At 53.7% G+C, this 57671-nt stretch carries 48 protein-coding genes and 2 pseudogenes (1 of these 50 only partly in view); 27 read left to right on the top strand and 23 right to left on the bottom strand.

Features of this window, described 5'->3' with window-relative positions:
* Window positions 1–63 precede the first annotated feature (63 nt).
* From RBB80_RS23145 to RBB80_RS23135, 3 genes are all read right to left on the bottom strand, one after another.
* The gene (locus RBB80_RS23145) at window positions 64–750 is read right to left on the bottom strand and encodes a lipid-binding SYLF domain-containing protein (protein WP_433964696.1); all 687 of its coding nucleotides are present in this window, start codon (window positions 748–750) and stop codon (window positions 64–66) included.
* A 255-nt stretch (window positions 751–1005) separates the two neighbouring features.
* Window positions 1006–3438, bottom strand: a complete 2433-nt coding sequence (locus RBB80_RS23140) for an Orn/Lys/Arg decarboxylase N-terminal domain-containing protein (protein WP_433964695.1) — start codon at window positions 3436–3438, stop codon at window positions 1006–1008.
* Between the two features lie 483 nt (window positions 3439–3921).
* Complete coding sequence (locus tag RBB80_RS23135) at window positions 3922–4749, bottom strand: HAD family hydrolase (RefSeq protein WP_433964694.1); 828 nt, start codon at window positions 4747–4749, stop codon at window positions 3922–3924.
* 282 nt (window positions 4750–5031) lie between these two features.
* Here RBB80_RS23135 and RBB80_RS23130 point away from each other — a divergent pair, with 282 nt between their 5' ends.
* Window positions 5032–6093, top strand: coding sequence for a serine/threonine-protein kinase (locus RBB80_RS23130; protein ID WP_433964693.1), 1062 nt, complete (start codon window positions 5032–5034; stop codon window positions 6091–6093).
* Between the two features lie 304 nt (window positions 6094–6397).
* A complete protein-coding gene (locus RBB80_RS23125; RefSeq protein WP_433964692.1) occupies window positions 6398–8332 on the top strand; it encodes a tetratricopeptide repeat protein in 1935 nt (644 codons plus the stop codon).
* A gap of 46 nt (window positions 8333–8378) precedes the next feature.
* On the opposite strand, the gene RBB80_RS23120 is transcribed toward RBB80_RS23125, so the two are convergent.
* Genes RBB80_RS23120 through RBB80_RS23070 form a run of 11 tightly spaced genes read right to left on the bottom strand, consistent with a single transcriptional unit; the run spans window position 8379 to window position 20592 of the window.
* Entirely contained in the window at window positions 8379–9449 is a 1071-nt protein-coding gene (locus tag RBB80_RS23120) for a radical SAM protein (RefSeq protein WP_433964691.1), read from the bottom strand.
* On the bottom strand, window positions 9439–11388 hold the full coding sequence (locus tag RBB80_RS23115; protein WP_433964690.1) for a methyltransferase domain-containing protein: 1950 nt from the start codon (window positions 11386–11388) through the stop codon (window positions 9439–9441). Before RBB80_RS23115 ends, RBB80_RS23120 begins: the two co-directional genes overlap by 11 nt.
* Entirely contained in the window at window positions 11385–11927 is a 543-nt protein-coding gene (locus RBB80_RS23110) for a hypothetical protein (RefSeq protein ID WP_433964689.1), read from the bottom strand. The genes RBB80_RS23115 and RBB80_RS23110 overlap by 4 nt, the downstream gene beginning before the upstream one ends.
* Window positions 11924–12847: a B12-binding domain-containing radical SAM protein gene (locus RBB80_RS23105; protein ID WP_433964688.1), complete on the bottom strand. Its 924-nt coding sequence runs from the start codon at window positions 12845–12847 to the stop codon at window positions 11924–11926. The genes RBB80_RS23110 and RBB80_RS23105 overlap by 4 nt, the downstream gene beginning before the upstream one ends.
* The gene (locus RBB80_RS23100) at window positions 12844–13842 is read right to left on the bottom strand and encodes a class I SAM-dependent methyltransferase (RefSeq protein WP_433964687.1); all 999 of its coding nucleotides are present in this window, start codon (window positions 13840–13842) and stop codon (window positions 12844–12846) included. Before RBB80_RS23100 ends, RBB80_RS23105 begins: the two co-directional genes overlap by 4 nt.
* A complete protein-coding gene (locus RBB80_RS23095; RefSeq protein ID WP_433964686.1) occupies window positions 13839–14657 on the bottom strand; it encodes a class I SAM-dependent methyltransferase in 819 nt (272 codons plus the stop codon). The genes RBB80_RS23100 and RBB80_RS23095 overlap by 4 nt, the downstream gene beginning before the upstream one ends.
* Window positions 14654–16051, bottom strand: coding sequence for a B12-binding domain-containing radical SAM protein (locus RBB80_RS23090; RefSeq protein WP_433964685.1), 1398 nt, complete (start codon window positions 16049–16051; stop codon window positions 14654–14656). Before RBB80_RS23090 ends, RBB80_RS23095 begins: the two co-directional genes overlap by 4 nt.
* Window positions 16052–16621 (bottom strand): hypothetical protein, encoded by a 570-nt coding sequence (locus tag RBB80_RS23085; RefSeq protein WP_433964684.1) that lies wholly within the window; start codon window positions 16619–16621, stop codon window positions 16052–16054.
* 53 nt (window positions 16622–16674) lie between these two features.
* Window positions 16675–17553, bottom strand: a complete 879-nt coding sequence (locus RBB80_RS23080) for a B12-binding domain-containing radical SAM protein (protein ID WP_433964683.1) — start codon at window positions 17551–17553, stop codon at window positions 16675–16677.
* Window positions 17554–17578: 25 nt separating this feature from the next.
* Window positions 17579–19081, bottom strand: coding sequence for a B12-binding domain-containing radical SAM protein (locus RBB80_RS23075; RefSeq protein WP_433964682.1), 1503 nt, complete (start codon window positions 19079–19081; stop codon window positions 17579–17581).
* Window positions 19075–20592, bottom strand: a complete 1518-nt coding sequence (locus RBB80_RS23070) for a B12-binding domain-containing radical SAM protein (protein WP_433964681.1) — start codon at window positions 20590–20592, stop codon at window positions 19075–19077. The genes RBB80_RS23075 and RBB80_RS23070 overlap by 7 nt, the downstream gene beginning before the upstream one ends.
* Before the next feature lie 141 nt (window positions 20593–20733).
* Here RBB80_RS23070 and RBB80_RS23065 point away from each other — a divergent pair, with 141 nt between their 5' ends.
* The 14 genes from RBB80_RS23065 (at window position 20734) to RBB80_RS23000 (ending at window position 38086) form a co-directional block, all read left to right on the top strand.
* Window positions 20734–21717 carry a hypothetical protein gene (locus RBB80_RS23065; RefSeq protein WP_433964680.1) on the top strand — a complete coding sequence of 328 codons (984 nt, stop codon included), beginning with the start codon at window positions 20734–20736 and terminating at the stop codon, window positions 21715–21717.
* Window positions 21718–22293: 576 nt separating this feature from the next.
* Window positions 22294–22662 (top strand): cupredoxin domain-containing protein, encoded by a 369-nt coding sequence (locus RBB80_RS23060; protein WP_433964679.1) that lies wholly within the window; start codon window positions 22294–22296, stop codon window positions 22660–22662.
* Between the two features lie 222 nt (window positions 22663–22884).
* Complete coding sequence (locus RBB80_RS23055) at window positions 22885–24129, top strand: nucleotidyltransferase family protein (RefSeq protein ID WP_433964678.1); 1245 nt, start codon at window positions 22885–22887, stop codon at window positions 24127–24129.
* Window positions 24130–24356: 227 nt separating this feature from the next.
* Window positions 24357–27191 carry an SLBB domain-containing protein gene (locus RBB80_RS23050; RefSeq protein ID WP_433964677.1) on the top strand — a complete coding sequence of 945 codons (2835 nt, stop codon included), beginning with the start codon at window positions 24357–24359 and terminating at the stop codon, window positions 27189–27191.
* 1308 nt (window positions 27192–28499) lie between these two features.
* Window positions 28500–28823, top strand: coding sequence for a GNVR domain-containing protein (locus RBB80_RS23045; protein WP_433964676.1), 324 nt, complete (start codon window positions 28500–28502; stop codon window positions 28821–28823).
* 233 nt (window positions 28824–29056) lie between these two features.
* A complete protein-coding gene (locus tag RBB80_RS23040; RefSeq protein WP_433964675.1) occupies window positions 29057–29914 on the top strand; it encodes a glycosyltransferase family 2 protein in 858 nt (285 codons plus the stop codon).
* An 8-nt stretch (window positions 29915–29922) separates the two neighbouring features.
* Complete coding sequence (locus RBB80_RS23035; protein WP_433964674.1) at window positions 29923–30516, top strand: glycosyltransferase; 594 nt, start codon at window positions 29923–29925, stop codon at window positions 30514–30516.
* On the top strand, window positions 30513–31091 hold the full coding sequence (locus RBB80_RS23030; RefSeq protein WP_433964673.1) for a glycosyltransferase: 579 nt from the start codon (window positions 30513–30515) through the stop codon (window positions 31089–31091). Before RBB80_RS23035 ends, RBB80_RS23030 begins: the two co-directional genes overlap by 4 nt.
* 346 nt (window positions 31092–31437) lie before the next feature.
* Window positions 31438–32121 (top strand): response regulator transcription factor, encoded by a 684-nt coding sequence (locus RBB80_RS23025; RefSeq protein ID WP_433964672.1) that lies wholly within the window; start codon window positions 31438–31440, stop codon window positions 32119–32121.
* Window positions 32087–33970, top strand: coding sequence for an ATP-binding protein (locus RBB80_RS23020; RefSeq protein ID WP_433964671.1), 1884 nt, complete (start codon window positions 32087–32089; stop codon window positions 33968–33970). Before RBB80_RS23025 ends, RBB80_RS23020 begins: the two co-directional genes overlap by 35 nt.
* A gap of 3 nt (window positions 33971–33973) precedes the next feature.
* Window positions 33974–35554, top strand: a complete 1581-nt coding sequence (locus tag RBB80_RS23015) for a hypothetical protein (protein WP_433964670.1) — start codon at window positions 33974–33976, stop codon at window positions 35552–35554.
* Window positions 35555–35755: 201 nt separating this feature from the next.
* Window positions 35756–36307, top strand: a complete 552-nt coding sequence (locus RBB80_RS23010) for a hypothetical protein (RefSeq protein WP_433964669.1) — start codon at window positions 35756–35758, stop codon at window positions 36305–36307.
* 655 nt (window positions 36308–36962) lie between these two features.
* Window positions 36963–37640, top strand: a complete 678-nt coding sequence (locus tag RBB80_RS23005; RefSeq protein ID WP_433964668.1) for an alpha-amylase family glycosyl hydrolase — start codon at window positions 36963–36965, stop codon at window positions 37638–37640.
* The gene (locus tag RBB80_RS23000) at window positions 37637–38086 is read left to right on the top strand and encodes a hypothetical protein (RefSeq protein ID WP_433964667.1); all 450 of its coding nucleotides are present in this window, start codon (window positions 37637–37639) and stop codon (window positions 38084–38086) included. The genes RBB80_RS23005 and RBB80_RS23000 overlap by 4 nt, the downstream gene beginning before the upstream one ends.
* A 1253-nt stretch (window positions 38087–39339) precedes the next feature.
* Here the strand turns inward: RBB80_RS23000 and RBB80_RS22995 are convergent.
* On the bottom strand, window positions 39340–39561 hold the full coding sequence (locus RBB80_RS22995) for a hypothetical protein (RefSeq protein ID WP_433964666.1): 222 nt from the start codon (window positions 39559–39561) through the stop codon (window positions 39340–39342).
* Window positions 39562–39688: 127 nt separating this feature from the next.
* On the opposite strand from RBB80_RS22995, the gene RBB80_RS22990 reads away from it, so the two are divergent.
* The 3 genes from RBB80_RS22990 to RBB80_RS22980 all read left to right on the top strand — a co-directional run bounded on the left by RBB80_RS22990 (window position 39689) and on the right by RBB80_RS22980 (window position 43854).
* On the top strand, window positions 39689–40135 hold the full coding sequence (locus RBB80_RS22990; RefSeq protein WP_433964665.1) for a Fur family transcriptional regulator: 447 nt from the start codon (window positions 39689–39691) through the stop codon (window positions 40133–40135).
* Between the two features lie 175 nt (window positions 40136–40310).
* Entirely contained in the window at window positions 40311–42545 is a 2235-nt protein-coding gene (gene katG, locus RBB80_RS22985; RefSeq protein WP_433964664.1) for a catalase/peroxidase HPI, read from the top strand.
* A 910-nt stretch (window positions 42546–43455) separates the two neighbouring features.
* Window positions 43456–43854, top strand: coding sequence for a RidA family protein (locus RBB80_RS22980; RefSeq protein WP_433964663.1), 399 nt, complete (start codon window positions 43456–43458; stop codon window positions 43852–43854).
* Here RBB80_RS22980 and RBB80_RS22975 read toward each other — a convergent pair.
* Window positions 43851–44351 carry a hypothetical protein gene (locus tag RBB80_RS22975; RefSeq protein WP_433964662.1) on the bottom strand — a complete coding sequence of 167 codons (501 nt, stop codon included), beginning with the start codon at window positions 44349–44351 and terminating at the stop codon, window positions 43851–43853. The genes RBB80_RS22980 and RBB80_RS22975 overlap by 4 nt on opposite strands.
* Window positions 44352–45456: 1105 nt before the next feature.
* Between RBB80_RS22975 and RBB80_RS22970 the strand changes: the two genes are divergently transcribed.
* Complete coding sequence (locus RBB80_RS22970; RefSeq protein WP_433969828.1) at window positions 45457–46617, top strand: extracellular solute-binding protein; 1161 nt, start codon at window positions 45457–45459, stop codon at window positions 46615–46617.
* Window positions 46618–46754: 137 nt separating this feature from the next.
* The gene (locus RBB80_RS22965; RefSeq protein ID WP_433964661.1) at window positions 46755–47888 is read left to right on the top strand and encodes a PAS domain-containing protein; all 1134 of its coding nucleotides are present in this window, start codon (window positions 46755–46757) and stop codon (window positions 47886–47888) included.
* On the opposite strand, the gene RBB80_RS22960 is transcribed toward RBB80_RS22965, so the two are convergent.
* Both RBB80_RS22960 and RBB80_RS22955 read right to left on the bottom strand, forming a co-directional pair.
* Window positions 47871–48203 (bottom strand): ATP-binding protein, encoded by a 333-nt coding sequence (locus RBB80_RS22960; protein ID WP_433964660.1) that lies wholly within the window; start codon window positions 48201–48203, stop codon window positions 47871–47873. The two genes, RBB80_RS22965 and RBB80_RS22960, sit on opposite strands and share 18 nt — an antisense overlap.
* A 60-nt stretch (window positions 48204–48263) precedes the next feature.
* Window positions 48264–48557, bottom strand: a complete 294-nt coding sequence (locus RBB80_RS22955; protein ID WP_433964659.1) for a hypothetical protein — start codon at window positions 48555–48557, stop codon at window positions 48264–48266.
* Window positions 48558–49247: 690 nt separating this feature from the next.
* Between RBB80_RS22955 and RBB80_RS22950 the strand changes: the two genes are divergently transcribed.
* Genes RBB80_RS22950 through RBB80_RS22940 form a run of 3 tightly spaced genes read left to right on the top strand, consistent with a single transcriptional unit; the run spans window position 49248 to window position 50530 of the window.
* Window positions 49248–49643, top strand: a complete 396-nt coding sequence (locus RBB80_RS22950) for a 3-hydroxyacyl-CoA dehydrogenase NAD-binding domain-containing protein (protein WP_433964658.1) — start codon at window positions 49248–49250, stop codon at window positions 49641–49643.
* Window positions 49644–49647: 4 nt separating this feature from the next.
* A complete protein-coding gene (locus RBB80_RS22945; protein WP_433964657.1) occupies window positions 49648–50169 on the top strand; it encodes an LLM class flavin-dependent oxidoreductase in 522 nt (173 codons plus the stop codon).
* Window positions 50170–50185: 16 nt separating this feature from the next.
* Window positions 50186–50530 carry a hypothetical protein gene (locus RBB80_RS22940; protein ID WP_433970093.1) on the top strand — a complete coding sequence of 115 codons (345 nt, stop codon included), beginning with the start codon at window positions 50186–50188 and terminating at the stop codon, window positions 50528–50530.
* 494 nt (window positions 50531–51024) lie between these two features.
* On the opposite strand, the pseudogene RBB80_RS22935 reads toward RBB80_RS22940, so the two are convergent.
* Window positions 51025–51234, bottom strand: a pseudogene (locus tag RBB80_RS22935) (isochorismatase family protein); the annotation flags it as partial.
* 1011 nt (window positions 51235–52245) lie between these two features.
* Here RBB80_RS22935 and RBB80_RS22930 point away from each other — a divergent pair.
* Both RBB80_RS22930 and RBB80_RS22925 read left to right on the top strand, forming a co-directional pair.
* Window positions 52246–52419 (top strand): hypothetical protein, encoded by a 174-nt coding sequence (locus RBB80_RS22930; protein WP_433964656.1) that lies wholly within the window; start codon window positions 52246–52248, stop codon window positions 52417–52419.
* A 124-nt stretch (window positions 52420–52543) separates the two neighbouring features.
* On the top strand, window positions 52544–53011 hold the full coding sequence (locus tag RBB80_RS22925) for a hypothetical protein (protein ID WP_433964655.1): 468 nt from the start codon (window positions 52544–52546) through the stop codon (window positions 53009–53011).
* A 477-nt stretch (window positions 53012–53488) separates the two neighbouring features.
* Here RBB80_RS22925 and RBB80_RS22920 read toward each other — a convergent pair whose 3' ends face one another.
* Together RBB80_RS22920 and RBB80_RS22915 are read right to left on the bottom strand one after the other, a co-directional pair.
* Window positions 53489–54151 carry a winged helix-turn-helix domain-containing protein gene (locus tag RBB80_RS22920; RefSeq protein WP_433964654.1) on the bottom strand — a complete coding sequence of 221 codons (663 nt, stop codon included), beginning with the start codon at window positions 54149–54151 and terminating at the stop codon, window positions 53489–53491.
* Window positions 54152–54613: 462 nt separating this feature from the next.
* Window positions 54614–55132 carry an FAD-dependent oxidoreductase gene (locus RBB80_RS22915; protein WP_433964653.1) on the bottom strand — a complete coding sequence of 173 codons (519 nt, stop codon included), beginning with the start codon at window positions 55130–55132 and terminating at the stop codon, window positions 54614–54616.
* Between the two features lie 1154 nt (window positions 55133–56286).
* On the opposite strand from RBB80_RS22915, the pseudogene RBB80_RS22910 reads away from it, so the two are divergent.
* Window positions 56287–57003, top strand: a pseudogene (locus RBB80_RS22910) (IS5 family transposase); the annotation flags it as partial.
* A gap of 175 nt (window positions 57004–57178) precedes the next feature.
* On the opposite strand, the gene RBB80_RS22905 reads toward RBB80_RS22910, so the two are convergent.
* Window positions 57179–57400: an ATP-binding protein gene (locus RBB80_RS22905; RefSeq protein WP_433964652.1), complete on the bottom strand. Its 222-nt coding sequence runs from the start codon at window positions 57398–57400 to the stop codon at window positions 57179–57181.
* Between the two features lie 27 nt (window positions 57401–57427).
* Window positions 57428–57671, bottom strand: the 3' end of a protein-coding gene (locus tag RBB80_RS22900) for a hypothetical protein (RefSeq protein ID WP_433964651.1). The gene runs 476 nt beyond the window's last position; the window shows 244 of its 720 coding nt (coding positions 477–720); its start codon lies beyond the right edge, outside the window; the stop codon is at window positions 57428–57430.

The following is a 57671-nucleotide window of genomic DNA, read 5'->3' as shown; positions in this document are numbered from 1 at the left end:
GTATCAACGAAACTGCCTCTTCCGATTGAGAAGAGGCAGTTTGCTGGTTGGTTTCGGTATCGGTTACATATCGCGCTTCGGAGATGCCTTGGTGAGGACTCCGTCCAAGGCTTTTCCTGAAGGAGTAATGGTCACAGTCCCGTCCCGAACGATCTGTGAGGCGGTGACATCCTTGCCGTACACAGCCTTGTTGGCGTCATCGTCGGTATCCATGGATGCGCTGGCCAAAGAAGCGCCGGCAAACAATCCACCCTTGGCTCTGGAGTAGGTCAGGACATCGACATTCGGATCGTTGGCTCCAACGGCTTTCGCTCCGGTAGGACCGGCAACGGCAGTCGCGTCCGCACCCAGCTTCATTTTGCCGGAGAGGATCTTCGAGGCGCCGACGTTGGTCTCGACCACCAGCACATAGTCGGTGGAAGAGCTGCCGAGCTGTACGCCGAGGCTTCCGACGTCCAACTTGTACATAGCGGGAGCCGACCATGGGCCGCTAAAGTCGGCGCCAGAGCGGCAGGCGATCACGCCTCGTCCATAGGTCACGCCGAGGCCGACTCCAACCTTCTTGACGGACGGGAAGACGAGCACGCATGCGGATTTATTGAGGAGGTGTTTCGGTATGCCGTCGGGTTTGGCGAGGAACTGTCTTAATACTTCGGCTGAATTGCCAAGGCGATCGTCAATCTTATTTTGCGCAACAGCCGGTAAGGTAACCCCAATGCACACCAGAGCGAGTAAAAGTTCTTTTTTCATTATTGAACCTTTCTTGGTTTGTTTTCCGGATTTAGGGCCGATTGCCGCTTTTGGCGGTTCACTGTTCGCATGGGATTGCCAGCTTCAACCGGTGAAACTATCGAAATACCAGGCCGTGATGCTGGGGAGAGCGAGGAATGCGGTGACAGAACGACAGCGATCAATCGCGAACGACTATGGTGGCAAGTTAAAGGGAACGGCCTGTTCTGTCAATAGAAAAAGGCCGTTCGAGTCGACTTAGAAGAGCTCCGTGAATCACCTTTCAGGAGAAAGGCCGCTTCCTGGGACGACGGGTGAGGTCGCTGGAGCGCGCTTCTTCTTCTGGACAGGTGGCGCTGCGTTTGGTGGGCGTTGCTTCCCGTGGCCGTTGCCGTTCTTCTTCTTTCCGGGGGTTTCAACAACGGCGCGCATCCAATAGTTTCCTTCGGAGTCGGCCTCGATGCCATGGACCTCGCGTTCGAAGCCGGGGAAGCGCTTACCAAACTCTTCCATGGCGAGGATGAGCTTGATGACTGGGCTTTCGGCGCTGCCTAGACGTTCGCCGGGCATCGACATGGGGATACCGGGAGGGTAGGGAACGAGCATGACAGCGGCGATTCGCCCGGCCATCTCCGAAAAGCGAATCTTCTCGGTTTCGTGGCGGAGGAGCTTCTGGTAGGTCTGAGCGGGTGTGAGGATGGGGTCGAAGTCTTCGTCACAAGCATCGTTGACGAGTCCGGAGAGGTTGAGCTGAACCATCGCCGCGTGCATCTCGTCGGAGAGCTCTTTGAGGGTGACGTTGCGGTAGCGATGGGGGTAGCGAGAGACGAGTTCAGGTAGGGCTTCTTCGAGGGGCGCTTCGGAGTCGTAGAGGCGTTTGAACTCGAAGAGGTTTTCGAGCAAGGCGCCCCATTTGCCTTTGGAGGTGCCGACGGAGAAGAGAACCAGGACGGTGTAGTCGCCGGTGCGAGCGATCTCGACGCGACGTCCGTCGAGGAACTCGGTGACGATGGCAGCGGGGATTCCCCAGTCGCTGACCTTACCCTGAGCGTTGACGCCGGGGGTAAGGATGGTGACTTTGGTGGGGTCGAGCATGCAGTAGTCGTCGGAGATGTCTTCATCCTGAAAGCCGTGCCACTCTTCACCTGGTTTGAGGGTCCATGCGCTGGAACGGTTGGTGAGGAGACCGTCGGCTGCCTCTTCGAGGAGGTATGTTTTTCCGTCGAAGGGATCGAAGACGTACTCGGGTTGATAGAGGCGGAAGAACCAGCCTTGTTCGGCTTCGCGGAGACGATGGCCGATGGACGACATTGCTTTGCGGAAGCTGATGGCATCCTGCAGGGTCTCGCTCATTAGCGTGGGACCGGCGGGCTCGTCCATCATGGCTGCGGCTACGTCGAGGCTCGCGATGAGTGGGTAGAAGGGCGAGGTGGTGCCGTGCATCATGAAGGACTCGTTGAACTGATCGAAGTCGAGATTGGCGCGTGGGCTTAGCTTGACGTGAATCATGGAACCCATCGAGAACGCTGCGAGCATCTTGTGCGTGGACTGGACAGCGAAGATGGTGGGGCGATCGGGCATATCGTCGGGAACACCCATCGCGAAGCGGCCCTGGTAGATCTCGTGGAACTTGGCGTAGGCATACCAGGCTTCGTCAAAGTGAATGCGCGGGACGGACTTCGAAAGCTCGGTGACGACGCGGTTCACGTCGTAGCAGAGGCCGTCGTAGGTGGAGTTGGTGACGACGGCGTAGGTGGGATTCTGGTTGGCGACGCCGGTAGTGAGCGGGCTCTTGTCGATGATGCCGCGGATGAACTCGGGGCTGAAGCGTTTGAGAGGAACGAGGCCGATCATGCCATATCCGTTGCGCGTGGGCTTCATATAGACGGGGCGCGCGCCGGTGACGGTGAGGGAGTGGCAGATGGACTTGTGGCAGTTCGCGTCGGCGAGGACGATGTCGTCCTGCGCAATGACGCCGTGGCCGACGATCTGATTGGAGGTGCTGGAACCGCCGAGAACGTAGAAGGTCCAGTCGGCGCCGAAGATGCGCGCGGCGTTGCGCTCGGATTCGCCGGGAGGCCCGAGGTGATCGAGCCAGGAGCCGAGCGGCGAGGTGGAGATGCCGAGGTCGGAACGCATGATGTTTTCGCCGAAGAACTTATGAAACTCCATGCCTACGGGATGCTTGAGAAAAGCGACGCCGCCCATGTGGCCGGGAGCATCCCAGGAGTAGGCACCCTGATCGTTGTACTTCTTCAGTTCGCGGAAGTAGGGCGGGAGGAGTTGCTCGTGGTAGCGCTCGACGGCGAAGTCGACACGATTGGCGATGAAGGCGGGGGTGTCGCCGAAGAGATGGATGTACTCGTGGACCTGCTTGACCACTTCGAGCGGGAGTTCGCTGACGAGAGTGCGGTCGGCGATGAGAAAGATGGGGATTTTCTTGTTGCGGCGGCGTACGGCACGGAGGATCGCCAGCGCCGCGCCTTCGGCAAACTGGTTCTCGCCCTCCAGGTCCCAGTCCAGAAGGATGGTGCTGTACGACGGGTCGGATGTGACCAGGGACAGACCGTCCTCTGGCGTCGAGGTGCGGACGACCTCGTAGCCTTCGAGACGAATCGCCTCCACCAACCGCTCCATAGCGCGGTCTGAGACCGAATCCGTGCCGCCAACCTCACTCGCAATCAATAAAACCCAACGACCTTCGCTCATACACCTCTCACTTCTTGTGTTAATCCTCTTAGATGTTACAGGGAAGTTTTGTGGGGTGTTTATCGCATGTGAATGTTGGGCAAATTGTTGGGCGGATGAGGATAGATCAGGCGCAGTTGACGCAACCGTAGTGAGCGCAGAGTTTGCAGACCAGGATCAAGTGTTTCTTCAGGGCCTGACGGGCGCGGTGTATGCGGATGCGGCGTTGCCGGCCGGAATGCGAGTTTTCTCCGCGAAAGCTTCCTGTCGGAGGGCTTCAGAACGGGAAGCACGTGATCGATGCACTCATACTCGATCTCCTCTGATCTGGGAGCGGGCGGAGTGTCTGTGGAGTGACGAGCCAACCGCTCCAAGGCACGGTCTTCGGCGGAACGGTGGCGATAGTAGTCGATTATGGCGTTACGGAGGAAAACCAAGCGGCGGCGGAGTCCTGTCGCCGTAACATCGAGGCATTTTCGATAGCGCGGATATAGGCGCTCTGAACTATGTCTTCTGCGGCTGCTGCAGAAGCGACGCTGATCTAGAAATGAAGGGTGAGGTCGGCGAAGCTCGCAAGTTCGAGTAGTTGTTGCCCTGCAGGGGTTGGTTCACGACCTCGTGCTCGAGGACCCAGGTGAAATCGTGCGGAATGAAGATGGCGTTCAAGCCGGCTGAGAGCGCTGGGTTGACGTCCGAGCGGGGGCTATTGCCGACCATCCAGGTATTGCATGCCTCGCAACCGTGGTGAGAGGAAAGGGAGAGGTAGGCCTCGTGGTGTTTTTCAGGCAGCACCTCAACAGAAGTGAAATGAGGAGCGAGGCCGGATCGATGCAGCTTGTCGGTTTGCTCGTCCTGGTCTCCCTTGGTAACGAGAATGAGTCGGTGGCGCGTGGCGAGTTCGCTTAATGTGGGAGCGACGTCAGGAAGAAGCTCGATCTCCTGATCGGCGATGGACTGGGCGAAGCTTTCAATGCGACGGTGCTTTTCGTCTGTCATGGGGACGTCGGTGAGCTGTTCGAAGCAGGCAACCAGCGACCTGCGGAAGCTGTGAAGTCCGTAACCGTGGGCACGGATGGTGTCGTGCTCGACCCGGTTGAGGTGTCCGCGGACCTCTTCCTCAGTGTGAACTCGATGATCAAGGTAGGAGATGAAGCTGGTGATGGCACGCTCGAAGTAGATGTTGTTCTCCCAGAGAGTGTCGTCGGCATCAATCAGCAGGGTCTGGTTAGCGGGGCGGCGGACGATTTGAGTAGGCGAGTTCACACACTGATTATAAAGTGCTCCCGCGACGGCGCTGGATGTGTGGAAGATAAGTCTTGAACGGCATGCCACGCTTGGGGGATGTATTCCTTGAGGTGGCTATGCGAGAGTTGAAAGCGATCACGAGTCCTGGTCTGGTGCAGTTGGAAAGATTGCACGAGGCCTGTCACGTCAGCTGCAGATTTTGTTTATCGAGTATGGGACCCTTTCGAGGTGATTCTGCGATCAAGTGCAGATGAGCATTACGATCAACTCGCAGAAGACGTTACGCTCGCGAGGCCGGTTATGAAAATGATCGCAAAGCGAAGATATTAGTTCCGATCGACGCTGGGAGAATAGAAGGCAAACCGAGGCATGATTCCAGAGGCTGGCCAGAGGTTCGGTCCGTACGAGATCCTGGGCAGACTGGGCGGGGGAGGCATGGGCCTCGTCTTTCGAGCCTGGGATGAGCGGTTGCATCGCGAGGTTGCGGTGAAGCTTTTGCATGAGAGCTATAAGATGCCAGGAATGCGAGAGCGTTTCCTGCAGGAGGCACGGGCTGCGTCTGCACTGAATCACCCAAATATCTGTATGGTGTTCGACATCGGCGAACAGGATGGCACGCCTTATCTAGTGATGGAACTGCTGGAGGGCGAAACCGTAAGGTCTCGAATCGAACATGGCGCGCTCTCGTCGGACGAGATTGTTCGATATGCACTTGAGATATCTGACGCGTTGGCGGCGGCACACAGTAAAGGGATTGTGCATCGAGATATCAAGCCGGCAAATATCTTCCTGGTGAAGATGCCGAATGGAAAGAGCCAGGCTAAGGTGCTGGACTTTGGCCTGGCGAAGATAGGGCTCGAAGTACGTGGGGGTTGGGAATCGCGAACGCTTGATATGACGCTGTCGGGAGCGACTGTTGGGACGGTGGCATATATGTCGCCTGAGCAGGCGCGGGGCGAGTCGTTGGACACTCGATCGGATCTGTTTTCGCTGGGAGTCGTCCTTTATGAGATGGCGACGCGACGTGTGCCGTTTGAAGGGACGACGAGTGCGCTGATGTTTGTGCAGCTTCTCAGTCATACGCCGGACTCTGTGCGTAACTGGAACGAATCGATTCCGCGTGACTTGGAGCGAATTATTCTCAGGTTGATGGCGAAGAATCGGACTGAGCGATTTCAGACCACGCAGGAGTTGCAGGAGGCTTTGACAAGGGTTGGGGGAAGCTGGGTCGAGGAGGATGGTTGCATCGGGGATCTTTGTCAGCAGTTCCCCTCGTTCGTGCTTATGACCCAGTCGCTCTGCATAAGGGACCGAAACGCAAGCCTGAATCAAGCAAGGGCGATTCACGGGGTCGGCGAGAGGTGCGAGCCAGGGAGGCAAGTGATAGCAAAGGCTGGCCCGCCCCGTGCTCGGGCCGGGGACAGATTTTGACAGCGCTCTGCAAGGCTCGCATCTCGCTCAAGCGAGTGCTCTGGCATTTGAGAGTAAGGACTCGCAGTGGCATCGGGGCTCTGTATACGGGGTGGTAGTGCAACGCGACTCGTCTCAAGATGCAAGTGTCCAAGACGTTGGTCATAGCGCGTTGGCGGGAGCGAGGGTACTACCTTCTGAACCATGTTCGATAAGCTCTCGATGCGGGTTGACGCGTTTTGGAGAAGCTCACGATGACATTGCTGAGTGGAAGGTAACGGAATGGGTTGGCTCTGAAGACGATTCTTTAGCGGAGCTGATGGCGATGCAGAGAAAGAAAACCTGGGTTCGAGCGGCCGCCGCAGTGATCCTAATACTCGTCTTCGCGACGGCAGCCTCTCTATGGATTGGTAGAAGCCTCTTTCGTCCGATGGTACTCAAGCCAAGCGATCGTTTGCTGCTGACTCTTGTTCAGAACAAGACGGGTGACAAAGCGCTGGACGGAACTGTGATGCAGGGACTTGAGATTGCGCTGCATCAATCGAAGACTTTGAATGTCCTAGGTGGTGAAGCATATCGCGCGGGCCTGACGCAGATAAAGCCGGAAAGTACTGAAGCGATGATGACAGTGCCAGTGCAGAGTGTTGCGCAGACGATTGGCGCGAAGGCTTATTTGTACGGTGAGATCAACGGATCGGAGGCCCCCTATAGGATCAGTGTCGACGTGTTGAGGACAGACTCGAATGACAAAGTCGCGAGCCTCGATGAGATTGCTGTGACCAGGGAAGAGATTCCCGCGGCGATTGGCCGACTGGCGCTCGCTGTGCGAAGAGAGGTGAGTGAAGACAGTAAAGCTGACCTGCGGAGAACTATTCCATTTGGCGATGAGGCGTCAAAAAGCCTTGAGGCGTTGCACGCTTACTTCGCGGGCGCGACGGCGGAGCAGAGTGGGCGAATCACCGATGCGTTGAAGGGATATCAGGAAGCTGTCGGTTTCGATCCGAAGTTTGTTCAGGCGCAGATGCGTCTTGCATGGCTTTATCGCGAAGAAAAAGCTGAAGTGAAGTCTGCGGATGCGGCCGGCTTGGCGAGCGATGCCGCAGTTCACGCCAGCGAGGCGGTGAAGTTGCTGGCGAAATTCTGCTTTGAGATGAATGGGAGTGGGGATCTGGTTCAGGCTACCAGAACAATCCGCGAGTATGTGTTGCGATATCCGCTCAGCGTTGACGGGCGGAAGGGGTTGGCGATAGCGTTGCGAGTTCAAGGGTTATTCCCGGAGGCTTTGCATGCTGCACAGCAGGGGTATGAAGAGAACCCGTTCGATGCAGAGACTTATATCGAGGCAGAACGCGACCTGATCGGGATGGATCGATACGGAAGCGCCCTTGAACTGGAATCACAGGCTGGTCACATTGGCGTTGCGCGCAGTATCAACGTTCTGACCGCGGCATATCTAGATGGGAGGGAAGATCTTGTGACCGAGCGGGTAAGAGAATTGCAGGATGCGCTTGCAGGACCAACGATTGGCAGTCGCGCACAGGTGACGTACGCAGACTTGAATAATTACGGTCTTTACTTGGATAGCACAGGAAAGAAGGTGGCGGCTCTGGATCTGTGGCGTACGGCGGCCGCAAAAGCCAGCGACGAGGCTGAGCTATCTGGTACCCAGGCGTCTTTGTTGGCGCAAGGTGCTCTTGATTATGCTCTGGCAGAGAGTTGCCCCGCCGCACTGGCGATGGTTGAGGAAGGGAAGAGCTTGCCGAAGGGACCAGTTGCAAGCTTTAACGCAGGAATGGCAGCGGCTCTCTGTGGAGATCAGCCATATGCGGTAAAGACCGCCGTCACCCTGCAACAGCATTTTCCGCGAAATACTGTAGTGGTGCAAGACTATGTGCCTGAGTTGAACGCTGCAGCGGAGATTGGAATAAATGAGCCAGAGAAGGCCATCCCAGGTCTGGATACTCGCGTACAGTACGACGAGACGGTGTTCGCGGCATATTTGAGCGGCATGGCTCATGCTGCGCTAGGTCAGACGTCTCAGGCCATTCTCGATTTTCAAACAGTATTGGCCCGGCGCGGCGAAGCGTCGATGCTGGAAGGCGATCTATATCCAATGGCAGGGATAGGCGTAGCGAGGGGCTACAAGAACAGCCGCAATCAACCGAAGAGTGTCGAGGCTTATCGGAGATCTTTGAAGTTATGGAAAGAGGCGGACCAAAGGCAACCGTTAATGACCGAGGCATTGGCCAGAAGTAGATAAGGCCAACGCAATTAATCCATAATCAATGGGCCTTCAAATATCCCAGTTACACCTGACGTGTAGATAGAAGTGTTTCAGTTGGTTGGGTACCACTGGCTGGGCGGTAATTCAATGAGCACACGCACCGCTGGCAGATTGGGTTGGTTTCTACATTGAGCGACGCTCGGAACTCCCTGGCTACTCTTCCATTCACTACGTCTTCCAGAGTGGAGTGAGTTACATTTCCAATTGAGTTATGAAAGAAGCAAGGGCGGACAGAACCATCGATTTCAAGCACAGCCGAGACCCAGGGCGCGTTACATGCGGGAGCTTCAGGAGAGAACTGTCCTAGGTGCTCGCGGAAACGCCGTGAGATCTTTCGCAGCTTTGCTGGCGACTCGACTATGAATCTCTGGTTGATGTCTACTTTAAATTCGAGAATCAGCTGTTCGATTTCAACTTCGAGAACCGTTATCTGGTCCGCGCTCAGACCGATCTGGTTCTGTCTCGCAACGGGCCAGACTAAGGAGCGATTGAACGCTTCTGAGGTTAGATCGGCTGCGAGGAATGAGATGGAGTTCAAACCAATGGTCTTCGCCGCACTTACTGTCTGGCGTAGATGATTGTGGTTGGCTTTCTGCACGGTGGCCCGGCAGGTTATGGCCAACGAAGGATTGTATTGGCGAACAGCAGCGACCCCCTTATGGATAAGTTCAAAGGCTCCGCTGACACGGCGTATGTCATCGTGAACCTTTCGAGGACCATCGAGGGAGATAATGATGTCATCAAATAGATTCGCAACCTCGTCCGCTCGTTTGAACAAAAGCAGACCTGTGGTTAATAGAGTGATACGGATTTCCAGGTCTCGAAAAAATTTGCAGAGCGTCGCAAGATCGTTATGAAGCAACGGCTCGCCCCCGGTGAGAACCACTTGTCGAACTCCAAGATGTTGCAGCGAGAGTCGGTGGCGTTCCAGATTCTCGATGCGAACCTGTTCTTTGGTATCACGTTTCCAGATGTCGCACATAACGCAGCGGCAGTTGCAGAGACTATGCACATTCAGGATAAGGATAGGCATCGCTGTGATTGCCGATAGATGCGAAGTAAGAGATTGTGGGATTAACGCCTCATGCAGCACTGACACGCTCCACCTTCTTTCCGCCGACTCGGATTTCGTTTCCGAGCGTCCTTCTTGCCTGACTCAAAAGTTGATCAATCGGAGCGCGTAGCCATCTCCTGTGGCCCTCGATGATCAAGGGGGACAGGCCGGCTCGGAGTGAGTTGTGAAGACGGGAGTAAAGAGAATCGCTCGCAAGTTGGATTCTTCCTCCAAGGAAGACAAGTTCGATCTGGTCGAAAGTAAGCTGCGAAACAGTCTGCGCCGGAGTAAGACCTTTATCGCGCACAGCGACGAGGTCGGCTACAGAGGCTGGACGAAGACGTCCTTCTCCGTTGCGGAGGCGCAGAACACTGGCTGACCGCGTAGTGACCATTTCAAAAATAGACTCGGCATCCAGGCCAATCTCGTTACGCGCGAAATTTATTTCATCGAGCAGATCACCCGCAGAGGTGAGTGGAGAATCACTGCCAAGAACAACCGTATGAAGGGACTTGATCAGCGTCGCGGAAGGAGCGGAGCGAAAGAGGAATTGATTTGACGTCGGACAGATGACGAGAGCAGAGCGGCGCTGATTGATAAGTGAGACCCCCTTTTTATTCAGGGCGAGACCATGCACAAGGACTGTTCGTCCGTCGAGAACTTCCAGGCGATCCAGATCGAAGATCTCTTGGGCGCTTATTGCATCGACACCTTCTGCGGCGTGAAGCACGAAGGGTAAATTTGGCGGTGTATGATCGAAGTTGTGCACGAGATTCGGATCCATCGCAAGAGAGTGGGCCCAGCCAAACCTGGAGAGCACACGAACTGGAAATTCGGCGGCGACTAACTCGCGCGAAAGCGGGTTGTGATGGCAGACGGTCGTCACGCCACAGAGCAGATTGCGGATAGCTCCCCATACCAGCCTGGTCGGCTTCGGTACCTTGCGATGACATGAGATGAGAGCGGCGTGAGTCCGATGGATCTCTCTCGCCCACTCGGTCGAATTCAGGTACGGTCCGGCACCGAGGTTCGGGAAAAGGCTGAACTCAAGATGATCATGCGCGTTGATGAGGCCCGGGAGCAACAAGTAGCCGGATAGATCTATTGTTCCGGTCGAACTAGACGGCGTCTCACCGCGGCGAGCCGGTTCGGTTGAGAGGGAGCGTATGTATCCGCGTTCGATCTCAATCAATGCTCTGGTTGCTGCCCGGGGCCCAAGAGTACACCGTCCTCCCGTGAGCCGGAGAGTTTGAGAGGTCCCGGTTGCCTCCGGGGTCTTCGGCACCAGAGGCCTCTTTCGCAACTGCAGAATATAAATGGCGGGGAGGTTAACGGAAGCTTCGTACAACTCCAGCTTTCCACTCTCTTTGAAGATCTTTCTCTCCTCTGAATCAAAGTGCGGCTGGATGTTCGCGAGTAATTCGAATCCGAAAGTTTGAAAGATGTCAGTAATCTTCTGGAGCGAGTGCCTCTGTGACTGGATGTTTTCCGTTGAGCCCTGATGCGTGAAAGACCTTGTCCAGTTACAAGAGGCTGCCGTGTCCGGATGCATATCTGTCAAAAAGACAGTGGCACCAGGCCGAGTAACTCGGTGTAGTTCCCGAGTGAAGTCCTGCAGGCCTTCCAGATAGCTCAGAACGAACGATGAGATGACAAGGTCTATCGTGGCGTCCAGTATGGGCAGAGCAACACAGCATCCGAGTCGTAGCGAGCACGCTGGTCCAATCTTGGTTGCGGCACGCTGCAGCATCTCTGCGGAGGAATCCACGCCAATCAAACTGTTCGCATTGCGCGATGTTAAGAGTGAAAGCCATCTGCCAGTGCCGCAGCCAGCATCCAACACGTCAAGGCCGCTGACATCAGGCAGCATCTGACTCAGGAAGCGTTGCTCCAGCATGAGGAGCGGATTAGGCTGCTCATCGTAGACCTGCGCCCAGGTATCGAATACGTCGGACGAAGAACAGGCAGCCGCGGTCACAAACTTTCTCGCTTTGGCTTGCGGAGGCTGATGAATTCTTGGGCCCAGTGAAGTTCAATCGGGAAGCGATAGAAGCCGATAGTATATCGCCATGAGCTGAGACTCTTCAAAAGGAAGCGACTCCACCGCGGAGCACGGATATCCTGCACAGTAGGCCATCGTGAGCCGACGACGATCTCGAAGTTGTCGATGAGGTTCTTGGTCTTACGTTTAAGCCACGGCGCTTGTGTGTCAATGCGCAGAGTAAAGTCCATCCACCGCTTCGAAGCCCACTCTGCGGGTGTAGACGGCCACGCGATCTGGCCGTCAATATTACCGTACATATTGTCGGGTTGAGGTACCGGTGTGTAGTGATAGATGATGATCTCGGAGTCAGGATTGATTTTCTTCAGCTTTCGTATGAAGGCGAGGGTCTCACGTGTGTCTCGCTCCGGATCCCCTGGGTTTCCGATGACGAAAGAGAATTCAGGAATAATGCCGAACTTTTGTATCCGCTCAGCAATTGTTATTGTCTGCTCCGTCGTAATGCCTTTTTTCATCTCCCTGAGAGCCCAGTCAGAGCCTGACTCTGCACCGAAAAAATCATGGTGCAGCCGGCGCGCTTTAGCGCAGCGAAGGTTTCGTCGGAGTAACGTGACATGATATCGACCCGGGCCTCGCACCACCAACGAAGATTGAGATGTTCGATTCGCTTCGCAAGCTCCAAGGCGTGATCCTCCCTAAGGAAGAAGTTCATATCGTAGAACTGAACGGAGTCGGCGCCGTACTCTGTTACGAGATGCGAGAGAATTGCAGCCGTGCGTTCTGGGGACTCCATGCGTTCCTTGTTCCCGTAAGCAGCGTGTACTCCGCAGAAGCTGCAGTTAAAAGGACAACCAATGCTGGCGTGATGAACGGCGGTGCGCTTGCCGAAAAAAGAGGGACGAAGGTATTTTTCGACGGGTAACTTGTGGAAAGGCGACCAAGGGAATTCGTCAGGCCCCTTCATGGGCCGCTCGGCGTTGTTCCTCGGGAGACCAAAGATATCTTTATAGGATAGGCCGAGAATGGACTCGAATGTGCGTTTGCCACGCATCGCGTCCAGGAGTTCAAGCAAAGTATCTTCACCTTGGCCCCGAACAATGAAGTCGACATATTTCGCATTGAGCGCAGCGTCTGGATAGACGGAAGGGAAGTAACCTCCCCACACGATCTTGACATGAGGAAACGCGCGACGAATCTCACGTGAGGTCTCCATAGCTGCAACCATCTGCGGTCCAGGCATCACAGAGACGCCCAGAAGTTCGACACTATGTCGTGCGATCAGTTGCAATATAGTTGCCGTCGGGTTGTCGTCCACGTTGCCGTCGACGATCTCATATTCTTCGCGCCCTTCAAGGACTGCAGCGATAGCCAACACCGCAAGAGGGAGACGGCGATTGCGTGGTTTTGTGGCACGCGGATTGAAAAGAAGGATCATTTTTTAACTCTGGCGGTATAGATTCGGAATTGAGATGGTTCGCGCCTGCCGCGCATCTTCGCGAGTAACGGCCGCATAAGCCAGCGCATTCCGTAAGCGGGGCTGTAGGTTTGCCAACGAAGGCTAAAGCAGGCTTCTATACTTCGCAGTCGTTGGTCTGTAAGGAATTCGAGACTGCGGAGCCCATCCGAGGGAAAGCCGAAGCGTTGAGTAAAGGCCTGACGACGTTCGACGATCATCTCTCGACCACTCGCTTCGTTGCTATACCACGGGGTATCCGCAATAAGAATCGTTCCCCCGCCGCGAGTACAACGTACTGCTTCGGCTATAGTCTTCTCGTAGTCTTCGGAATAGTGAAAAGACGCGTTATAAATAACAATATCAAACGAGTCATCCGTGAAGGGTAGTACGTCAAGCTCTGCTTGAACACGAGGAAATAGTGCAGCAAGCTGTTTCCGATAGTGAATTGCAGCGCCTAGTCCATCGCTATCATTGGTAAGCAGGTCTACTGCGACCGACGCGTGACCCGCGAGGGCGAGGCGATAACTCATCCATCCGTTACCTGCGCCGAGATCCAGAATTCGAAGCTGTCTTTTGTTCGTGGGTCGTAAGCCGGGAAGAATATGCTGTTCAATGTACCGAAACGTCCTGGCTCGCATGGTCCATTGCTGACTGTTCTTTCCAGACAGGTCGCGATAGGGAAGTGCCAAATAGAAGTCTGCATTTATGCTGCCGCGGCCTTCTGCAGACCGAATGAACTCATAGTCTTTGATAAAGGGGGAGAAATAAGAGGCGCGTTCAGGAAGCAGGGTTCTCCAGATGCCCTGTTCGCTTGATAGTTTCAGGCAACAGTCCGGGCACACCAATATCGTGTCGGTGACACTCGTATGTGGAAGACCTCCGATCCATCCAGTACAGCGCGGGCACTGAAGGCGAAGCTCGCTATCTTCGTCAGCGCTAAAAGAGATCGATCGAGGATGGGTCGTCACCATCATCTCTGCACTCTTTCGAAGCGAAGAAGCATATGATCGCCAAGTACGCGAAACCCTCGACAGTTTGAGAGAACTCTGTCGATAGCACGCATGATATTCAGTAATTTTGGATGTTTACGGATCCATGGTTCAAGGTAAGACGGTGGAACGGTTACGCCGATACCTACGCAGGAACGCATCGCGAATGCAGGTGAGAACGACTTTCGCACCTGACGTAAAGTCGGATAGTAGACGTCTACGACGAATTCACCGACCTTGGCTGCTGTGCGGCCCGAGCATCGTCGAAACGCCGTGCGGAGCTTTCCGCGAAGCAGAAACCAAATCATCTCTGAGATGCAGAAGCGGGTAGAAAGACAAACGACAAATGGAGCGCCTGGGAGCATAAGAGTCGCTAAGTCCTCTGCTGTCTGGTTAAGATCGGCAACACAATTGAGACCCGAGAAGTTTGAGAAGGCGCCGTCAAATTGTCTTTCCGTTCGGATCTCGTGTATCAGCTCGATTGGCAGTTGGCTGAATCGCACGAGAGCATTCGGAGCCTCAGCGCGAAGACGTTGACTTGCGATCCGGATCATTTGTTCGGACGCATCAAAGGCAGCTACTGAGACTCCGTTGCGGGCGAGGAACATTGCGTCTTCGCCCGTGCCACAATTTAACTCAAGAACATAATCTCCAGATCGGAACGTATGATTCAATACATCCCACACGACGTCTCGTTGAGCGCGGCCGATAAGAGACTTGGTGAATAAGTCGTCGTATCCTTCAGCCAAATAGTCGAAGGCAAGCACAGCTTGAGGTTGAGCGGTCGCCAGGTTAGTCATGCTTCCACCTCCATAGAGGTCGAGAGCAAACCGGCGCGGGCGGCGACAATCTCACGACGCAGACTGGTCACTTGGTCGGATTCAACCTCAGCTGTGTCAGCTATGCGTGCGAGTTCGACCTCGTCTCGAAGAAGTTTGTCCGCGTAACTGTAAAACTTTTGAGAGTGCCGTCCCTTGACCTTGATCTCACGATCAGAACTAACGCCCCATGGCTTTAGTTGAACGAGACGATCAGCGATCTTCTTGTAGTACGGTGTCCCCTTGATAGGGTAAGACACGGTTGTGAAAAAAATATCGGGCTTCGATATACTGACATGCTTGATCGTGGCTTCGATGTCTTCCAGTTCTTCGCCTTCATAGCCCCACATCAGGAACATACCGCTTTCTATTCCTCTTTCGCGACTCATGGCGACGGCCTGTTGTACCTGCTCGATTTTTACACCGCGATCCATGGAATCGAGGATGCGCTGCGAACCGCTTTCAGAGCCGATCCAGATCCGGAAACAGCCAAGCTCTGCGAGGAGATCGAGCATCTCCGGATTCAGACGATCGGCTCGAGAGATGCATTCGAAAGGGATGCGAAGACGACGGCGACGCATCTCGCCAGCGTAGACGCGAAGCCATTGGTGATTGATCGTGAAGACGTCGTCAGATATCCAAACCATGTCCGGGGAATAGGTTTGGAGGAGCCATTCCACTTCATCGACGACGAGCAGCGGATCGCGACGGCGGTGAGTTTGGCCAAAGACCTGATGACTACACCAGCGACATTTGTAAGGGCATCCGCGAGCTGTGATGAAGTTGACCGAACCTTTACCATGCGCGTCTCGCCACGTCTTGACGTAACGACCGACATCAATGGCATGACGTGCCGGCCATGGTTGATTGTCGAGATCGGCGATCTGATTACGCTGCGCGGTTTCATGCATATTGCCGGCCGCATCAAGATAGGCGAGCCCTGGGATGGTGGCACATGCAGCTGTATCATTCGCTCGAAATGCCTCGAGCAACTCCTGTGTGGTGAGTTCGCCTTCACCTAAGACTACATAGTGCGCGCCTGCCTGGAGATATTCAAGCGCGTACGCGCCTGGTTCCGGACCACCGACGACCGCCTTCCAGCCGGCCTCGCGGGCCACCTTCAGGATTTCGACGACATTGCCACGTGTCATAAGATTGGCATAGATGCCGATGACAGAAGGCGTCTCAGTCCGTAGATGTTTGAAGAGGAGTTCACGACTGGAGAACGTGGTGTCGAAAACATCCACATCAAAACCTTGTTTCTGCAGATGGGAACATAGGTACAAAATGCCGAGCGGGGCGTAGGGCTTCAAAATCTGAAGCTCTTTGGGGTCTTCGTATAAAAAATAGCCGTGAGTAAGTAGAAGCTCTGCCATCTAAACCTGCCTCTCAGCCGGGATCAATTTCTGCAGAGGTACAAACTGCCGTTTGCCTGGACCTTCGGTGATTTCGTCAATGGGAAATGTTGTTGCCTTAGAATTTCTGCTGACGGCTTCTAGTTCAAAAACACATTGCCAAAGAGAAGCTAGATCAATATGACTTCCCGGCTTATCGACTTTATTCCAAGAGTCGACCTCCGCGTGGAGCGCGTTTCGTAGTGCCATGTAGAAATCATTGTTATAGGCTGCGCTAAACATGACGCACAGGTCGTCGCTATCCGTCCAATTTCGTTTGGCTCCAATCTGTTTCTGTACCCGCTCGAAGAAGGCGGTTCCGGGTAGTGGGTAAGAAAAGGAGATGCCGATTTCATCTGGACGGGTACTACGTACAAGCTCGATAGTCTTTTGAATGTCTACCCATGTCTCGCCTGGATAGCCGAATTGCAGGAAAAAGCACGCGCGAACACCTGCGATGCCAAGAAGAGACCGTGCGGTGGTTACATCAGTGACACTTAGTCCCTTGTCCATCGCATCGAGTACCTTCTGCGAGCCAGATTCGACGCCCATCCAGATCTCCTCACATCCTGCTCGCTTGAGTCCCGCAACAGTCTTAGGGGTCATCAGATCAGCGCGAGACTGAATCTTAAAGGGAGAGCGCACTTCATGGTTTCAATTTCATCTGCGAAGTCCTGCACCCACTGATGATTCAGCGCGAAGACGTCATCACCGAACCAGATATGCTCTACACCATATACTTCCTTCAGTTCGCGGATCTCTGCTGCGACCGATCTAGCAGGGCGAATCTGGAATTTGTTCCCTGAGATTGGCTTGGCACACCAGTTGCATCTGTAGGGACATCCGCGACTGGCGACGACATTGGTTGAAAAGCGGCCATGCGCAGCAGACCAAGCCTGGCGGTAGGGGGCTAGATCAATAAGTTCGCGCGCCGGCCTTGGCAGAGCGCTCCACGACGCATTTTTTGGGGCTCCTCCCGAACTTTTGAGGAGTGTTCCTGTAGCATCAAGATATATAAGACCCGGTATGTCTGAGTACGGGCGCGCAGAGACAATAGCGAAACACAACTCTACAAGTGTCCCTTCGGCTTCTCCCAGCAAAATAAAATCAACCCCGTTGCGGAGGTAGGACTCGGCCTGGTCGGTCATGTCGGAGCCATGTGCAATGACAACTGCTCCTGCTTCCTTCGCCTGCCGAGCGAGTTGCCAAGCGAGCTCGCGCATACGCGTTAAGCACATCTTGGAGAGAAAATTGAAGTCGTCTTCGTAGATCACCACGAGCTTAGGACGATGCTGCAGTAACGCCACTGCAAAGCCGGGGTTCGGGTCTTCGAGCATCGTGTCGAACACGGCAACGGGAATCTTCCCAGCCCTCAGTGCAGACGCAGCGTAAAGCGTACCGAGGGGAGGATACGGCTGCATCTTTCGGACCTGCTTGGGATCATAAGGGAGATGATAAGAATGGGTCAGCAGAACATCAGCCACAGATTACCTCCTCCCCTTTGTCTGATTAGCACGCATTGGCGGGCTCCTTAGGCAGTTCAGAACCAGTCACCAAGGAACGGCGGAGTACGATGCGTTCAGAGAGACTCGAAAGCCAGAGTTCCCACGGAAATGAATAGTTGCTCGAACGCAGCCGCCAACGGATTGGCATCTGAACGATGAACCGCACAGCGTACCGCAGCTTGGAATAGTTGTTTTGCTCGCGATCAATCTGATTATTGAGGAGAAAATAATCAAGCATGCGTCGCAGTCGGGCGAGCTCGTTGCCCTTAAGCCAAGGCAGCATGTTCGCGCCCAAAGGCATCTCCATCCACTCACGAAGATTCTTCGGTTCAGGAACACCCAGTTCGCGCAACTGGGGCCAGATAGGAATTCCCGGATAGGGAGTGAAGATATTTGGCGAAAAGCTAACATTGGGGAACTGACGACCAATGTCGCTCATGGTCTGAAAGGTGATGATTCGATCGGCTTCTGTCTCGCCCGGATACCCGAATATTAAGTTGAAAGTTACGCGAATTCCACCCAGTTGTGCTTTGCGGGCAGTTTCATACATCTCATCGACACGTTGATGACGTTTGTTCATCAGCTTCAGGACGGCGTCTGAAGTTGATTCAGTGCCAAAGCCCATGTGTGAAACACCGCTTGCTCCGAGTAACCGCACTTCATCCTCACTCATGCGACAGAGAAAGTCGGTAGAGGCCTGGAAGGTCCACTTGAACTTCACTCCGGAATCGATGATGCCTCGAGCGATCTGAAGAGCCCGCGGCAACTGAACAGGGAAGTTCGAGTCAAGCAACGCCACTTCTTCAATGCGGTAGCGAATTACGAGTTCGATCATCTCCGCGACAGTCCGATCGGCAGAGAGAGCGTTAAATCTACGTTTGTAAAAGACCATGTCCGTGCAGTAATTGCACGCATAAGGACACCCGACGCTGGTGGCATAGGCGAGTTTGCGGATACCAGAGATTTCTTCGTAAGCCTCAAAATTTGTGAGGTCGAACGCGGGGAGCGGAAGGGAGTCAAGAGGTTCCACCTTGCGATCAATGTTGTGATTACGTCGGCCATTCTTCTTCCAGGAAAGCCCCGCGATGTTACCAAGAGACTTTTTGCGGGCCAGAGCTCGAGCGGTTTCGACAAGTGTTATTTCGCCCTGGCCACGGACCACCATATCTACGAAGCTTTCGCTCAGGGTTTCGTCGGGAAGCAGAGACGGGTGCCATCCCCCAAAGATGACCGGAAGCCATGGAGTGTGGGTTTTGACCATGCTTGCCACCTCTATAGCGCCGCGGATCATTGGGCCAGTCAGAACGGAGATGCCAACGCAAAGCGCATCAACGCTCTCGCACTCTACACGGGTTAGGTAGTTCGGCTCGATAGCGGCATCTATCATCACAACATCGAAGTCCGCTTCACGCAGGCTGGCGGCAAGAGCGAGTAGGCAAAGTGGTGCGCCAAGCGGGGGCCCGTCATAAGGCGGATAAAACAAAACGACTTTGCCCTGACTTAGCATGCAGCCTCTACCGGCTCTGGGTTTGGTTCCAGGCGGCGCGCATCCACAACCGGCTTGAAACCCTCCGTCCGCTCCTTGAGCTTGTCATTCAGCCACAACTCGACAGGAACACGATACAGACCGTGATCAAGCCGGAAGCGAGCTGGAAAGGATATGCACTTCTGAGCGAGGCGGGTAATCCGAGTCCGACGGTCGACTCCTATTGGAATACGATCGAAGGCAATACGCAGGTAATCACGCATAATTTGTAGCTCTTCGTGATCACGCCCGTTCAGCCATGGGAGTTTGGTGTAACGCGGAAAAAACTCAGCCCATTTCTCAAGTGAGTCAGGGACCTCAATACCAAGCTCGGCAGCCCTATTCATTACATTGGTCCCGGGGTATGGAGTAAAAATATTGGTCCAGAATTCAGTCCCCGGGAAGCGCCGACAGACATCCATAATGAAATTCATGGTCTCTCGACGTTCTTTAGCTCCCTCTCCCGGATAGGCAAAGATAATGTTGAAAGAGGGGCGCATTCCTGCGGCCAGACACCGTGCAGCGCTTTCATAAATATCTTCGAAGTTTTGAAAGGTCTTGTTCATGGCCTTGAGGATCTTCGGAGATCCGGAGTCTACACCCTGGCAAATTTGATGCAGGCCGCTAAGGCGCAACAATTTCAAATCCTCGAGTGAAAGCCGAGAAGTCAGATTTGTGGTTGCTTGAATACTCCACTGAAACTCAGCCTTGGCCCGTACCAAACCCTCGCTAATGGCTCGTGCGCGATCCAAATCAACTAAGAAGTTATCGTCCACTATCCAAAGCATACTGAGGTTGTATCTCCGGCTTAGGTCGACGGTCTCCTCAACGAATTGCTCCGCTGGAAGAGCATTCCATTTACGCTTATAAACCGCGCCGTTCGTACAGTAGGCACAATCGAAGGGGCAGGCAAGGCTGGAGGTGTACATTGCCCAGCGTCTTCCGCACATTCGCTCATACGCATCGAAGTCCGCAATCTGATAGGCCTTTGGAGGTTGCTCTACAATCGGCTTTAGTGCGCGTTCGGGCGTAAATACAAGTCTATTCTCTCGCTTGAAACCAATGCCGGAAACGAAGTCCGGAGAAGACCGATTTTCAATGTGGCCGACTAATTCGAGGAACGAATCTTCTCCTTGTCCACACACTACGTAGTCAATGTACGACGATTGCAGTGTTTGTTTTGGCAAGAGAGAAGGGTGCCACCCACCAAGAACGATTGGAAACTCCGGGTCCCGAGCCTTAATCGCTTTTGCAATTTCGACAGTCTCGCGGATCATCGGACCGGTCACTAAAGAGATCCCGAGACATATCGCGTCACGCACCTCTTCCAGCACGCGCTGCTTATAGTTTGGGGTAATGGTGGAATCGATGAGAACAACCTGGTAGCCAGCTCGCATCAAAGGAGTGGCTACTGCGAGGATACCCAGAGGTGCCGTCGCATCAGAGCTCGCGAAAGACGGGAAAAAGAAGACAATTTTGCGGGACTTGGGCAATGCAATCTCCTCGCTCATTCCGGACGATATGACTTGCGGTGCCTGCAGTTGTCATATCCGTGTCAGTGATTTGTAAAGTTTGTTTAGAGAGCCGAAATTCTCCTGTTCCTTGAGATAAAGTGAAATCCATCAGGTGCTCCGATGACGTCAGTTTCCATCGATCAAACGATTTTGCCCCACGGCAGAGACCTTTATTTCGCCGGCGCGGTTTGTGATCTGCGCACAAATTCGTTCGAACTATCAAGTTTGCTAAGCCATCTTTCGACCCCCACTAACCACCTCGTCGGCAACCGATTCAGCATGCGAGTTGTGGTTAATGAATCTTCTTCGCTAAAACCAATGGGAGAGCCCCACTTCCGAGGATTACATCATGTAGTAACAGCGTCGTTTGGTGGCGACAACATCTTTGTATTCGATATCCTGCGCCGAACACTTAGTGCCAGTATTTCGACCGTAGCAGCTGAAGACTTCCGATTCTGGAAGGAGAAGCTGATCCCCATTTCTCTGGGTATCTTGGGCGCTGCCATTGGGGTGGTTCCCATGCACTGCGCATGTCTGGAGTCCGATGGTGACGGGTTACTAATCGCCGGCCTGTCGGGAGCCGGGAAGTCTACTTTATCTATCGCCCTCTCACAAGAAGGTTTTAACTATGTCTCCGACGACTGGACCTATCTCTCGCGGCGTCATGGGTCGTTGGTAGCGCACGGCACATCAGCCCCAGTCAAGCTATTGCCGGACGCAGCCGGTCATTTTCCAAACCTAACGAGATACAATCTGCAGACGTCAATGAATGGCGAGTTAGCCTACGAGATAGACATCACCGAGACATTTGGTGCGCGGATAGAAAGAACCTGCGAGCCGCGATGGCTGATGTTTTTGGAGAGAAAGCAGCAGCCTGGAGCGAAGTTGACTCCAATGGCATCCGGCAAGGCCCGTAGCTATCTTGATTCTAGTGTTGAGAGATTGCCTGTTCAGCTGTCTGAAGCTTCTGCGGTGCGTAATCTTACTATTGAAGATGTGTCACGACTGCCGTGCTGGCTACTTCAGTATGGAGGAACTCCTCAGTTCGCCGCGCAACACCTCCGCGAGTTTGTCGCTAGTCGCAAGCAGGAGGCGTTCGCTTGACGATGAACCAAGGTCGCCCTCCCGATCTTCTACGGCGCTTCGTGGCCACCCCATATGTCTTCACCAATGATGACGGCCCCGATCGACTCTCTGTACGGTCAAATGACCTAGAAATTGCCATCACCATTCGGCGTCACTGGCTTAACCAAGTCGCGGGAATCGACCCTCCGTCGTTTCGTGGAAAATTCTTCGAGACATAGCAGTTCCAGATAACTCTACAGAAGTATCCATTCTCTACGACAAAAACCTCCGGACGCTGATAGTAGGGACAGGAGCGATTCTGTCCTACGACATCCAAAGATCGGAAATTCTGGGATTCATCTCTGCAAAGACTACAGTGAACCAACTGGCGTCATCACTGATTCCGATGCTCCTCGAGCTATAGAGAGACTGGACTCAATCTCTCTCGGTGTCTTTTACAAATAAGTGACAAACGACACATTGCACAATGACAACTGGATCAGATAACTCCACTAAGTTGGCTATGTATAACCTGCTCGTCTGCATCTTGACGCGAGCTGTGCGCGGGCTAGATTGTATCTCCCGCTCCTAACCCATTGAAAGGTCGTGGTGTAAATGAAGCTACCAGTATCTGGAAAGACTCTCCCGGCGAGTGTACTGATTCTTGGCTCATTAGCACTCTCTGGATTCGCCGCAGGTTCGGATACTCCAAAGACGGTTAACGTTTCAGCGAAGCGGTTTGCGTTCGAGCCGTCACAGATCACTTTGAAAAAGGGCGAGCCGATAGTTTTGGAGCTGACAACTGAGGACGTTGCCCACGGTGTGAAGTTCAAAGAATTAAACCTTAGCGCGAGAATCGACAAAGGAAAAACTGCTGAGCTAGCTTTCACGCCAACTCAAACTGGTGATTTTGTAGGCCATTGTTCAGTGTTTTGCGGTTCCGGGCACGGCTCGATGACGTTAACTCTTCATGTAACCGAATAGCGATGGGAAATACTGTCCCAGCCACGATGCTAGATTTTTTAATGTAATTGTGGGATAACGGCATTTCACCATCCGGAACGCTCGGCTCAAAGGGAATTCTAAGCGACGAAGACATAGGGTCGATTGTTCTTTTTATTCGAAACTTGCTCACTGCAAGGAGCTGGGTAATCCAGTTATGGCGAATAGACGCGGGAAAAAGCTAACGGAGAGGAGCATGCGCAAATGAATCACCAATTAGCAGAAACAGTGATTGCCACCTTTCGATCGAGAGATACAAAGACCCTTAGTGATAGCCTATCGTCCTTCAGTTACCGTAATTGGAAGGGAATTTACAGTTGGTTGGACGCCAGTGGTCTCGCGCTTTATTTCTTAGACCGCCTCCGGGTTTTGGACCTTGAAAATGCAATTCCTCCACGCGTGTTGTTCCGTCTCAAGGAAAATGCTGCCGATAATCGAGAAAAGACAGATTACCTGTTCGAGGAGTTTGTAGAGATTAATAGGGAATTCAAAAGAGCGGGGCTGTTATACGCGAACCTCAAAGGCTTCACTTTGGCCCCCGATGCGTTCGCGGAGGCTGCTTTACGCTGCCAGCTTGATCTCGATTTTTTAATAGCTAATCATGACGTGCCTCGTTGCCAGCAGATATTACAGCGTCGGGGTTATTTGTTAACCGGCACCGGAGATGATGTAAGGGAGTTCAAAGCGGACAGCGGAGAACTGCCATCTTTGAGAGATTTGTACAAGGCAAAACCTCATCGTTGTGTAGAAATACACTTCGCCAACTCCCGTGGCTGCGGGCGTATACATCTTCAGGATGACCGATTATTAAGGCTGACCTCACGGCGTTGGCGAGATTTGGATTTACCAGTTCTTTCTGATTGTGACAAATTTATAGCACAAGCACTTCACCTCTTCAAACATCTCAAAAGCGAGTGGACACGAGCTGCGTGGATCCTCGAATACGTTAACTTTGTAAAGTTTAATGAGCAAAACGAGATCCTATGGGTAGAAGTGCAAGAACATTTGTTAAAGAGCGAAGAGATTGCACTCGCAGTCGGAGCGGCGACACTGATTTCGAGCCAGAATTTTGACATTCCTCGACTGCCCGAGATACTGGCTTGGGCAGTTAGGCAACTACCTCAGCGAGTCAACCTATGGATTGAAGAGTACGGAAAAAGAATAATCGCCGCGAGATTTCCAGGAACGAAGCTTTATCTTTTCCTTCATAAAGCCTTGCCCCACGCGGAAAGTCGCTCGATCCGCGAAGTTAGCGAAAAACTGTTTCCTTTGCGTCAGCCGGCGAGGATTACGGTCAACAGCAGGAATCCGAAGTTGTCATTTAGGCTGCGCCGAATGCGAGATGAAGTCAGGTATTTTTTTCGCTTACGTTTTCACGTGGAACAGGGTTGCCGTTACCTAATTGAAGCGAATCGTTGGAAAAAGAGGGTGCTGTCTCTGAAAAACTAAGATTCCAAAGGTTGCCGGTACCTTGCTTTCTGGTCGAAACCCACTAATGTTCCGGATAAGGGGAACTTGATATTGCGAATTGCAACAGATGATTTAGAGGCTTGGTCGCATTCTTATCTGCAGAATGTTTATGCAGTTCGTATCGTGGCCGGTTCGCTGATAGAAATGGACGGCATTCTTACACCGCGTAAGTGTGGCAACGCGTCGTTTCCTCTGTCGAGGCCATTATGAAGAGAGATCAGAAACGCGTGACCGTGACCAACTATAAACCTCTTCGAAGCCAGAAAGAGTTCGTCACACTTCCTTACATGAGTTGTTTCGAACGGTGTAAGAGACGGGGGCTCGCGATCGTCGTTTTCTGCCTGATTTCATCAACCGTAGTACGTTCACAGCAATTACAAGTACCAAGTTTGCCGACCGGCCTGCCATCTGCCTCGCCTTTTCCAACATCTCCAAGTACCTCCAATTCCAACTCATCCGATGATGACAGCACCGATCGAACAAAGTCGGGCGCGGGAGAGAATACGACAAGTCAGGGGACAAGCGGCGTCTTGACCGCGGGTCAAATTCTCAAAATATTGCAGTCTCGCCCGGAGCTTATCGTAGACATTAAGCAGGTGATGGCCGACTATCTGCAACAGCAGGGGACTACCGCTCAGGCAGACTCTATTACAGATGACATGCTGTACAAGGCTATATCCGCGGATACGGGACTACGTGGGGCAATTACAGTATGGCTGAGAGCTCGCGGCTACTTGTACGATGCTGATTCAGAAAGACAGAATCCAGATATGCAAGAGCTTGACGATGCTATCAGCCCCACGACCACGCTGAGTTCTGGAGTTACAAATCCTTCGAGAGTCGGCGCACTAGATACAAATTCGAGCGGTTTCGATAGACCGGACAATTCCAACTCCGATATCGTCACCAAAAACGATGCATCAGGTTTGTCGGAGCGGAGAGATCTCTCGTCACCGATCAAGTCTGATCGCAACAGCGGTAATTCGACCGAGGTAATTCATCAAACGACCCCTTACAACCTTCAGTCGCTTCGCGATTTATATTCCCAGGTCCCTGAGCAGACTTCGAAACTCCGACGTTTCGGTTCAGATATGTTTCTTGAGAGAGGGTTGACTGTCAAGCAGATGTCAATTGATGTACCAGTCGGGCCGGAATATATCCTGGGGGCGGGCGATGGACTAGTCATCAACCTTTGGGGAGGAATGTCGCAGAGTTTCCCAAGAACAGTTGATCGTGAGGGCAAAATTGTACTTCCTGAAGTTGGAGCCGTCCTAGTCGCGGGGTTGTCCATCGGACACGCTCAGGAGTTGATTCAGCAGGAATTGGGTAAACAATTCAGGGACGCGAAGGTGGCAATAACACTTTCGCGATTACGAACCGTACGGGTGTATGTGGTTGGAGATGTTCAGCGGCCTGGAGCGTACGACCTTAGCTCGCTAGCAACTCCGCTCAACGCGCTATATGCAGCCGGCGGACCGACCAAGCTTGGCTCATTGCGTATAGCTCGCCACTACCGTGGAAAAGAGTTGGTGCGCGAAGTCGATCTCTATGACTTCTTACTTCACGGTGTTCGCCCAGACACGGAAAGGCTGGAAGCGGGCGACACTATTTTGATACCGCCCGTCGGACGACAGGTTGCGGTAGCAGGGATGGTCAAACGCCCCGCGATTTATGAGCTAAATGGCGAGAGGCAACTATCTGAAGTGTTGGACGAAGCTGGTGGTTTGCTCGTGTCTGCTGCGGTGACCCGCATAACAATCGAAAGAATCGACGCACAAGGGCACCGGGCGACCCTGAACCTGGCTATACCGGAAGGAAGTACAAGAGAGGCGTCGCAGATAAAGATCGAGCAGTTTGCCGTTCTCGACGGCGATCGAGTTAACGTCAGCCCGATACTACCCTATAGCGAAAAGGCAATCTACGTTGAGGGACATGTTGTCAGGCCTGGGAAGTTTCCCTACCACGATGGAATGAAGTTGAATGATGTTCTCCGTTCCTACCAAGATCTTCTTCCAGAACCTGCCAATCGCGGGGAAATTGTTCGTTTGATGCCACCCGATTTGCGTGCCGAAGCTATTTCATTTAGCGTCCCCGACGTTTTGGTCGGGAACGAAGAAGTTAACTTAAGACCCTTCGACACAATCCGGGTAACAGGTCGCTATGAAGCTGACGCGCCCAAAGTTCAGATACACGGAGAGGTAATACGCCCCGGGGACTATGCACTTTCTCAGGGAATGACGGCCGCACAACTCGTTCGGATGGCAGGCGGCTTCAAGCGGAGTGCGTTACTTGATGCCGCTGACCTTGCTAGTTATGACATAAAAGATGGACGACAGGTTGTAAGCCGGAGAGGAGCAATCCGGATCGGGGCTGCGGTCAACAACTACGATTCGGCCTCCGACGTAATACTCAAGGCCGGGGACGTACTGACGATCCATCAAATATCGGGTTGGAACGATATTGGATCTTCAGTAAGCGTGTCCGGTGAAGTGGCTTATCCTGGCTCCTACGGGCTGCAAGAAGGGGAAAGATTGAGTTCGGTTTTGAAACGTGCGGGTGGGTTTCGATCTACGGCTTACCCTTCAGGAGCAGTTCTGATCAGACTACAGGTAAAAGAGCTAGAAGATAAGAGTCGAAACGAATTGATCCATCAAATTGAGACAACATCGGCAGGCGCGAGGTTGGCACCGAGCCTCTCTGCGCAGGACGATGCCGCGACATTGCAACTGCTCGTCCAACAGCAAAAAGAGGTGGTCTCTCGATTGCGAAACCAACCGGCAATTGGACGTTTGGTTATCAAAATCAACTCGGACATTGCAAGTTGGGAAGGCACGCCTTTAGATGTTGAACTGCGCAATGGAGACGTTCTCACTGTACCTAAAAGACCAGGCTTCGTCTTGGTCACTGGCCAAGTCTACAATGCGTCCGCGATTACGTTTGTCCCGGGGAAGACCACGAGTTGGTATCTCCAGCGAGCGGGGGGAGCACCGAAGGTGGCAACCGAAAAGAAATTCTTGTCATTCGGGCTAATGGCCTCGTAGTAGGAAGGCGTTCAAATAACTGGCATGAGCCAGGGGTTCTTGATACAAAGCTTGATCCGGGTGATGTCGTTGTCGTCCCTCAGAAAGTCTTTGGTGGATCGGCGTTGTGGAGAAATCTGTTCGCTTCAGCGCAGGTATTCTCCTCGGTGGGGTTCGCAGCAGCGTTAGCGCTCCACTAGGAACTAAGACGTAAACCAAATTCGCAAGCTTCAGATCTTTGGCTAAACTGGATCCAATTTCTGCACTACGGGCCTAATACCCTAATATCAGTTTTATTACTACTCTTTATGTAAGACGGCAGTTGTTGCAACAGGTTGGTGGTCCGCGGAAGCCGGACTCATCGCTATCGAGGTAGCAATGCAGGTAAACCTAACAGAACCGACGTCTCAGTCGCCCTCGCTAAGCCACAACATGCAGCGACCGGACGCTGTCGAGAAAAACTGGGTCACAAACGCGTCACTGTTTTGGGAAAATCGGCATATTTTTCTCCGCACAGCGGGAGCCGTTTTCGCAATTAGTATTGTGGTCGCCTTCTTACTGCCTAACCAATACGAGTCCGGAGCGCGGATCATGCCGCCCGAACAGGGGGAGCGGTGCTGCTATGCTTGCTGCTTTAGTAGGTAAGAGCTCAGCCAGTAGCCTCTCAGGCCTGGCTGGAAGTCTTATTGGAGTGAAAAACAACAGCGCTCTATTTGTTGCGTTGTTACATAGCGGAACAGTATCCGGGCATCTTATCGATAAGTTTGATCTACAGCGGGTGTATCACAGACGTTATCGCGATAGTACTGCGAAGCGGTTAGCACACCTGACCAAGATTACCGAAGATTCGAAAAGCGGTGTGATCACAATCGTTGTGACGGATGGGGACCGTGAGCGTGCGCGAGATCTAGCTGCTGCTTACCTAGATGAACTGAATAGACTAGTTGCTCGTGTTAATACTTCATCCGCTCATCGCGAGCGCGAGTTTATTGAACAGCGCTTGAATACTGTTCAGACTGAACTAGAGCACGCGCAACTAGAACTTAGTGATTTCTCCAGTAAAAACACCACAATCGATCTGAAGGAACAGACCAGAGCCACGGTAGACGCTGGAGCAAAGCTCGAAGGACAGCTTATAGCTGGCGAATCTGAGCTCAGTTCACTGCGCCAGATTTATGGCGATCAAAACGTACGGGTACGCGCTGCCGAGGCAAGAGATGCAATCCTGCAACGCGAACTACAGCGTGCCAATGGGCAAAGCATTCCGGGAACGGAAGGAAATGATCTTGATCCAACTCATCCATATCCAGCTCTACGAGATCTCCCCGGTTGGGTGTTCAGTGGGCTAATCTATACAGGGCTGTTCGCATTCATGAAACTGTATTTGACCTACTTTCAGAAGAATATGAGACAGCTCGTATCGACGAAGCAAAATCGATTCCGACTGTCGGGATTGTTGATTTTCCGAGTCTTCCCGAGCGGAAGTCTAGCCCGCACCGCTTCCTCATAGTCTTGATCTCTACCGTTCTCTCAGTTGCCTTGACAGCAATATATCTTTTGTCGCAGCGATCCTGGCTCGAGATGGCGGAGTGTGATACACGCCGGGCATTGGTTGCTCGGATCAAAATGACGATGCATAACGGATGGAGTTGAGGACAGGGATGGAATGGTGTTGACGACACAGACGCATAATTGTGCTTTTCGAATGCGGTCTTTTGTGAGCGGTGCTAGACGCAAACCGTACCCTAGGCTGCGTTGTTGCAGGCTATCTGTTTGCTAATGATCGGGTTTTATTTGAGCATAGACAACAAAACCGACTTCAACTATGTGAGTTAAAACAATAATCCGGCCACCATGGGAACCGCATCTTTCATAGTGACGAATCCATGAAAAATTCTTTGTCAATCTCGGTTGTTACACCATCATTTAATCAAGTTAGCTTCATCCAGGAAGCTCTGGACAGTGTACGCCTCCAGGACTACCCGGTCTGCGAGCATCTGGTAATAGATGGAATGTCAACTGACGGCACAATCGAGTTATTGCGGAATCTCTCGTTTGACAAGAACTGTGCCAACGTTAGGTGGGTCTCCGAACAAGATAGTGGCCAGAGTGAAGCTCTAAATAAGGGGTTCCGGTGGGCACAGGGCGACATCATTGGTTGGCTCAACTCCGATGACCGTTATCGACTCGGATGCTTCGATCATGTGGTGAAGGTGTTTGAGGAGAATCCGGACGTTGACGTTCTGTATGGAGATTACCGCGTGGTAGATGAATCGGGGCGAGTTATTCAAATTCGTTCTGAAATCGAGTTCAGTAAATTCGTCCTCTTTTACCACCGAGTTTTATATATTCCGACCACAGCGACGTTTTTTCGACGGCGAGTATTTGATGACGGGAACTGGCTCGATGAGAATCTTCAATATGTCATGGATTTGGAGTTTTTTATACGCCTGACTGCAAATGGATATCGTTTTAGACACCTTCCAGAGATACTTGCGGATTTCAGGTTGCAGCCTGCCAGCAAGACATGTCGCAATCCAGATAAGCAGCAACGGGAGCACAAGCAGGTGATCTTTACGTCTGTCCCATTGCTGCAGAGCCTCAAACCCAAGTGTGTCAAAAGCTTCACGCTTTTGCTGTTTCGACCGATGGCTGCCGTAAGGCGATACGGGGAAAAAATGCTTCGCGGTTTTTATCTGAGGCAATTGTGGTCGACCTACTTTGATGCACACTCAGGAATTTAAGCAGAGCTATGAATATATTGATCACTGCCCTTTCATCATCTACTGGTCCATCAGGTATTTGTAGACACGCGTACAGTCTCGCTTGCTGTGCGGCTAGCCGTAAAGAGATCTCTCAGGTCACCTTGGTCGTTGGAAAGTGGCAAGAATCGTACTTTAGACACTCTTTTCGAATGGGAGACGGTAAACTCAGCATCGTGGTTGCCAACATACACAATGATGCTTTTGCACGAAACCTTTGGTATTTATGGGAGTTGCCAAAACTGGCAAACGCTGTGGCTGCGGATATCATTCATCTTTCTTTTCCAGTTCCCATCCGACGTGCCATTATAAATCGTCCCGTGGTAGTTTCGTTGCATGATCTTTACCCTTATGATGAACCAGACAATTTTGGCTTCCCGAAGGTCTACTTTAACAGAGCGTTTCTTCAACAATGTCTTAGAGAGGTTGATTTAATCACCTGCGTTTCTGAAACTACTTTGTCCCGATTAGATACGAGATTTCCCATGGTTGCTCGGAAAAAGGCAGTAGTTGTTTACAACTGTGTAAATATTAACTCCAGCCGACATCGCTATTACGTCATTACGGAACGACCTTTTTCTTGATGGTCGCCCAGCATCGCGCAAACAAGAATATTCCAATGGCACTCCGGGTGTTTGGTGACCTCTTGAAAAGAGGGAGAATTGACAGGCGAACGCTGTTGCTTTTGTTGGGTAATCATGGCCCTGAGACTGCCACGATCAAGGCCGTCATAGGACGAGAGGATCTGTCGGATAGCGTAAAATTGATAGACGGCGTAAGTGATGAGGAATTGATATGGCTCTACAAAAGTTGTGACATATTATTAGCTCCATCTTTAGCGGAGGGGTTTGGTTTACCGGTGGTCGAAGGACTCCTGTGCGGTAGCCGTGTCGTATGCTCCAATATTCCTACTTTCCGTGAAATAGGCGGTGAGGCCTGCCATTATTTCGACCTGTATTCCGAAGAAGGATCGTCTGCGTTGGCAACCGCAATCTGTGATGCATTGACGAAGCCTAAGAGAAAAGCAGAAGATCTTGATAGGTTCTCTTTAGAAGAGATTGCTCGAAAACTCATGACTGTTTATTTTGAACTCCAAGAAGGATCGATTGAGGAGACGAAGAGAAGTGAAACGGTGGCGCTCCATCCCGCTGGTTCTTGATTCAATCTTCAGTTTGAACTTTCATTAGTGGTTAGTCGCCATTAGATATATCGGTTTACAGCCTTCCTCTTCCCGGCGTTTGTTGTCCTGCGGCGGAGGTTCTGGGGATGGTGGTTATCGATATCATGTAGAACGCCTACAACAGACAACTTGTCCACTCGTCTTGTTGTTCAGGCTCCTGGCGTTCTATCCCAGCCCTAAATGTCTCCAAGTTGTCAAGGCTCTGTCATTTGATTATATAAATCAGACACTTAGGCGGATGACCGTCAAAGAAACGTTACTCTCTCTATAAAATATAAGCAGGAGTCGGACTGGGCCACCGAGATTCCTTTAGGAGCGACAAAACGTGAGCTTGATCCTGGTAATTGAAGACGATCCTAGAATTCAGAAGGCACTTCACCGGCAGTTCACCACCGAGGGTTACGACGTACATGTGACCGGCGACGGCGCGCAGGGTTTGGCAACCTGTAAAAGCCTAAAGCCTGCCGGTGTTGTACTGGACCTGATGCTGCCAAGCATGTCAGGGCTGGAGGTGTGCAAGGGGATCAAGAGCTGGTCAGCGAATACTCCAGTTGTGGTTCTCAGCGCGGTTTCTGAGGTCGCTGATAAGGTTTTGCTATTGGAGTTGGGCGCGGACGACTATGTCACAAAACCGTTCAGTCCGCGCGAACTGATGGCACGGGTCCAGGCTGCAATCCGAAGAACCCGCAAACCGGCAGCGAACACTCGCGTTAGCTTTGGAAACGTGACGGCGGATTTCTCTGGCATGGAAGTTTCTAAGGACGGTGCGACTGTGATTCTCACCGCACATGAGATTAAGCTTCTTCAGTATTTTGTCGAACACGCGGAACGGGTCATTACTCGGGAAGAGTTGCTCAACGATGTCTGGAACTACACGTCATACCCGACGACGCGCACGGTGGACAACCACATCATGAAGTTACGGCAGAAGTTGGAAGTGGATCCGGCAAAGCCTGTATACTTCCGCACTATCCATGGCATTGGCTACAAATTCGTCCGCGGAAGCTGATACCGCCACCGATCATGGGAGAGCTAAACTGATGGACCGGCTGCGGATGAGGACGACGCTGCTGATCCCTTTACTCGTTCTCTCGTTTGGTTGCACGCTACTGAGTCTTCTCGTGATCCGCACCATCGTTCAACAGCAGACCCGGACGGACCTCGCATCTGATCTCCAACACTCAGTCAAGACCTACCAGAACCTACAACGTCAGCAGCGTGAACTCTTGGCTCGAGAGTCTGCTCTTCTAGCCGACCTGCCGAGTCTGAAGTCTCTGATGACCACCTACGATCCCATAACCATCGAGGATGGCGGTATTGAGTTCTGGCAGGTGAGTGGATGCGACTTCTTCGCGCTACTGGATCAAAACGGAAAACTCATCGTTTCCTACAATCGCGGCGCCGCGCTCGACCATTCAGGGGTCGCACATGCGCTCGAGATGGAGCGCCACAAACCTGGAGAGCCGATCTTGCTTTCCCTGGACGACCGAATCTACGAAATCTCGACACAGCCACTTTACTTTGGGCTGAAGGAGCATGGAACTCTACTTGGATTTGTCGCTGTGGGATACCCCATTGATGAACATGTCGCCCGCGAGGTTAGCGAAGCAGCCGCGGCGCAGGTTGCCTTCTCTGTTGACGGTAGAGTTGTAGTCAGCACATTGAGTCCGGTGTTACAGCAGCAGCTCGTAGCGCGGGGTGGGGACCTGTTACAGGTGCCGACCCAGAATAAGAAAATTCAGCTTGGGAAGATGGACTATCTCGCAGCATCCGAGCGACTTACTACCTCTGCCAGACCGGAGAGCTTAACGGAGATACCTCAGCTTGTTGTCTTGAAGTCATTTGAAGAGGCAACGCAGTTGGTGAACAGAGTGAACCGCTGGGTCCTTGCGCTTGCTCTTGTGGCGTTAGTTGTCGGATCAGGAATGTTGGTTTCCATCTCGCGCACTCTCACGCGCCCTATAGAAACCCTTGTAGAAGGTACTCGGGCTCTCGCTCAAGGTAACTTTGACTATCAACTCAATGAGGACGGAGCAGCGGAAATAAGGGAGCTAAGCAGAGCCTTCGAACGTATGCGGATTCAGCTGCGTCGCACCCAGCATGACCTTCTCGACGCGGAGAGACTTGCGACCATCGGACGAATGGCGAGTTCCATTTCCCATGATCTAAGGCATTATCTTTCAGCGATGTATGCCAATGCCGAATTTATGAGCGGCGTAAATATAACTCAGTCGGAGCGTGAAGAGTTGATGCTTGAGGTGCAAGCGGCCGTTCAAGGGATGACCGATCTTCTTGATTCGCTGCTCCTCTTCACTCAAACCGGTAGAGCACTCCATCCCGAGTTTGAATCAATCGCATTTATGATCCAGCGAGCGGTGAGCATGGTCCGTTCCCATCCTGCGGGGCGAGATGTCAGAATAACTCTCTACGGTCTGTCTTCACTCGAAGCATGGATCGACGCCAAAAAACTGGGCCGTGCTGTTTACAATCTGCTCCTGAATGCCTGTCAAGCCGCAAAACGCGGTCAGGGCCCTCCTACCGTTACCCTGACTCTTATCGAAAGCGAACGGTCGATTCAGATCAGAATTGTTGATAGTGGTCCGGGTGTGCCGGCTCCTGTTCGTCAAAAGATATTCTTACCATTCGTAAGTGAGAGCAGGGAAAGCGGGACTGGGCTTGGCCTGACTCTTGCTCAACAAATTGCGCAGGAACACGGCGGCGGGATTGAACTCGAAGAAAACGCCGAAGGCGATACCGTATTCACGATCAATCTTCCAAGAGCGTCGTTACTCGCGCTCGGTGCCGCGGTCGAAAAGAAGACCTCACCCACCTACATCACCGTCCCTGAAAAAGGTTGAGGAATGAGAGAGACCGGTTTCTGCCTTCTCGCTTGTCTGATGCTAACCGGAGCGCGTGCCTCGTTGTACGCGCAATCAACCGTTCCTGCTCCGGATACAGTATCTTCGTCGCCTTCGTTTGCTGATGCGCGCTCCGTCAAGATGGAACAGAGGCTCGAGACGATATCGTCCTCTCTTGAGGCGGCCCATCAGCAACTTGAGCAGTCCCGGAAGGAGATCTTGCAACTACAACGAGAGCTTTTACTCATCAAGGAACAGTTGGCGGCCACACAGCCCGTCCATTCCGAACAATCCCGGGCTGGTAATGATAGTGTCGACACGGCAAAGGCGACAGCCTCCGCGATCGAAGATCTGCAGGAAAGGCAACAGACGCTGGAGGAACAAGTCAAACTCCATGAGCAGACGAAGATTGAAAGCGGTTCGAAGTACCCTGTTCGCGTCACTGGTCTAATCCTTTTCAACTCTTTCATCAACAAGGGTATCGTTGACAATATTGACCTTCCTGAAGTGGCTCTCAGCGCGAGTAACGATTCGGGCGATGGAAGTGCCGGCGCGGGTTTTCGTCAAACCATCCTCGGCCTAGAGGGATTCGGCCCCAGAATCGTCGGCGCAAAAACATCCGCTGACATCAATTTGGACTTCTTCGGTGGGCTTGCTTATGGCACTACTGCGACTTCGGCTGGTATCGTCCGCATGAGAACCGCTAGTATCAATCTGGATTGGGACCATGATTCAGTTCAGGCGGGAATGGTTGAGCCGTTGATCTCACCCCTATCGCCCACATCTTATGCAACAGTCGCCGAACCCAGTCTGTCCGGCGCAGGAAACTTGTGGACGTGGTCGCCACAACTTCGCTATGCACACCAAACTCCTCTTCAATCCGGAAGGCAGCTGCAGGTTGAATTTGGATTATGGGATCCGCAGACTGCGGGTTACAGTACAAATCTTGTCTCTCGCTCTCCCAGCCCCGGCGAATATTCCAAACAGCCAGCCTATGAATCGCGCATATCCTATGGAACCGCGAAGGACTTCTACGGCAATTCTGCCAGCCAGCATCCTCTTCAGATCGGGCTAGGTGGATATTACAGCAGGCAGAGTTATCCTTACGGAGCGAGTCTGGACACCTGGGCGGTCACGACAGACTGGCGCGTACCCTTCAACAATCACTTTGAAGTTAGCGGAGAAGGATATCGTGGTCGCGGGTTAGGCGGGTTGGGTGGCGGAGTTTATAAGGACATTCTCGTCGGCATCAGTCCTGTTACCGGCCAAAACTCTTACCGTGGCTTGAACGCGATCGGCGGCTGGACTCAATTCAAGACGCGTTTCAACCAATCGATCGAGGCGAACGTCAGTTTGGGTCTTGATGATGGCTTTGCAGGCGATTTTCACACTCTCCAATTTCCGACGACAGCGACTGCAGTGCAACTTCGTGCTCGCAACAAAATGGTCGTTGCCAACCTGATTTATCGACCAAAGACTTATATCATCCTCTCGCCGGAGTACAGAAGAATTTGGACATCGCCCATCTATGGCGCTGGCGCCACAGCAGACATCTTTACGCTTTCAGCGGGATATCAGTTCTAGGAGAATTAAATATTGCGGAAGCTGCCAAGGTCGATGACCGTCCAATGCTTGTTCCTTCTGATGGGAATTGCGGCGCCGCAGCTATGTGCCCAGGGTGTTGAGGTCTCCGCGAAGATCCGCCTGGGAGCGTCACCGCCTTCGAATGAGAGGAAAAGCCATAACTCCCCCAGCATTGAGAACGTAGTCTTATGGCTTTCATCCTTGAAGCCTGGAACAACGGTGCCTCCGTCACTGGCGCGTCAACCTCTGTATCGTCTGGTCCAAAAAGACAAAATGTTCGCTCCACATCTGCTCGTTGTCCCTACTGGATCCTCCGTACAATTTCCAAATGAAGACCCCTTCTTTCACAATGTATTTTCACTCTTTAACGGAAAACGTTTCGACCTTGGTCTCTATGAATCAGGTACAACCCGTTCTGTACGCTTCGATCGTGAAGGGGTCTCGTATATCTTCTGCAATATTCATCCGGAGATGGGAGCAGTTATCCTTGCACTAAGCACTCCGTACTATGGGATCTCGACGAAGGACGGCATTGTATCCATCCACAATGTTCCACCCGGCAGCTATCGTCTAAACGTATGGAGCGAAAACGGGGAGCTCGTGAGTCAAACCGCAGTTGAGCAAGTTATCCAGGTTTCATCCGAACCGGCGCGTCTCGGGAATATCACACTGCAAACTGCGGTCGATGCGCTGGCACGTCATGAAAACAAATTTGGTGAAGACTATAAACCAAGTCACGAGATCCACTATTAGTCTTGAAGCCCTCGTTGGCTGCGGTATAAAAGCGCACGGAGGAGTTGTCCTACGGAGCCTCACGATCGGACCCTTGGCAAGATGGCATTTTCTGGCCTTAACCTCCGGGGCGAGGTCACGCAAGCCAGTGCTACACTTTACGCAAACTCACGAGTTGAACAAATCGTTACCTGTTCGGTTTTGTTGGCTCAACTGAGGCGATTCCTGGTGCTCTTGCGAAGACTGTAACTTTGAGCGATCGTCTTGCTAACACCGCAGAGGTAAATCCGCCGGGCCCGTTCCGACAACTACAACAGAACGACAGGGCCTAGAAAAGTCTCAACCTGCAGAATGTGAAAAAGCCGCATAAGATGTCGATTCCATCGAAATACCTTTCTAGTTCTCCGCGCTCTCATCACTTTTCCTTCGTTGATGGACTAGGATTGCGGACAGCGTCCATAGAAACCGATCGAACGAACATGCAAAAGTAACCAAACCCACAACAAAAAGCAGAGCTGTATTTTTGGGGGAAGCAAAAGGTGACTCAATGTTCTGCCTTTAGAAAATCCGCTTGTGCAGACAACGCACAATGAGCGCACGGACGTCCTGAAAGCTCCCGGTGCCTATGCCAACGCTGCCCGTCGCGGTGCGAGCCCATGCCGTGGGCAACTCGTAAATGACGAGTTGGTTGTTCGGCGGGAGGGTGTCCGCGAGCGGATACGACCCCGAGTCTGGGATGGACCACCCGGCGTTAGTTCCTGCCCGTCAGCACATGTACACCCAACTCACCCGATGGATGACAGACTTTAATACCGACGGCGTTCGCATCGACAGCGTGGAGAATATAGCTAACTGGGACTTCATTCAGGGGTTCAAAGACCGTGCCCGCGCGCTTTTCGCGCAGCGGTGGGCGACGCAGGGACTGGGCGCGGGTGCAGACTCTCACTTCCTCGTGGTCGGCGAAGAGCTCTCCGTGCCTCTCGCCCTGCTGACACAGAATCGCCTCGATGGCCTCTGGAACGATCACTTTCGCGTACTGGTGCGGGCCGCGGTTCTTGGCGTGACCGCAGCGGAGGGCGAGCCGACCTTTGAGTGGACGGTCCGCAAGGCCATCGATTGCAGAAACCTCGGGTTTACCGACGGCACTCAGGCCGTTAATTACATCACCTCGCACGATGTCGAAGGCCCGGGCCGAGAACGCCTCTATACCTCGTTTACCAAATTTGCCGGCTTCGCGCCTGCTGATGCGATACGTCGCATCAAACTCGCCTTTGCCTGCCTGCTGACAGCGGTGGGTGTTCCAATGATTCTGGCGGGCGAAGAATTCGCCGACCGCACACTCGCTTTGACGTGAACGGCAATGTCTCACAGGATGGAGGCAAACAGGTAGCCCCGGTGCACTTCGAGTTGCTGGACAACGTCAAGGAACCAGTCCAACAGGCAGCCGTGCTGCTGCGGCAGGACCTTCTGGCTTACGTCTCTCGTCTGGTGCATTTGCGCACGAGTAGTCGGGCGCTCGGCGTCAATGACACTTCTTTTCTCCATGTAGACTTCAACGACGGCAAGCGCGTCTTGGCCTGGCAACGGGGCCCCGGCTCCGACGGCTCCCTCGTCGTTGTGCTTGCAAATTTCTCCGACTTCAGCACGGATACTTCCATCGGTTCCTCAGCAGAATACGTCGTGCCTAATTGGCCAAGCGGGCGATCGTGGCGCGAGATCACACAGCAGAGAAACGTTCCCGCTAATTTTGCCGGTCGCGAGCCGATCTTTGCCTGGGAAGCAGAGGTGTACGTTTCGTAGGCGCCGTGGAATCGAGTGAATGGCACCAAGTCAACCTCTATCAGCCAGAAAGAACTCTAGACAAAGCCAAAAAAGCAGCTGAATGATCTCGCAGCTTCTTAGTCAAAGAGGCATGGTGGTCGCCGACACACTTCTGTCCCCGGACTCAAATCGCCGTCTTGCGCATTCGAGTAAAGGATCGTCGCAGCAACCACGGGCCCCGTTGAAAGCAGGCCACAAGGCGGAATTCGACGGATATATGACGAATATTCAGGCCCTACGGCAGGCCCGAAATGCTGTTGCCCTGGAGAATATAAAGGACTCCGGCAGAGCCCGTTGTATAGAGTTGGCTGGCTGTCACAAATGCGAGGCGGTTCGAGCTCCAGCGAGCCATCGCGTCGGATAGCCGAGGACATCGGGTATCACAAATTGAGTTCAGCAGAGCGAGAGTGTTGAGATCCACAATATTAAGCGTGTAAGAGGTTGCATCCGACCGGAGTTGCTCGAGCCAGAAGAGGTGAGAAGGAAGGCTCGCTTGAGGGTTGAGTCTTTTACGCCGAGCACGCCAGAGGAGAATGTGCCGATAAGGGTCTGAGGCTGACAGCAGTAGTCGGACGGCCAAAGAGTGCGATGGCGTCTGAACCCCAGGCAAGTGTGGTGAGGTCACCGGCACCGGAGCCATACAAGAGAGTGCCGGGACGTGGGTTTCTACACCTTGTAACAGCGATCGACTGAGGATTGCCAGGCGCAACCTTGACGTCCGCGAACGTACAGGTGCCGTGAGTTCCCACGGTGTTCGCGGGGAGTCCTGCGCGAGTCGGTATGGTGAGATCAAGCGAGAAAGACGGCAGAGCATAGCGCTGGAGAATGGTCTGCCCATGAAAGCCGGAATAGAGGTATTGGCCGTCGTCAGAAAGTGAGATGGCGCTTGGGTCGACGGCGATAGGATAGCCTGGGTGAGTGTAGGCTTAGTAGGGTCGACGACCGCAATGGTGTTGGGAAAAACGGGATCGCTGGCGGGAGAAGCGACATAAAGCAAATTGTGTTTACTGTCCCATGCGAGATCATGGCCCGAGATGTCCAGGGTGTTGATCTTCGTACCTAACCCAGGTCCGGAAGAACAGTGAAACCGAGTGCCCCGGAGCTGCCGGTGCGGGCGCCATTTGTGGCTGCGATACCACTCGCTACAGGGTTGGTGAGCGAGGAAGCAGGTATGGTGGCAACGATCTGTGTGTTGGAGACTGAATCGATCGGAAGAGTTTGGTTGTTCCATGTCACTTTGAAGATTGCGTGAAGTCGCGGCCAGTGGGCGTCACCTTCACGTCAGCACTGACGGCAGTAACTGCGGTGGGAGTGACAGAGATCAGCGTTGGCGAAGGGCCGAAGTAACCGCCGACGGCTGAGGAGACGCCTGTGGGCGCGACGAACGAGCCGTCGATCAGGCAGATCTGCGACGAACCGTTGATGGCGAGACCGTTGGTACCCCACCGGACCATTGTCGAGCCTCCGTGAGACCATCCACCAACATCGAGTTGATGTAATTGAACTGATCCACGGTTTGCTGCCCAATTCCAAACCTCCACCGCTTGACGAACGAGAATTATTATCGTTTACTAACTATTAATGCAGACCTCTCCCAGCGTTGAGACCCGTCCCTTCCGTGAACTTTGTGCGGATCACGGGCTCACAGCAACCCACCAGCGCCAGGTTCTCTACGAGGTCATGCAGACGATGCCTGGCCACCCCAGCCCGGAAGAGGTCTACGCGCGGGTCAAGAAGCGTATACCAGCGATCTCCCTCGCGACGGTTTACAAGAATATTCATCTCTTCGTCGAGAGAGGCGTGCTAAAGGAAGTCAGTATGCACCACGGCTCTCTCAGAGTCGAGCTGAACAGCCGCCTCCACCACCACATGGTCTGCTCGCATTGCAAGGCCATCACCGATATCGAAGAAAAGGATCTCGGCGTCCTACCGGCATTGCAACGGTTACCTGGAGGCTTTCAGGTAGAACGCTACGCTATCGACGTCATCGGAATCTGTGCCGCGTGCCAGAAAGCGAAGCGCAGCTAAACCATCCACTCCCTAACAGAACTTAAGAAGTTGCGATATGTCGAAGGCTATAAAGGCAAATATTTGACCACCGGCGCCAGCGCTCCGGTGGTAATAACACGAACTCGCTAACCGTCGGCCCTCGCGGCCCAAACGTGGGATAGGTTTCCCCGGCAATGAAAACGAAGGAGCGAAAATGTCGAACGAAATGAAATGTCCAGTGCCGCACGGAGAGAATCCCTCCACCAAGACGGAGACGGCCTCACCTCTGCATGGGGCTGTCACGCATAACTCCCGCAAGATCACGCGCAACGAACATTGGTGGCCCGACCGCCTCGACCTTGCCGTCCTGCACCAGAATACGAAGCTGGCCGATCCCATGGGCCAGGATTTCGACTACGCCGCCGAGTTCAAAACCCTCGATCTCGATGCCGTCATTAAGGATCTCCACACCCTGATGACCGACTCCCAGAGCTGGTGGCCGGCGGACTACGGCCACTACGGCCCGTTCTTCATCCGCATGGCATGGCACAGCGCCGGCACGTACCGCACCCATGATGGCCGCGGCGGTGCAGGCATGGGCACGCAGCGTTTTGCGCCGCTCAACAGCTGGCCGGACAATGTCAGCCTTGATAAGGCTCGCCGCCTGCTATGGCCCATCAAGCAGAAGTACGGCAAGAAGATCTCCTGGGCCGATCTCATGATCCTTACGGGCAACGTCGCGCTTGACTCGATGGGCTTCAAGACCTTCGGCTTCGGCGGCGGTCGCGCTGACGTCTGGGTTCCGCAGGAAGACATTTTCTGGGGATCGGAGCATACTTGGCTCGGTAGTGATCGTTACCAGGGCGAGCGTGATCTCGATCACCCCCTCGCCGCGGTGCAGATGGGTCTTATCTACGTGAACCCGGAAGGGCCGGATGGCAAGCCCGATCCGGTCGGTTCGGCACACGACATTCGAGAGACTTTCGGCCGTATGGCGATGAACGACGAAGAGACTTTCGCGCTCATCGCCGGGGGCCACACCTTCGGCAAGGGCCATGGAGCCCACGATCCTAGCAAGTACGTTGGACCCGAGCCCGAAGGCGCACCCGTCGAGCAGCAGGGACTTGGCTGGAAGAGCTCCGCCGGCAAGGGTAACGCCGAGGACACCATCTCCTCGGGCCTCGAGGGCGCCTGGACATCAAGCCCCATCAAGTGGGACAGTGAATACCTCGACAACCTCTACAACTACGATTGGGCGTTGAAGAAAGGCCCTGGCGGCGGGTGGCAGTGGTACGCCGTAAACGAGGAAGCCAACATTCCCGACGCTCACATCAAGGACAAGAGACACCTGCCTATGATGTTCACCTCGGACCTCGCACTTAAGTTCGATCCCGAGTACGAAAAGATCGGCAAGCGCTTCCAGGCAAACCCAACCCAGTTTGCCGATGCCTTCGCTCGTGCATGGTTTAAGCTCACGCACCGCGACATGGGTCCTATCGTTCGCTATCTGGGACCTCTGGTTCCCAAGGAACAGTTGATCTGGCAGGACCCCGTCCCCGCTGTCGATCACGAACTCATAGGCGAAGCGGATATCGCAGCACTCAAGGAGAAAATCCTCGCCTCCGGTCTCTCGATCTCGCAACTCGTCTCGACAGCCTGGGCTGCGGCGTCCTCTTTCCGCGGCTCTGACAAGCGCGGCGGAGCCAACGGTGCACGCATTCGTCTCGAGCCGCAGAAGGGCTGGGAGGTGAACCAGCCTCTCGTGCTCGCGAAGGTTCTCAGCACGCTCGGGGAACTCCAGACGGGCTTCAACACGACGGGCAAAAAGGTGTCGCTTGCCGACCTGATTGTTCTCGGCGGTTGCGCTGCGGTTGAAGCGGCTGCGAAGAAGGCCGGACACGACGTCACCGTCCCCTTCGCGCCTGGACGCACAGATGCTTCGCAGGAACAGACCGACGTTGAGTCATTCGCCCCGCTGGAGCAGACGGCGGACGGCTTCCGCAACTACCTCCGGCTGGGACACACCGAACGTGCGGAAGCGCTGCTTGTCGACCGGGCACAGTTGCTTACTCTGACCGCTCCTGAGATGGCCGTCCTAGTTGGTGGCCTGCGTGTTCTCGGTGCCAACTTCCGTGGCTCCAAGAACGGCGTCTTCACAACGCAGCCTGAGACACTGACGAATGACTTCTTCGTCAACCTGCTCGACATGGCAACCGAGTGGAAGGCATCTTCTACTTCGGAAGGCTTGTTTGAGGGGTTGGATCGCGCGACAGGTGAAGTTAAATGGACCGCCACTCGAGTGGACCTGATCTTCGGTTCAAACTCTCAGCTCCGAGCCATCTCGGAAGTTTACGCATCGGTCGACTCGAAGGAGATCTTCTTGAAGGACTTCTTAGCCGCGTGGAACAAGGTCACGAACCTCGACCGCTACGACCTGCACAAGGCGTAGTTCGTCGGTGGTACCTTAACTCCGCAAACCAAGGGGCTACCGCAGGGTAGCCCCTCTTCATATCTACCCAAAACCTGCGCGAGTCTTTGCCACCAAGCAGGCGGTGAACTAGAACAGATCCAGGTATCTCTGGGGCGTGTGTCCGGACGGCTGTGCGTTTCTCGCTGTAAACAGCGCCTCCAGAGCGCAGCCACGACCGGATCGGGCTAGAGCCGGAGCCTCTCTGAGCGGCATCACCCCTCCGAAGCCGACTTCTGAGGAGTGATCCAGGAAACCATGAATGCGTTCATCAACTGTGCTTCTGTGCTCTACTGTCCGCACCGTAGTCGTGTGGCGGCCGCGAGTCGGAAGCTGACCATACGCGGACGCTGGAGCGGAACGCGATGTGCTACATGATGTCAAACCAGCAGTACCCAAGCGACGATGACATACACTGGCATCCGCACATGATGTGGTATGTTCCGAGCGACTCGGCTCAAATGTGGGGAGCGAATCTGTGGGCGTATCAGCGACGGCGGGGAATGTCTGGTCTGATGGCATTCCCGCTCCTCAGGCTACGCACTGACCAACGTTTCAACTGATTAGGCAATTTCGTCTTTTGTGAAGGAACAAATTCCCGCGCTTCCTCGCCGACGGCATATATAACTGATTACTCCTCAGACGCGCCTGTAATGACCTACGGTACGAATTGTGATTTTGGTTGAGAATCGGGCCATGTTGTCGTCGATCCAGACTAATTCCGGTCCTCGAACAATCAACGGCGCAAATTGGTAAAACGGAACAGAAGGCTCGATAACTTGACGTAATTACATCGAAAATGGCCTCCTGAACACATGGCGAAAGAGAATAAGATTCACGATATCGGCGTGGCACGCCACATCCGAAAGTACAGCGATGCGGTTGAATCGGCGTGCCCAGGCCGACTGCTTTTCTCTTCGGGACACCAGGTCTTACTCGCGACGGGCAGCTGCCCGAGACCTTCGAAGGACAGGCCGAACAAGCCTGGAAGAATGTATTTGCACTCCTTGAGCGCGCCGGAATGGGCCCCGAGCATCTGGTGAAGATCACTCAGTATCTGGTGCGGGCTGAAGATCTTCCGCTCTACCCACCTGTTCGCACCAAATGGCTTCAGAACCATCGGCCGCGTCGATGCTGGTTATCGTCCCCGGCCTTGTGCGGCCCGACATCCTCATCGAAATCGAAGCCTACGCAGTGGCCCCGGTCTACGAAAAGTAGGGAGCGTTCGTTCCTGCCCACTTCATTTCTTGGAGGGACGCGACACAGGTGTTACCCAACCTGCTCGTCTTAAGTGTACCCGTCTCCATAATAAGGAAAGTTCTTGCGAATGCGAGTCGGATCCGGGGCGACCCCATCGGCAATCGGCTTGTTGCACGCCAGGGTCAACATGACATCCATGGCGTCGTCGCAAAGCGCTCGCCCATTGAAGCGGGTACGATCAAAGGTAGCGGTCGTTCCAAGTTCATACGGCAACATCACGGGGCACAATCGACCGGCGGTCTGCTCTCCGTACTCCGTCGGATCTGCAATAGAACTCGCGTAGGTCGTCATCCGCTCGGAAAAACCCGCGATCGCTTTCGAGAAACGATCTACGTCTTCAGAAGGCACCGAGGTATTGACGGCGGAACGATTATCGAAACCAACCGAACCGTCAGCGTTAACAATGAGAACGCGATACGCGCGTTGCAACGTGCCGCGCGGTAGATCGGCTGGATATCGCCTCCAAGCGTTACTGCCTACGAAGATTTGGACTCGATCAATCGTTTCGAGGACTCGGGCAAGCAGCATTCTCGCTCGGCTGGACTTCTGACTACTTCCTCACTATCCCCCGCAAATAATGATGTACGGGAAAATGGGTGTGACCAGCGTTCCGGCAGGGAAGATCGGCGTAAGAACGTTTGGCTGGTTTGGCCTTGGAATTTCAGGAAGCTCGAAGCATCAACGAGAGGCTATCGCATTAGTGAAATTCCTCTTGCACAGTGAGTATGAGCTGGAGGCTGCCAGTGCACGCGCTGAGTTGTCTGCGGGAACCGCATTCTGCCGCCTGCCAACCTTGCTCAAGGCATCCTCGCGATCGATAACGTCAAGTCACCCTTTAGGTGACGGCATTGTGAGTCGTCCTTCTATGGTGGCAGGCAGGAAGTATGAGGACGTCTCGCACGCGTATGCGGGCGCAGTGCATTCCGTACTGACAGGAAAGAAAGGCGCTCCAGAAGCAGCTGCTCAGTTGGAGACGGAACTCGAGCACATCACGGGTTTCCCCAAAGGCCCGCCTGAAGCATTGGGCACGAGCATATCTCGCGTGGATGGCGCCAGATGATAGCAGTGCGGTGTGTCTCTCTTATCGTTGAGATGTGTTGTAGGAATGGACATTCCAGTAAGGCTCAGTTATCGACGACGTAAAAAAACAAAAGGTGGCGCATCACCGTCGGTCAAAGCAGCGCGAATGGTAAGAATTAGTTTGGTACCGTCCGCGGCTTCGGTGCAAAGGACAAAGGCTCGGCCAGGTGCCGGGCCTTCGTTTTGGGTACAAGGAATATGTAATTTATTCAGCTCTCCGCAATTGCTAGTATCACGATTCGGAGCTGTCCGAACACAGGGCTTATGCGAGCTGCGAAGACTGATCGCGACAGAGGAAGACCTCTCGGTTCTGGTCGGCAGCGATGACATCGCCCCATACATCGAACCGCTCTCGACTACTAAGCCTGCTATACGGGGTGTACATGTTCCCAACGCGCCGAGAAGTGATCGCAGGGCTATGTTCGACGCTTCTTGAATGCTTGCCGGGCTGCGATCGTGCCAAGCCGGAGCCCGTCACGATTACTTATATGGATCCGGAGTGGTCGCACGACCGGTCGCAACGACGTTTCTTCTCTGAAGGAGTTCTACGGCAATTCGAGAAAGAAACAGGATTAAGGTGAAACACCTGCCCGCTCCCGAAACCTCAGAGGGACAGCTGAAGCTCACCCAGGAGCTGCTTGCGGAAAAGGATACGCCAGATGTATTGGGTATCGACGTCATTTGGTCTGGACTTCTGGATGACGCACTCCTTGATTTGAGGCTTTTCTTCAGTTCAGAACTTTCCGCTGCCGATCCTGACTTAGTTAAAAGCTATACGGTGAACAACAGACTTGTTGCTATTCCTTATCGCCCTTATGTTGGTGTGCTTTTGTACCGCACGGACCTGTTAGCGAAGTATGGGTACCACACCCCGCCTCAAACCTGGTCCGAACTAGAGAGGATGGCTTTCCGGATTCAGGAAGGAGAGCGAGCCGCTGGCGAGAAGGATTTTTGGGGGTTTGTATGGCCAGGGGCAGCAGAGGAGTGTCTGACTTGTTTGGCTTTGGAATGGCAAGCGTCGGAAGGTGGCGGAAGGATTATCGAAGCTAACCGAACGATTAGTGTGAACAATGAGAATGCTATCCGTGCATGGCAACGCGCCGCGCGCTGGATCGGTTGGATATCGCCTCCAAGTATTACTGCGTACGAGGAATGGGACACCCTCAAGCATTTCGTAAACTCAGGCAAGGCAGCATTCCAGCGTGGCTGGACGTCTGACTACTTTCTCACCAACCCTGCAAAGTCAATGATTGATGGGGAAATGGGTGTGACAAGCATCCCGTCGGGAAGTCTAGCCGTGGGAACCCTCGGCGGGTTTGGCATAGGAGTATCGAAAGGGTCGAAGCACCAACGAGAAGCTATCGCGCTGGTGAAATTCCTGTTGCACCAGGAGTCGGAGCTTGAGGTTGCTAGCGCAGGTGCTGCGTTGCCCACTGGAACCGAACTCTACCGTCTGCCAACCGTTCTGAAGGCATACTCGCGATCAATATCGGCTGGCCAACCAGTAGGAGAAAGGATTGTGAGTCGTCCTTCTATGGTGGTGGGTAGGAACTATGATGACGTTTCGCATGCTTATGCCCAGGCAGTGCATTCCGTACTGACGCGGAAGAAGAACGCTCGCGTTGCTGCTGCTGAGCTGGAAGCGAAACTCCAGCACATCACCGGCTTTGTCAAAGGCCCCCTGAAACAACCGAAACCCGGATATCCGCACTGAAATAGCGCAGGTCATCGCTGTGGGCTCCGTCCTATTTGTCATTGAGATATGTTGTAGGGGCGGACGTTATCATTAAGATAAGCAATGGACGAAACAATAGCAGGGCAAGGCACATTACCGTCGGGAAGCCAGCGCGGATGATCTCACTCGTTTCGCGTGTTGGCATCAATACCCGTCTGACGCTCGGTTTTGTCTTGATCATCGTGCTGATGTCGGTGGCAACAGGCATCTTGCTCTGGCAGTCGCGGGTGATGCGCACTCAAGCGAACCGTCTCAAGGAAATGGACGAGCAGTTCATGGAGGTACAGCGTGCCCACGCGTTTCTTCTCTCGTTCCACAGCGCATCGGAACAATTAGTCAAGGCTAGGGATCTTGCACGCTTGCTGCAGGAAGCGCCTGTTTTGCGCAACCAGCTGAGCGATAGCCGGAGACAAACCGAAACAGTGTTCCGAGGAATCGAACCGAATAACATTCTCGATCCCACAGTCTTACCCACACTGGAAACGATTCAAGGATTACTGCCTTCGCAAGTTGATTCGCTTGCTGCCCTCGCATCCGTAGGAGATTGGGAGGCCCTGCATCAGCGGATGGAACAACCGCTCGAACCCTTTGAGAGCCTCAGTGCTGAACTAGTGACTACCGCCAGCCGTGATCTAGAAAACAAACGTTCAGAAGCCGCTCGCCAGATTGAGAGTGCGCAGATTCGAACGCTATTCACCTTGCCCGGCATAGGTGGCCTGACAATCGTTGTTGCGGCTCTCCTGGGATTCAGTATCACGCAGAGCATCACTCGCCCTCTGAGATTCCTGGTCGACGGAACCTCCGCTCTCGCAAAGGGCGAATTTGGTCAGCAGATCTCTGTGCAAGGCCGAGACGAACTCGCTCATCTCTCGCGAGTGTTCAACCAAACAACCATCGAGCTTCAGCAGCTCTATGAAAACCTCCAGCGGAGTGAACAAGAGCTTCGTGACGTCATCAACGCGGTTCCGGCGCTCATTTGGAGAGCATCGTCTGATGGCGAAGTTGATTTCATCAACGAGCGTTTACAGCAGTTCGTGAGTGTACCTCCCGAAGACATATGGGGTTGGAACTTGCAATCCGTCCTTCATCCCGACGACCGTGCCCGGTTCGTCGCCGAGCGGCGAGCAGCGGTTAAGGATGGACGACAGAACGAGGATGAGGTCCGTGTGCGGCGGGCGGACGGAAAATATTGCTGGTTCCTGAATCTGCGCGGACAGCAGGGCGGGTGTGCTTCAGCCGGTGGAAGGTGAAGACGTGTTTGCTTCGTTGGGCAGCGTGAACTGAAATGTTGCTCCACAGACTGTGTTGGCACTCGCCCACAAGCGGCCACCGTGCGATTCAATAATCCTGCGACTAATGGAGAGTCCCATACCGGTTCCCTGCGGCTTCGTGGTGAAGAAGGCAGCGAACAGATGCTCACTCCCGGCGACTGGAAGACCGCTGCCTGAATCACTTACCGCAATGAGGATTTCGCCATCTTCAGTTCTTCTCGAGATTACGGTCAACTCACCCTCGGTGTCTTTTATTGCCTCGATGCCGTTGAGCATCGACGTGAACAAAATCATCCAGGAAATGATTGTCCTATTACGGGATACGGCGAACCGCAATTTCTGCCTCGAGCTGATTCAGCCTCTGGCGCTCTTCCTCCGCGCGTTTACGGTCTCGATTTCGATTCCAGTTCCATACCATTTGACAATATTGCCTGCCTCGTTCCGCAGCGGTACATTACGGATATCCCAAGATATACTTCCATCCGCGAGGACGCGCGACGCAAGCTGATACGCCATCAGAAATGCATCGTCCGGGAGCAGAACGATCTGCTTGTAGTTGTCCCAGGTATAAATCAGCGGTTCATGGCGAAGGCCGTTGACACCGTCGATCCAAGTGTGGTGCGTGCTCACCGTTCCGCCCGAAAGCACGCTGAGATCCACCTGTGCTGGCGTCGTTGTGAAATACCGCCCTCGACAGCCAGAACAGCGGTCACCTTATCGGTCGGTATAAGCGCGGTATGGAGGAATCGATTGGCCTTGTAGCCGGTGAACGGTTCGCTTGTCACTTCCGCAACCGTGACCAACTCATCGGTGGTTTGTACGAGCGGTTCTCCGCAATGAGCCAGCGGTGGAGGCCATGAGTCGGGCGGTAGCAGGCCCTTAACCGATGACGTCCCTGTTGTGCTGTCGGGACGAGCGAGTCGGCCATGGCCTCCATTCTCAATTGGTGACGTAGGGGATTGACGTTCTGCAGTCCCGGGCGTGTCGCTCGTAATGAAGAGGCATTTACAAGTCGGTCGGAGAAGATCTTCTTCCGCATCAAACCTTCATGAACCCTTTCGAATTCTCACTAAGAAATACTTATGAACCAACGGGATTTTACGAGTCGATCCACGCGCCGATCGTCGAAGCGATGCACTTTGTTTGAAGAAGATCCGCCGCACTGACTCTAGGAATATGTCATCTTTCGCGCTTCAGCCTTGGGTAGGATCACGTCGTCTCCAGTCTTGGAAGATGGGCCGCCTGCCTCCGGCGAGTTGGATGTATCGCCATCAATCCTGGGGCCTGCGATAGAGCTCATGGTCCACGCGGGACGTCGTTGGACGTTATCGCTGACATGTGTCTGAGAAAAGGAGAACACCGACGTCTTCAGAGAATGCAATTCGCCGTGTCGCAATCGTTGGAACCGGAGTCATCGGTGCCAGATTGGCCGCACTGTTCCTGGCGCATGGTCTCGAAGCGATCGCCACGGATCCAGCTCCAAACGCCGAAGAGAGCCTGCGCCAGTATATCGATAGTGCCTGGCCTGCCCTTGAGCAGTTGGGCCTGTCTTCCGACGCCTCGAAAAGTGCCTCTCGTTCCACGACCAAGTTGTGCGATGCGCTTGTGGGTGTCGATCTGGTCCAGAAAAACGGGCCAGACATGCCTGACTTCAAAATCCAGTTGTTCGCCGACATGGACGCCCTCACACCGGCGGCCACGATTCTTGCGAGGGCATCGAGACGGCACCGATAGACGAATGGTGCAGGAAAAACTTGGCTTTCTCTCATTCGTCCATTGGACACCTTCTCCGCAGTCAGAGGCGCAGTCGGCGTCCGACACCCTGCTGCAATCCATTGATCTCGCCGTAGAGGCCGAGCGCCTGGGGAATGGATGGAGCCTATTCCGTGTTCACCACTTCCCCCGACAATTGGCATCGCCATTCCCGCTGCTAGCTGCGGTCGGTGCTAAGACGCAACGGATAGAGATTGGCACCGCAGTGATCGAAATGCGGTATGAGAATCCTCACTATATGGCGGAGGATGCCGGGGCTGCGGATCTCATCGCTGGAGGGCGCCTGCAGTTGGGAATCAGTCGAGGTTCCCCAGAAGAGGTCATCGATGGGTGGCGCTATTTGGCTACGCCCCACATGAAGGCGAGAATGGCGCAGACATCGGCCGACTCCACGCCCAGGAGTTTTTGGAGTTGTTCCACGGCAAGGATTTCGCTCAGCCGAACCCACGTCCGATGTTTGCCAATCCGCCGGGCTCTTACGCCTTGAGCCGCACTTGGAGGGATTGCGTGAGCGTATCTGGTGGGGAGCAGGTTCCAATGCGACTGCGGTCTTGGCCGCAAAGCTGGGGATGAACCTGCAATCCTCAACCCTCAAAGAGGACGAGATTGGCGAACCATTCCACGTCCAACAAGCTGCCCCGATTCGCGCTTTTCGGGCAGCCTGGAGGAAAGCTGGCCACGCGCGCAGTCCCTGGGTTTCCGTCAGCCGCAGTATCTTCGCGTTGATCAGCGACATCGATCGCGCCCATTTCGGACGCGGTGGGGAGGAAGAGGACAAGATCGGCTTCATTGAACATCGACAAGAGCGATCTTCGGCCGTGACTACGCGGCCGAACCGGATTTGCTGATCGAACATCTTACGAAAGATGAGGCGATTTCCAAGGCGACACGCTTTTACTGACCGTCCCGAACCAACTGGACGTTGCTTACAATTCGCATGTCCTCGATGCCATTCTGAAGACGGTCGCCCCTGCTTTCGGTTCGCGTTATGATATCGCCGCGCCGCACCCCTGAAGCCAGAACACCCCCGACTGCCTCTTCGTTGCGTAGATCTGTTCAGAGGGTAGGGTCGCCTGCCCTCCACGAGCCCCATTTGTGTGCGAGTTCCGCCGTGGGGATCACGTATTCTGGAAACTTCGTAGGGGAGCGCCGTGAACCAATCGTGTAGGCATATTCGACGCCGATGCCGTAGGCGCCATAGTGTATCTATGGCGAGATCCTTCACGGCGTCGCAGGTATTCCGGTTTGCCCAGTCGCGCTGCCATTTCAGGGTCACAGAGAGGGCCGTCACCGGTTTTACTCCCGCCTGGACAACACGACGCATCGCATTGCCGTGTGCGAGTTTGCTAACGTCGCCGCAGCAGTCTTCGCCCACGTAAACCTCGTAGCCATCGTGAATCGCCTGCATGGTCGGAAGAGCCACGCAGGTCTCCGTCCACGGGCCGGCCAGCACACTCTTCTTGCGCCCTGCCTTCTCGATTGCCGCAACGAAGTTCTTGTCGTCCGAGGAATTGATGGACGAACGCTCGATCGGTTCCTGGCCCGGGAACACGGATCGGATCTGCGGCCACAGGTTCCCGCTGAAGCTCTTCGTCTCGACCGTCGTCAGCACCACGGCACGTCAATACCCGCGCTGCTTTTCCTAACGCGACAGTACCTTAATGATCGCTGGTCGATCAAAGTTACTCGTTCTGAACAACATTTGCGGTTGGTGACGATCAGCGCTACGACGCAGTTGCCTGGCGTGAGAAGTCTTTTTTCGCTACGCTTCATGTTCCGTTATTTTGACCCATATTCATTTCTCCGTTGGTTTCGTATAGTTGAACTTTAAAAATCGCTCCTTGTAGTCGTTTGTAATATCCATGGTCTTCGCAACGATTGCGCCTCCGAGCAAGGTGCAGTGGCCCGGCGATACTAGCACGCTGGGGAGCGAGATAAATTACATGTTGCGGTAAAGGCGTCCTGCGGATTTATCACCCGCGGACCCAGGTCCATTGCTGACAGCGCATTCGTGCAGGATGCAGCTTATAGTGCGCTGAACCACATCTGCAACTTTTCCATTTAGGTCGAAGTGTAGCGTTCGGAAAGGTGTAGATCGATTTAAATGAAGTCGTATGCAACAGAAAAAGACCATCGTCAGCCCACGTGCGTGCAGCTCGCGACTACAAGGAAGATGTAATTGTTTGTGGCGGTGGGGATTGCTAGGATCGCGCTATTGGATGGCTGAATGGATCGAGGACTCCGTCGGACTCTCAAAATAGACCTCGAGCTTTAAGCGATGAGGATTACCGAGGAGATCCGTGGCGATTGCGGCAAGACGTGCAGAAGGATATCGGAAATATTGGCCCAATTTGGTGTGCGTGCGCCGGTGAGGTTTATCCGTGACTCGGCCGGACATTGCCGTTGTTGGCGGGGGTTTACTTACTTGGCCGGCTTCGTATATAGCGCGCCACCCAGGCTGGGATTACTCCGGCGGCCGGAATTCCAAGAAGGACTAGTTTCGCTGCAAAGGCACGCTGACTTCATCTATAGCTGCCAGACCATGCATTAGGAGGACAAGCATATGACACGCACCGAGCTTGAAATCAATCAGCAAGACATGTGGAGAATATTGGTCTTCGAACAGCGAACCACCCTCACACTCGCGGTTGAGATGCTATTGCGTTGCCAATTTTCTCCCGAACAGATCCTGACCAAGACGGCGTCGGCACTGGAAGGCTCACACTACGATTCGTGAGGTTTGCGAGGGCAGATTACTAGAGCCCGCCGCCGTTCGACGAGAATCAAAAGAGGCGGGATGGCAACTGCCAACCTCGCGGGAGCAATATTGCTACACCCCAGCTTTCATAAAAGGCATTCTCATGACAACTACGGACCTCAGCACAGAACAAGAAGAGATGTGGAGAACATTCTTCGACGACAATCACGCAGATCTCGTTATCGTTGCTGAGATGCTTTTGCGTTGCCATCTATCCCCCGAAAGAATCCTCCGCAAGGCATTATCGGGCCTGGAAAGCTCATCCTGCGAGGTGACCTTTGAACAGGCAATCCAGGCCGTCATCGATACCGTCATTGAATACAATCGGGAGACTGCCAACTCACCTCTCCAAGCAAAGACACTCGCCCCCGTCAAATTGAAAGTTCCTGGAATATCGCAAATTTCTATGCTCCCATGGCCCGAACGGGCGGTGTATTTTTTGCGCGGAGTTCTTCACTATTCCTGCGAGGAGACCGGCCTTCTCCTTAATCTGAGAGACGTCGAGATCGACCAACTCTACAAGTTTGCAACAAAACGTATCGGCCACGAAAGCAGAATGTGTCAGCGCTGACGTGACCGATCCAGCTACGGTACATCTGCGCTCAATATCCCATTGATGTGGTTTCGTCAGTGCATGTTCTCTCTACGCCCTACGACCCTGAGTACGGCTAAATCGCCGGCGTGGTCTCGAATTTCGAGACGCTGCCCGGAAGCTTCAACAAATTTCAACTCTCCGCTCACACCTACTTCCGCGTTTTGCGGAGAGTTGATGGGTCAATCATGGCATTGCCGAAGCCTCAAATCTGATGAGCGCTAAATACTCTCGACGTGCCAATTGTGTGCCTTCGAGACTGGAAGGCTGCTCGGGACCGGCGATAATCAGATATCGAACCATATAGTCCCATCCCATCTGCGCCAGCGCCAGGCGTCCCAGATCGAAGGGCGGCACTGGTCCACTGGAAGCAGCACAGCGCAAATACTATCGCCGCATGTTTATTGCCAGAATTACATGTTCCTAGTACGCATACGAAAACACTAGACCATCTAGTCACTTGCCGGAAGGAATGACAGAATCTCCTTCCACCGATTCTGCGAAACGATAGCCGATATTTGGCTCTGTCAAGAGATACTTTGGATTTGCTGGATTGTCCTCAATCTTGACGCGTAACTGCCTGACAAAGATTCGCAAGTACTCGCGCTCGCATCCGTACTGTGACCCCCACACTGATAGTAGTAGTTTCCTATGGGGAACCGGCTTCCCTGCATTCATCATCAGGTTATGGAGAAGTGCGAACTCCTTTGGGGTCAAGTGGAGAGGGCGACCCCTCTTCTGCACCAGGTGCCTCGAAGCATCAAGATGCAAATCCCCGACACTGAATATAACTTCTTCCTTATTGGAGGCATGTTTCCGTTCTAACGCAGCGCAAACTCGCCCAATTAACTCGTGGAGTGGCAACAGATATACCGAGTAACTACGGGCGGCCGCCTCCGAAGGCCTGCCTCGTGGGCCGCCGTCGTCTCGCGAGGTCTGGATCGCGACCAGGAAACTCGAAGCGGCCTCACCCTCCACGCGGCTAATGTCGACTCCTTCGGTTTCCTGTTTACTACGCGCAAGCGTACCTTCGACCAGTGTCATTCGGATTGGCAACTCGCCCTCCGGCTTGCGTTTTCCGTTGTTCCGATCGGCGATGGTATTGACCTTCCAGTTCATGGAGACCTCTGTGTGGATTGCGGCGTCTTCCGCTAAATCGACCGTCCGCGGCGCGCGTGATTCGTTGAGGTTTGTTCGGCAGCAGTGAGGCTCAACTCCGCGTCCCTGCTCTCGAAGTGATGGCTAACGGCCATTGAGACGTGGACATCTGGATGTAGCGTGCGCTCACGTCATTCATGATCGTGGAACCGAAGACATGTCCTCAGGTAGGTTCTCTCGGCCCTTACTGATGACAATTCAAATTCAGCTGGTTCTTTGGGCAACATAACGTTTGCAGCTCCGTTGCGCCATTACATGTTTATGTGGCAACGGTGCTCGAACTGTGATCCGGTAAGACTGTGACCAAAGCTGGTACCATTTTTGTTGATTCAGCCAGAGCGGATTGATCCGCGCACTCGGCAAGATATCGATGCACGAGGTGTACTGCCCCGGAACCTTCGCGGACTGTGGAGGCAACTCGTTTCACGCATCCTGCTCGTGTGTAGCCAACCGCAAAGATGCTGGTTTCAAGCAGGAGTGGAAACAGCTTTGGCGGCCACTGGTCACCACCGTCGAAGCCCGCAAGATCGGGGTCAGTGACGATGAAACCCCTATTGTCCAGGACAAAAGTGACTCCGTCGGGCGAGCAGCTCCGGCCATCACAAAAACGTGGCGAATAGAACCCGATTTCGTTTCTTCGAGCGCCGTCTCGCCATTCGAGGTGCCGGGCCCGCTAAAACCTGTGATTCGAGTTCGATAGTGGATCTCTATCCTTGGGTGCGCCTTAATGCGTCCGATCAAATATTGAGACATAGAATCGGAAAGCTTCTGAGAACGCACGAAGAGATGCACCTTCGCCGGCGACTGGGCAAGAAAAGCCGCGGCCTGGCGAGCTGAGTTGCCTCCTCCCACCACAATGACTTCGGCGGAGTCGCACAGCTGTGCCTCCATATGAGCCCGTAGTAATAAGGCCCTTGCCTGTGAATGGCTCTGCGTCTTCAATGGAAGTCTCGCGTACTGCGCTCCGGTAGCGATTACGACCGCGCGCGTTGAACTTTAGCCCAAATTCAAGAATGACCTTATACATCTGGCGATTCGTATCGATGTGGACTACTGACTGAGCGCGCATGATCTGCGCACCGAATTTCTGGGCCTGCGCAATAGATCTGTTTGCGAGCTGTTGTCCTGAGACTCCTGTGGGAAAACCGAGATAGTTTCGATTCTGGAGCTTGAACCTGTCCGCCCACCAGGTGCTGACTTTTCAATGACAAGCGTTCTCAATCCTTCAGACGCTCCCATAGACAGCTGCCGCGAGTCCCGCCGGGCCTGGGATGCTTTCAAATGGTGTTGGCCATCACAACACCTCTCCAGAACTCCTTACCTGAACTGAATGATCGCTCTTGCCATTACATATGTAATTTCCAAAGAACCTCTGCCATGCATCAATCGGCCTGATGCACCAGCGATGCTCAACCGCAGGTAGGGCTGAGAAATACCCTTTGAACCCGATCGGATAAGACCCGTGTGGGAAGGGTTGTGAACGTCACCGACATCGGAGGTTTTTAGCGCCACCCCTGGGTATGACATGGCGAGCGGATTGGGAGCGGTCGATGCCTATCAACTTGTGACGAACTGGGACAAGGTTACCTTCAACAATTCCAGCACGCAATTGTAGGCTACGTCGACGCGATTTCAGCATGGGGAGAGTAGGTTATGTCCAATTGCAAGGGGTCGATCAATTCAGCGGCTTGGTAAACCTAAGTTGCACGGCGACCGGCGGACCCGTAGGGTACACAGTGTTGCCTCGGTGTATCGTTCCTTCTGTGGCATTGGTTCCGAGCTCACGGCCATCGAATACCATCGTTCGGGTCGATGCAGGTCCGGTCCCGAGTGGAGGCCGTATCAGCAAGTATGTCCCGGTCCCGCCTGGAACATGCACAGCGGTTAATCACTGGCAAGACGTCCGGTGCGATACACGATGTCGCAGTAACGATCAAGGTCGAGTAGGATCAACTGCACACCTCCTCCTCTGTAGGGACGCACGCAAGTGCGTCCTCTTTCATTCCAGGTACGGGTCAGGGCGCGCTAACACTATTTCCATCTAACTTCGGTACGGTGGGAGTAGATGAAGATCACCGGAAGAGTAGTTCTCAAAAATCAAGGACAGCATTCCGGTGCAGCGGGGCAATGTGAGTCTGTTAACCTGCAGTTCTTGAATGCCCTACTGTATGTAGCGGAGCACGGATGTAGGTGGCGTGGGCTGCACGAAACGGTTCGGTAACAGGTATACCATCTACACCCGTATGAACCGGTGGTCCAAGAGCGGGGCCCTTCACCAGATATTTGAGAAGCTGCAAATGGAGCGGACCGTGCGCATCCGGATCGGAGCTTTCTCTTTGGACTCGACTTCGGTGGAAGTGCATCCGGATGGCACAGGGGTGCTAAAAAAGGCGACAGGCCACCGGTAAGTCCCGTGGCGGATGGACCATCAAGATTCATCTGGTTGCCGCGGGTGCTCGAACGGCGATAACCTTTGCTCTCTCGCCAGGCCAAGCGAACGATGCCCCTGAAGGTTGCGAACTGCTCCGCGACCTGGTGTCGATGCCCGCAGGACTGCCGCTGCTAATGGATCGCGCTATGAAGGCAATGAGACTTGGAAGTTGGTGCTCGAACTGAGCATGGTTCCGGTAGTTTCGCCCAAGTCCAACCCTGTCGACCCTTTGCGCTATAATCGCGTACTCTATCGCAAGCGAACGAGATAGAGCAGCTCTTTAGAAGGCTCAAAGGCTACCACCGCATCTTCTCCCGCTTCGAGAAACTGGCGCGTCTTCCTTGCCTTCCTTTGCTTCGCGCTCATCGTCGAAGCTCTCAGATACTGTGAACACACCCTAGCCACAACTGAGTATCCCCATACCTGTTACTTCATTGTCCATTTCGATCCGCGCCTTATCTTAATGCAGTAGTCCCAATCGCAGCCTTTCTTATCGCAAATCAACCCCGACAAACAAGGCTCCGATGCGGCTGTCGCTCGTATGTAAAAACCCGGAATCATATTGCCGCAGACACTTCCACGACTGCGGTCGGCAGAGTGAGATGAAATGTCGCGCCTCGTCCGTCGTGGGATGTGGCCCACAAACGGCCGCCATGCGATTCCACGATGGAATGGCTGATCGCCAGCCCCATGCCGCTGCCTTGAGGTTTCGTGGTGAAGAAGGCTGTGAAGATCTCATCCGTTTTTCCGGCCGGCAATCCTACTCCGGTGACCTGCACGCTTGACTTGTGTGGTAAAGACCAGGGTCAGCCACGTAGCCTTATCGTCGGCAGAAACAGATTGGATAGTGATCGTAGGCGGGACTGTCCATTTTTCAGAGTGAGCTGCCACACCACTCCGTTACGCAACGTGAACCACAGCCGCCCATCGGTGCCCTCGATGGCGGTTGGGAACGGACGCAACTGGTTGGCAATTCCTGAAAGTCCCTCGCGAATGCCGAAGTGCTCGCCCTTGACCCGATACGCGGGGTCTTTCAAAGCTTCCGAAATC

It is taken from the genome of Tunturiibacter gelidiferens, assembly GCF_051013345.1.
In the GTDB taxonomy this organism is placed as follows: Bacteria; Acidobacteriota; Terriglobia; order Terriglobales; family Acidobacteriaceae; genus Edaphobacter; species Edaphobacter gelidiferens_A.
Note: the sequence above shows the minus strand (reverse complement) of the source record. Positions and strands in the feature narration are given on the sequence as shown.

Bases quoted from the DNA above. Each gene is read 5' to 3' on its own strand.
- RBB80_RS22930 (WP_433964656.1), top strand. From the start codon at position 52,246: ATGACACGCACCGAGCTTGAAATCAATCAGCAAGACATGTGGAGAATA.
- RBB80_RS23130 (WP_433964693.1), top strand. From the start codon at position 5,032: ATGATTCCAGAGGCTGGCCAGAGGTTCGGTCCGTACGAGATCCTGGGC.
- RBB80_RS22975 (WP_433964662.1), bottom strand. From the start codon at position 44,351: ATGCTGCTTGCCCGAGTCCTCGAAACGATTGATCGAGTCCAAATCTTC.
- RBB80_RS23125 (WP_433964692.1), top strand. From the start codon at position 6,398: ATGCAGAGAAAGAAAACCTGGGTTCGAGCGGCCGCCGCAGTGATCCTA.
- RBB80_RS23050 (WP_433964677.1), top strand. From the start codon at position 24,357: ATGAAGAGAGATCAGAAACGCGTGACCGTGACCAACTATAAACCTCTT.
- RBB80_RS23035 (WP_433964674.1), top strand. From the start codon at position 29,923: ATGAATATATTGATCACTGCCCTTTCATCATCTACTGGTCCATCAGGT.
- RBB80_RS23020 (WP_433964671.1), top strand. From the start codon at position 32,087: ATGGCATTGGCTACAAATTCGTCCGCGGAAGCTGATACCGCCACCGAT.
- RBB80_RS23085 (WP_433964684.1), bottom strand. From the start codon at position 16,621: ATGGGCGTCGAATCTGGCTCGCAGAAGGTACTCGATGCGATGGACAAG.
- RBB80_RS23015 (WP_433964670.1), top strand. From the start codon at position 33,974: ATGAGAGAGACCGGTTTCTGCCTTCTCGCTTGTCTGATGCTAACCGGA.
- RBB80_RS23145 (WP_433964696.1), bottom strand. From the start codon at position 750: ATGAAAAAAGAACTTTTACTCGCTCTGGTGTGCATTGGGGTTACCTTA.
- RBB80_RS23075 (WP_433964682.1), bottom strand. From the start codon at position 19,081: ATGCTAAGTCAGGGCAAAGTCGTTTTGTTTTATCCGCCTTATGACGGG.
- RBB80_RS23065 (WP_433964680.1), top strand. From the start codon at position 20,734: ATGACGTCAGTTTCCATCGATCAAACGATTTTGCCCCACGGCAGAGAC.
- RBB80_RS22945 (WP_433964657.1), top strand. From the start codon at position 49,648: ATGGTGCAGGAAAAACTTGGCTTTCTCTCATTCGTCCATTGGACACCT.
- RBB80_RS22965 (WP_433964661.1), top strand. From the start codon at position 46,755: ATGATCTCACTCGTTTCGCGTGTTGGCATCAATACCCGTCTGACGCTC.
- RBB80_RS22925 (WP_433964655.1), top strand. From the start codon at position 52,544: ATGACAACTACGGACCTCAGCACAGAACAAGAAGAGATGTGGAGAACA.
- RBB80_RS22995 (WP_433964666.1), bottom strand. From the start codon at position 39,561: ATGGTCCGGTGGGGTACCAACGGTCTCGCCATCAACGGTTCGTCGCAG.
- RBB80_RS23040 (WP_433964675.1), top strand. From the start codon at position 29,057: ATGAAAAATTCTTTGTCAATCTCGGTTGTTACACCATCATTTAATCAA.
- RBB80_RS23005 (WP_433964668.1), top strand. From the start codon at position 36,963: ATGACGAGTTGGTTGTTCGGCGGGAGGGTGTCCGCGAGCGGATACGAC.
- katG (WP_433964664.1), top strand. From the start codon at position 40,311: ATGTCGAACGAAATGAAATGTCCAGTGCCGCACGGAGAGAATCCCTCC.
- RBB80_RS22920 (WP_433964654.1), bottom strand. From the start codon at position 54,151: ATGAACTGGAAGGTCAATACCATCGCCGATCGGAACAACGGAAAACGC.
- RBB80_RS23060 (WP_433964679.1), top strand. From the start codon at position 22,294: ATGAAGCTACCAGTATCTGGAAAGACTCTCCCGGCGAGTGTACTGATT.
- RBB80_RS23055 (WP_433964678.1), top strand. From the start codon at position 22,885: ATGAATCACCAATTAGCAGAAACAGTGATTGCCACCTTTCGATCGAGA.
- RBB80_RS23095 (WP_433964686.1), bottom strand. From the start codon at position 14,657: ATGACTAACCTGGCGACCGCTCAACCTCAAGCTGTGCTTGCCTTCGAC.
- RBB80_RS22990 (WP_433964665.1), top strand. From the start codon at position 39,689: ATGCAGACCTCTCCCAGCGTTGAGACCCGTCCCTTCCGTGAACTTTGT.
- RBB80_RS22960 (WP_433964660.1), bottom strand. From the start codon at position 48,203: ATGATTTTGTTCACGTCGATGCTCAACGGCATCGAGGCAATAAAAGAC.
- RBB80_RS23105 (WP_433964688.1), bottom strand. From the start codon at position 12,847: ATGATCCTTCTTTTCAATCCGCGTGCCACAAAACCACGCAATCGCCGT.
- RBB80_RS23110 (WP_433964689.1), bottom strand. From the start codon at position 11,927: ATGAAAAAAGGCATTACGACGGAGCAGACAATAACAATTGCTGAGCGG.
- RBB80_RS23140 (WP_433964695.1), bottom strand. From the start codon at position 3,438: ATGAGCGAAGGTCGTTGGGTTTTATTGATTGCGAGTGAGGTTGGCGGC.
- RBB80_RS23090 (WP_433964685.1), bottom strand. From the start codon at position 16,051: ATGGCAGAGCTTCTACTTACTCACGGCTATTTTTTATACGAAGACCCC.
- RBB80_RS23100 (WP_433964687.1), bottom strand. From the start codon at position 13,842: ATGATGGTGACGACCCATCCTCGATCGATCTCTTTTAGCGCTGACGAA.